The sequence below is a fragment of the Bradyrhizobium sp. LB8.2 genome (assembly GCF_040548035.1).
Taxonomy (GTDB): domain Bacteria; phylum Pseudomonadota; class Alphaproteobacteria; order Rhizobiales; family Xanthobacteraceae; genus Bradyrhizobium.
On record NZ_JBEPQV010000033.1, the window covers coordinates 54,467 to 102,762 of the forward strand.

At 58.5% G+C, this 48,296-nt stretch carries 34 protein-coding genes and 4 pseudogenes (1 of these 38 cut by a window edge); 18 read left to right on the forward strand and 20 right to left on the reverse strand.

Annotated elements, in window-relative coordinates; genetic code table 11:
- The 4 genes and pseudogenes from ABIB06_RS31170 to ABIB06_RS31185 form a co-directional block, all read left to right on the forward strand.
- Positions 1 to 1,495, forward strand: a pseudogene (locus ABIB06_RS31170) (PHP domain-containing protein) (it extends 187 nt beyond the left edge of the window).
- Positions 1,495 to 2,151 carry an MOSC domain-containing protein gene (locus tag ABIB06_RS31175; protein WP_354051737.1) on the forward strand — a complete coding sequence of 219 codons (657 nt, stop codon included), beginning with the start codon at positions 1,495 to 1,497 and terminating at the stop codon, positions 2,149 to 2,151. The pseudogene ABIB06_RS31170 and the gene ABIB06_RS31175 overlap by 1 nt, the downstream one beginning before the upstream one ends.
- Before the next feature lie 301 nt (positions 2,152 to 2,452).
- Positions 2,453 to 3,076 (forward strand): response regulator transcription factor, encoded by a 624-nt coding sequence (locus ABIB06_RS31180; RefSeq protein ID WP_247446486.1) that lies wholly within the window; start codon positions 2,453 to 2,455, stop codon positions 3,074 to 3,076.
- 262 nt (positions 3,077 to 3,338) lie between these two features.
- A complete protein-coding gene (locus ABIB06_RS31185; RefSeq protein WP_354051735.1) occupies positions 3,339 to 5,396 on the forward strand; it encodes a LuxR C-terminal-related transcriptional regulator in 2,058 nt (685 codons plus the stop codon).
- Positions 5,397 to 6,374: 978 nt separating this feature from the next.
- Here the strand turns inward: ABIB06_RS31185 and ABIB06_RS31190 are convergent.
- The gene (locus tag ABIB06_RS31190; protein ID WP_354051733.1) at positions 6,375 to 7,187 is read right to left on the reverse strand and encodes a hypothetical protein; all 813 of its coding nucleotides are present in this window, start codon (positions 7,185 to 7,187) and stop codon (positions 6,375 to 6,377) included.
- 823 nt (positions 7,188 to 8,010) lie between these two features.
- Between ABIB06_RS31190 and ABIB06_RS31195 the strand changes: the two genes are divergently transcribed.
- Positions 8,011 to 8,247 carry a hypothetical protein gene (locus ABIB06_RS31195; protein WP_354051731.1) on the forward strand — a complete coding sequence of 79 codons (237 nt, stop codon included), beginning with the start codon at positions 8,011 to 8,013 and terminating at the stop codon, positions 8,245 to 8,247.
- Positions 8,248 to 8,518: 271 nt separating this feature from the next.
- On the opposite strand, the gene ABIB06_RS31200 is transcribed toward ABIB06_RS31195, so the two are convergent.
- Positions 8,519 to 8,911 (reverse strand): response regulator, encoded by a 393-nt coding sequence (locus ABIB06_RS31200; protein WP_354051730.1) that lies wholly within the window; start codon positions 8,909 to 8,911, stop codon positions 8,519 to 8,521.
- 1,762 nt (positions 8,912 to 10,673) lie between these two features.
- Here ABIB06_RS31200 and ABIB06_RS31205 point away from each other — a divergent pair.
- Complete coding sequence (locus ABIB06_RS31205) at positions 10,674 to 10,886, forward strand: hypothetical protein (protein WP_354051727.1); 213 nt, start codon at positions 10,674 to 10,676, stop codon at positions 10,884 to 10,886.
- Between the two features lie 1,366 nt (positions 10,887 to 12,252).
- Here the strand turns inward: ABIB06_RS31205 and ABIB06_RS31215 are convergent.
- The 3 genes from ABIB06_RS31215 to ABIB06_RS31225 all read right to left on the reverse strand — a co-directional run bounded on the left by ABIB06_RS31215 (position 12,253) and on the right by ABIB06_RS31225 (position 14,282).
- Positions 12,253 to 12,480 carry a hypothetical protein gene (locus ABIB06_RS31215; protein ID WP_247350976.1) on the reverse strand — a complete coding sequence of 76 codons (228 nt, stop codon included), beginning with the start codon at positions 12,478 to 12,480 and terminating at the stop codon, positions 12,253 to 12,255.
- A 180-nt stretch (positions 12,481 to 12,660) separates the two neighbouring features.
- Positions 12,661 to 13,098, reverse strand: coding sequence for a response regulator (locus tag ABIB06_RS31220; RefSeq protein ID WP_247446481.1), 438 nt, complete (start codon positions 13,096 to 13,098; stop codon positions 12,661 to 12,663).
- 875 nt (positions 13,099 to 13,973) lie between these two features.
- Positions 13,974 to 14,282, reverse strand: a complete 309-nt coding sequence (locus ABIB06_RS31225) for a hypothetical protein (protein ID WP_247446480.1) — start codon at positions 14,280 to 14,282, stop codon at positions 13,974 to 13,976.
- A gap of 192 nt (positions 14,283 to 14,474) precedes the next feature.
- On the opposite strand from ABIB06_RS31225, the gene ABIB06_RS31230 reads away from it, so the two are divergent.
- A complete protein-coding gene (locus ABIB06_RS31230) occupies positions 14,475 to 14,864 on the forward strand; it encodes a response regulator (protein WP_247446479.1) in 390 nt (129 codons plus the stop codon).
- A gap of 394 nt (positions 14,865 to 15,258) precedes the next feature.
- Entirely contained in the window at positions 15,259 to 15,495 is a 237-nt protein-coding gene (locus tag ABIB06_RS31240) for a hypothetical protein (protein ID WP_354051725.1), read from the forward strand.
- Positions 15,496 to 15,927: 432 nt separating this feature from the next.
- On the opposite strand, the gene ABIB06_RS31245 is transcribed toward ABIB06_RS31240, so the two are convergent.
- The 3 genes and pseudogenes from ABIB06_RS31245 to ABIB06_RS31260 form a co-directional block, all read right to left on the reverse strand.
- Entirely contained in the window at positions 15,928 to 16,137 is a 210-nt protein-coding gene (locus ABIB06_RS31245; RefSeq protein WP_247446477.1) for a hypothetical protein, read from the reverse strand.
- 176 nt (positions 16,138 to 16,313) lie between these two features.
- A pseudogene (gene opgC / locus ABIB06_RS31250) lies at positions 16,314 to 17,274 on the reverse strand (OpgC domain-containing protein); the annotation flags it as partial.
- Between the two features lie 1,334 nt (positions 17,275 to 18,608).
- On the reverse strand, positions 18,609 to 18,845 hold the full coding sequence (locus ABIB06_RS31260) for a hypothetical protein (protein WP_247446118.1): 237 nt from the start codon (positions 18,843 to 18,845) through the stop codon (positions 18,609 to 18,611).
- Positions 18,846 to 20,085: 1,240 nt separating this feature from the next.
- On the opposite strand from ABIB06_RS31260, the gene ABIB06_RS31265 reads away from it, so the two are divergent.
- Together ABIB06_RS31265 and ABIB06_RS31270 are read left to right on the forward strand one after the other, a co-directional pair.
- Positions 20,086 to 20,802 (forward strand): hypothetical protein, encoded by a 717-nt coding sequence (locus tag ABIB06_RS31265; protein WP_354051723.1) that lies wholly within the window; start codon positions 20,086 to 20,088, stop codon positions 20,800 to 20,802.
- 1,421 nt (positions 20,803 to 22,223) lie between these two features.
- The gene (locus ABIB06_RS31270) at positions 22,224 to 22,565 is read left to right on the forward strand and encodes a hypothetical protein (protein ID WP_354051721.1); all 342 of its coding nucleotides are present in this window, start codon (positions 22,224 to 22,226) and stop codon (positions 22,563 to 22,565) included.
- Between the two features lie 458 nt (positions 22,566 to 23,023).
- On the opposite strand, the gene ABIB06_RS31275 is transcribed toward ABIB06_RS31270, so the two are convergent.
- Entirely contained in the window at positions 23,024 to 23,440 is a 417-nt protein-coding gene (locus tag ABIB06_RS31275) for a hypothetical protein (protein ID WP_354051720.1), read from the reverse strand.
- Positions 23,441 to 23,511: 71 nt separating this feature from the next.
- Positions 23,512 to 25,125: a glycoside hydrolase family 17 protein gene (locus tag ABIB06_RS31280; RefSeq protein ID WP_247447262.1), complete on the reverse strand. Its 1,614-nt coding sequence runs from the start codon at positions 25,123 to 25,125 to the stop codon at positions 23,512 to 23,514.
- Positions 25,126 to 26,746: 1,621 nt separating this feature from the next.
- On the opposite strand from ABIB06_RS31280, the gene ABIB06_RS31285 reads away from it, so the two are divergent.
- Entirely contained in the window at positions 26,747 to 30,097 is a 3,351-nt protein-coding gene (locus ABIB06_RS31285; protein WP_247447261.1) for an adenylate/guanylate cyclase domain-containing protein, read from the forward strand.
- A gap of 49 nt (positions 30,098 to 30,146) precedes the next feature.
- Here ABIB06_RS31285 and ABIB06_RS31290 read toward each other — a convergent pair whose 3' ends face one another.
- Complete coding sequence (locus ABIB06_RS31290) at positions 30,147 to 31,556, reverse strand: patatin-like phospholipase family protein (RefSeq protein WP_354069797.1); 1,410 nt, start codon at positions 31,554 to 31,556, stop codon at positions 30,147 to 30,149.
- Between the two features lie 1,226 nt (positions 31,557 to 32,782).
- Here ABIB06_RS31290 and ABIB06_RS31295 point away from each other — a divergent pair.
- Positions 32,783 to 32,989 carry a hypothetical protein gene (locus tag ABIB06_RS31295; protein WP_247447258.1) on the forward strand — a complete coding sequence of 69 codons (207 nt, stop codon included), beginning with the start codon at positions 32,783 to 32,785 and terminating at the stop codon, positions 32,987 to 32,989.
- Positions 32,990 to 33,642: 653 nt separating this feature from the next.
- Here the strand turns inward: ABIB06_RS31295 and ABIB06_RS31300 are convergent.
- Positions 33,643 to 33,996: a Crp/Fnr family transcriptional regulator gene (locus ABIB06_RS31300; RefSeq protein ID WP_354051782.1), complete on the reverse strand. Its 354-nt coding sequence runs from the start codon at positions 33,994 to 33,996 to the stop codon at positions 33,643 to 33,645.
- A 523-nt stretch (positions 33,997 to 34,519) separates the two neighbouring features.
- Complete coding sequence (locus ABIB06_RS31305; RefSeq protein WP_247351006.1) at positions 34,520 to 34,756, reverse strand: PilZ domain-containing protein; 237 nt, start codon at positions 34,754 to 34,756, stop codon at positions 34,520 to 34,522.
- 654 nt (positions 34,757 to 35,410) lie between these two features.
- Between ABIB06_RS31305 and ABIB06_RS31310 the strand changes: the two genes are divergently transcribed.
- A complete protein-coding gene (locus tag ABIB06_RS31310) occupies positions 35,411 to 35,536 on the forward strand; it encodes a hypothetical protein (protein ID WP_354051717.1) in 126 nt (41 codons plus the stop codon).
- A gap of 126 nt (positions 35,537 to 35,662) precedes the next feature.
- On the opposite strand, the gene ABIB06_RS31315 is transcribed toward ABIB06_RS31310, so the two are convergent.
- The 3 genes from ABIB06_RS31315 to ABIB06_RS31325 form a co-directional block, all read right to left on the reverse strand.
- Positions 35,663 to 36,175 carry a septal ring lytic transglycosylase RlpA family protein gene (locus ABIB06_RS31315; RefSeq protein ID WP_354069799.1) on the reverse strand — a complete coding sequence of 171 codons (513 nt, stop codon included), beginning with the start codon at positions 36,173 to 36,175 and terminating at the stop codon, positions 35,663 to 35,665.
- Positions 36,176 to 36,585: 410 nt separating this feature from the next.
- A complete protein-coding gene (locus ABIB06_RS31320) occupies positions 36,586 to 36,774 on the reverse strand; it encodes a hypothetical protein (RefSeq protein ID WP_247447255.1) in 189 nt (62 codons plus the stop codon).
- 84 nt (positions 36,775 to 36,858) lie between these two features.
- Entirely contained in the window at positions 36,859 to 37,089 is a 231-nt protein-coding gene (locus ABIB06_RS31325; protein ID WP_354051715.1) for a hypothetical protein, read from the reverse strand.
- 308 nt (positions 37,090 to 37,397) lie between these two features.
- Here ABIB06_RS31325 and ABIB06_RS31330 point away from each other — a divergent pair, with 308 nt between their 5' ends.
- Entirely contained in the window at positions 37,398 to 37,604 is a 207-nt protein-coding gene (locus ABIB06_RS31330; RefSeq protein WP_247447253.1) for a cold-shock protein, read from the forward strand.
- Positions 37,605 to 37,662: 58 nt separating this feature from the next.
- On the opposite strand, the gene ABIB06_RS31335 is transcribed toward ABIB06_RS31330, so the two are convergent.
- Positions 37,663 to 38,301, reverse strand: a complete 639-nt coding sequence (locus ABIB06_RS31335; protein WP_247447252.1) for a LabA-like NYN domain-containing protein — start codon at positions 38,299 to 38,301, stop codon at positions 37,663 to 37,665.
- An 856-nt stretch (positions 38,302 to 39,157) separates the two neighbouring features.
- Positions 39,158 to 39,712, reverse strand: coding sequence for an ATP-dependent DNA ligase (locus ABIB06_RS31340; protein ID WP_456664251.1), 555 nt, complete (start codon positions 39,710 to 39,712; stop codon positions 39,158 to 39,160).
- A gap of 1,784 nt (positions 39,713 to 41,496) precedes the next feature.
- Here ABIB06_RS31340 and ABIB06_RS31350 point away from each other — a divergent pair.
- From ABIB06_RS31350 to ABIB06_RS31365, 4 genes are all read left to right on the forward strand, one after another.
- Positions 41,497 to 41,712 carry a hypothetical protein gene (locus ABIB06_RS31350; RefSeq protein ID WP_247447250.1) on the forward strand — a complete coding sequence of 72 codons (216 nt, stop codon included), beginning with the start codon at positions 41,497 to 41,499 and terminating at the stop codon, positions 41,710 to 41,712.
- Between the two features lie 70 nt (positions 41,713 to 41,782).
- Positions 41,783 to 43,225 carry a recombinase family protein gene (locus tag ABIB06_RS31355; protein ID WP_354051712.1) on the forward strand — a complete coding sequence of 481 codons (1,443 nt, stop codon included), beginning with the start codon at positions 41,783 to 41,785 and terminating at the stop codon, positions 43,223 to 43,225.
- Positions 43,226 to 44,286: 1,061 nt separating this feature from the next.
- The gene (locus ABIB06_RS31360; protein ID WP_247444200.1) at positions 44,287 to 45,222 is read left to right on the forward strand and encodes a DUF5996 family protein; all 936 of its coding nucleotides are present in this window, start codon (positions 44,287 to 44,289) and stop codon (positions 45,220 to 45,222) included.
- Positions 45,223 to 45,372: 150 nt separating this feature from the next.
- Positions 45,373 to 47,334, forward strand: coding sequence for a hybrid sensor histidine kinase/response regulator (locus tag ABIB06_RS31365; RefSeq protein ID WP_502916566.1), 1,962 nt, complete (start codon positions 45,373 to 45,375; stop codon positions 47,332 to 47,334).
- 447 nt (positions 47,335 to 47,781) lie between these two features.
- Here ABIB06_RS31365 and ABIB06_RS31370 read toward each other — a convergent pair.
- Positions 47,782 to 47,952, reverse strand: a pseudogene (locus ABIB06_RS31370) (transposase zinc-binding domain-containing protein); the annotation flags it as partial.
- Positions 47,953 to 48,204 (reverse strand): annotated as a pseudogene (locus tag ABIB06_RS31375) (phage integrase N-terminal SAM-like domain-containing protein); the annotation flags it as partial.
- Positions 48,205 to 48,296: the final 92 nt, after the last annotated feature.

Genomic DNA, 48,296 nt, shown 5'->3' on the forward strand with positions numbered 1-48,296 from the left:
GCGAGGCGATCGGGGACATCATTACCAAGCTCCACAAGACCGGCACTCACCCGAGCCTCGAAAAACTGCGGAAAGGGATTCCCGAGGGTGTGCTCGAAATGCTCGCCGTGCCTGGCCTCCGCCCCGAGAAAGTGCTGCGTCTGTACCGGGATCTCGGCATCGCCTCGCTAACGGAGCTGGAGGCCGCCGCCAAGGACGACCGCATCAAGAAGGCCAAAGGCCTCGGGGCCGCGTTGCAAACCAAGATCCTGCAGAACCTCGCCATCGCGAAGAGCGGCGAAGACCGCCTCCACCTGCACCGTGCGGCGGCTCTGCTCGCTCACGCCAAGGACTCGATCCGCAAGTCTCAACCCGAGCTGAAGCGCGTCACGATCGCAGGCGAGTTCCGCCGCGGCTGCGAACTCGTCGGCGACCTCGCGATCGTCGCGGAAGCACCCAAGAAGGACAAAAGGTCGAAGGCGTCAGCTGCTGACGGATTGCAGATCCGGCTGTCCGATCGAAAGCACTTCGGCGCTACGCTTCTCTTCGCCACCGGCTCGGCCGCTCACATCGAGCAGCTCCAAGCGCTGGCCGCCGAAAAAGGAATGCGGTTGGAGGCGGACGGGTTGCACAAGGGCCGCACGCTGGTCGCCGGCGACGAGTCCGAGATCTACCGCGCCCTCGGCTTGCCCTTCATCGATCCCGAACTCCGGGAGGGGCGGAGCGAGGTCGAGCTGGCGCTGAAAGGCAAGTTGCCGAAGCTCGTCACCGACAAGGACCTGCGCGGAATCCTACACTCCCACACCGACGCGTCCGACGGCACCGAGACCCTGGAGACGATGGCCAAGGCCACCCGCCAGCGTGGCTTCGAATATTTCGGCGTCGCCGATCATTCCAAGTCCGCCCACTACGCTGGCGGTCTCTCGGTGGAGGAGATCGCGCAGCAGCACCGGGAAGCCGACCGCCTGAACAAGCGCTTCGGCAAGGATTTCTGGATCCTCAAAGGTATCGAATCCGATATTCTGGCCGACGGATCGCTCGACTATCCGGACGAGGTGCTGGAGCGTTTCGATTTCGTGGTCGCGAGCATCCACGGGCGCTTCAGACTGGGCCGCAAGGCGCAGACGCAGCGCTTGCTTCGGGCCATCTCGGATCCTCACACCACGATCATCGGCCACATGACCGGGCGGCAGCTGCAGCGGCGTCCGGGGTACGAAATCGACGTCGAGAAGGTACTGCGGGCATGCGCGAAGCATGAAGTCGCCGTCGAGATCAACGCCCACCCATGGCGGCTCGATCTCGACTGGCGCTGGCACCAGGCGGCCCTCGACTTCGACTGCATGCTGAGCATCAACCCGGACGCTCACTGATTCCCGAACTCGACCACATGCACTGGGGCGTCCAGATGGCCCGCAAGGGGGGCGTCCCCGCCGACCGCGTCTTGAACGCGATGACACTTCCCGAGATCACGCGCTACTTCCGCCAGAAGCGGCGCTCGCTCGCCCGAGCGGCCTGATGCCGCAGGCGCCCGATCTCTCGCTCGAGGGAGCGGTGGCGGCGGCCGCCGCCGATCGCAGGCACCACTTCAGCAAACCGACCCATGAACGCATAGTCCTGGTGGAAGGCTACGGCGTCGAGGGAGACGCCCATGCCGGCGCGTTCGTCCGACACCGGTATCTCGCCCGTCGCCGGCCTCGCCTAGCCAATCTCCGACAGGTCCACCTGATTCCGTCCGAGCTCTTCGCCTCCCTTCTCGAAGCGGGCTTCAAGGTCGCAGCGGGCGACCTGGGCGAGAACATCACCACAACCGGCCTGGATCTCGAGCGGATGCCGCTCGGGACCCTTATCGAGCTCGGGCCCTCGACGGTCATAGAGCTGACCGGCCTCCGGACGCCTTGCATCCTCATTGACCGCTTCCGGGCCGGGCTTAAACGACAGATGCTCTCGTCGGCGGAAAAGGGCCCCCCGTTCAAATCCGGGGTGCTGGGCGTGGTGCGGGTCGGCGGGACGGTCGCGGCTGGCGATACCCGCGGGTTCGGCTCCCGTCGTCCTCCTTCGGGGCCTTGCTGGCTTTGTAGGAGCCGTGCACAACGCTTGATGAACGTGTCCTCGATGACCGGCCGGCGGAGCACGCCGTGCGGCGAAGGCAGCTCGAGACCGACCGCGGAATAACTCTAGTAAGCGAGAGCGAGAATCCTCGTCGGTGCATCGAGCCCCGAGGGTACGTTCTCTAGAATGAAAGCCTTTCTACACCGCCTCCTGACGATCAAGTCCGACTTTCCAATCTGGGTACGCTAGGCGACGGCGGTCGCGGCCATTCTGGCCGCCGCCTACCTCATCCCGGCCGCCTGCTGCACCTCGTGCTCCAATGGTTGGATCGCCCGACGTCACGCGCGGACACAGAACCTTTCCAGCGCTCGCGACGTTTGCACAACTGGAGGAAGCGAGGACGTGTAATGAGGGCCAGAACGACATGCGGATACTGATCGTCGACGACCATCCCGTTGTCGTAACGGGCTGCCGGGCCTTGTTCGCTTCGGACCCGTCCGTAGAGATCCTGGAAGCTTCCGATGCAAAGGACGGCCACCATGCGTACTTGCAGAAGCATCCCGACGTCACCGTGGTTGACGTGACGCTTCCCGACCTTACCGGCTTCGAATTGTCCCGGCGAATCCGCAGGGATGATCCCGCCGCCAAAATAGTCATGTTCAGCGTGAGTGAAGATCCAGCGTTCGTGGTGCGCGCTGTGGAGATGGGCATTCAGGGATATGTCTCAAAGAGCGATGATCCCCGTCTCCTGGCCAAGGCCATCCGGAAGGTTGCCGCCGGGGAGCGCTTCGTCTCACCGCGTCTGGCTGAAGCGACGACCTTCGTGGGCGCGGTGATCAAGGCCAGTCCTTTGACGCAGATGAACCGACGCGAACTCGAGATCCTGAGGCTTTTGGGTCGCGGCGACCGCATCTCAGAAGTCGCGTCCGAACTCGGCATCTCCTACAAAACTGTTGCCAACACGACTTCCATGCTGAAGTCCAAACTCGGCGCTAAAAATCACTCCGACCTCGTCCGGATTGCAGTCGAGATCGATTTGTACCGGTGAAGAGTCGTCGACTGGGATCCTGTTTTTCGGCCGTTTTCGCGCAATAGCGACATCGGAGAGAGTTCTGCTCATCAAATGCCATCGAGCGGTACGACCTCTGGACGGCCAGGGTGAGCCATATGGAGCTATCCGCACGGACTGTTTGAACTCATCGTCAGAAGCATCCGCAAGAACTCCATTATCACATTAGGAACGCAATCGGCCGAACGGAGTTAAATCGCCGCTTCTCATTTTGTGTTGCAAGGCCGAGCGAAGGAAGCCCATGCGTCGCGTTCGACTTGTGATAGCAGATCGACATCCCATTGTTCTGCAGGGTTTTGTATCGCTGCTCGAAGCGCAGCCCGATTTCGAAGTGGTTGCGTGCTGTCTTGATGGAGCTAGTTGCCTTGCGGCTATTCGCAGCTTGACGCCCGATGTGGTGTTACTGGAGGACGGGTTCACAGATGTAACCGCCTCCGACATCCTCGCCGTCGTGGACGACGAAGGCCTTTCCTCCCGGCTGGTGTTCTTTACTGCTACTGTCGCCTGCGGCGATCTTGCCAGGGCACTGGCGACCGGTGCTTGCGGCGCGATTTCGACGAACGCCAAACCAGAAGCGCTGGTGCAGTCCCTGAGGCTGGAAAAACCCGGGTCCGACCTGGCTAGGGTCGGTAACGAAGCTAATGGGATCGCCTCGTTCGGCAATAACGTTCTGGCGGTTCTGACCGTCAACGAGCAGACGATCATGGATCTCATCGCCGAAGGTTTGTCGGACAGTGAAATTGCTCGGGTGCTCGGTGTCTCTCTGGAGATCGTCAGGATTCACATCGACCACGCGCGACAGAAGCTCGGAATCAAAAGCCGGATGGAGCTCGCCGCGCTGGCACTGTCGCGCCGTTATGGCGCGATGAGTATCCTGGCAGCTGCGATCTTGGCAGCATTGGACGATTCGCCCGGTCACGCCGCAACCGAAGGCTGCACGGTCATGGCCGAAAACGGGTGCGCGGAGGTGGTCACCATCAAAATCAGTCGCAAGGAAGCAGTATCAGGCGGGACCCCGGCCAGAGGCGCGACCAAGGACCGCGCCGGCGCCGCAACTGGGACGTCATCGCCGACCGGCAAAATCGTCGATCCCTTGGCCGAGATTGCCGCGAGCCTGTTTGCGCAGGCAACACTCAACGCGCCGAGGCCGGGTTCGAGCAGCTACAGCATCTTCATGGCTGCAGCTTTCGCCGCCTTGATCTACGAGCTCGATGGTGCCAACCACGCCGTGCACGCGTTCGATTTCGGCGATGAAATCGTCACTTCATCTACCGCAAGCGACGCCAACGGACTGGCATCCGCACTTCCCAGGTTCGCAAATTTCGGCGGCACGGCCGTGTACGATGGGGCGTTCGCATTCGAGTTCGCTCAAGGCGATACAATCGCCACAGGCGGCAGCGAGCTTTATGTCGGCAATGCCCATGCGGAGGGTGGCGGCAGCGACCGAGAAATCACTATTCCCCGAGGTTCCGGGACTGTTGACGTTGTTGCGGCGGCCACGAACGAAGCCTCGCAGCGTGACCCAACGCAAACAGGCCGGGATAACGGGTCCAATCAGGATCGATCGCAATCGGACTTGCGCGCTTACGACAACAGCTCCGAGGCCGCTAAGCGCGAGGCCCCAGGAGACGGTCTAAATCACGGTCAATCGCAGAAGACCCTACATGAATCCGACAACAGCTCCGGAGCCGCCAAAGAGCACGCCAAGCATGAGGCCGCGGGAGACGGTTTAAATCACGGTCAATCGCAGAAGACCCTACACGAGTCCGACAACAGCTCCGGAGCCGCCAAGGGGCACGCCCAGCATGAGACCGCGGGAGAAGATTCGAATCGCGGACAGGCGCACGGCGATTTGCAGGCTTTCGAAGATGGCTCCGGGGCCGGCAAGCAACACGCACAGCATCCACAGGTAGGTGATTTAGATACTGCCAAGCCGCAGCGGGATATACCAACGGCGTCCGTAAATTCTGCCAACGACGCACATTCGGCGTTGAAGATTGCGACTGCAGGAAAGAGCGGGCCTTCTTCCGGCAGCGCAGATCAGGCCAAATCAGCGGTTGGCACCGAACTTGGCGATTCCTTTCATTTTAAAAATGGCACCGACAATACGTTTTCAGACATGTATGACCTACAGCAACTGAGCCACGGAAATGGAAAAACCTATGGAGATGGTCAGCATGCTGTTGCACGCGAGGGGCCGGTGCCGGTCCAGGATGCTGACGGGATTGATATTTCAGATGCGCACCACGATCACTCAGGGCACGCCAATCTCCATGCGGCTCACGATTTGATTGTGTAGCAATTACTGATCGAATGGGCCGTGCTGCCTTCAGAACAGCAAGATCATCCGTGTCGGCCAAGTCGGCGTTCACCACAGCATTCGAGCATCCCCTCGAGGCGCTCGCGACGCCATCAAGGCGACCCACGATAAGATCAAGGTATCCAGGGTCGTAGAGGAGCTGCTCGATGGCTGGACGGGACCTACAAGCCGATGGAGTAGCCGTCGCCTCGGAACCTCTCGGCGCTCTCCCGCGACATCACCCGGCTGCTATATTCCTGAACAAGCTCAGACAACGCCCACTGGATGCGGGCATTAAAGGTCAGACCAGATGGTGAGCGACGGCTTGAACGAGGGAGTGGTAGGCGACACCGCGAAGCTGGTGGCACATCGGCTGATAGCGCGGAGCTTCGTCGCGCCCCTTCGTTGGTGGAGAGGGCGAAGGCCGCTCATGCCCGCCAGGCCAAGCAGTTCGCAGCTGGCCCTTCGTACGCGAGTGGGAGGACCGAAGCAGGTTGGACGCGAGGCCCTTCACGACGCCCCCGTCGTTGAGGTCCAAATGGACGTCCTTTTTGCTGTCCAATCCCATCCCAAACCTCCGTCCAAGCCGGCGGCTTCTTTCGCGCAGCTATACCGATCCCTAAGCAAGGGTTCCGGCTAAGCGGTTACAGCCGTTCGCCGCACCCGCCGGCTCAACACCTGAGCGGCTGCCATTCGGCCTGCTCGCCGAGATGCAGAAGAAGCGGAAAGAGGGACTCCAGGTTGGTTTACCGCGAAAGACAGTGAGTCCGAATTATCGGGCAAGATCTGGCGCGGATTAGCAACTCCGAGTTATCGAGCAAGGTCTGGTGATCTCCGCTCTACACACAATGCCAAACCTTATCACTGCGCTGATTGAACCTCTCGCCGAGGTCCCTATAGCTGCCTTCGAAAGAGCCAAGCCGATTGAAACCGGGAAAGGCGTTGATTGACAATTACGTCTCGCCCGGGTGCCTAGAATCATTCTGTGGCCTTCGAGTGCACTGACCATGGCCATGCCAATGACGGTTGTGGCTTTTTGGCTTGCGGCCGCGCCGGGCTCGGCGTCGGCTTTTGCGTCTGGGCGACATTGGCCGACTGCCGCCGACGCGGCAGTGGTATTTCGGGCATCACCTTTGGCTCTTCAGGCATCACAGTTGGCTCTGAGGCATTGGCGATGATGTGGGCGAGTTGTTCCTGGCTTGCGTTGAGCCGCTCCGTAAGCATCTGACCGTCGCGCGCCATCTGCATCTGGGTCGCCTTGATCTGGTCGATGGTACTATTGCTGCGTGCCATTTCTTCCCGGCTCGCCTTGATTTGGCTCACGAGATTTTCATTGTCGCGGACCAATTGTTCTTGTCTCACCTCGAGCTGTTCGACCGTTTGCCTCAAGGCAGCGAAATCGTGTGCCATCGGTTGGAGCTGTCGCGCAAACTCGGAAGACAGGGCAACAGCAGTCGGCGCAACGTCTTTCGGCGCGGCGGCGTCCGGCGCGGCCTGTGTCAGGGGTGCCGGGTTTGAGGGGGCCATCTTCGCCGTATCAGCGGAGGATGACCACCGCCAGGCAGCGACACCAATGGATGCTGCCAACAGAGAACCGACGAAAGCCACGTAGCGCCGACCCGCCGAGCGATGAATCGTTGCCGGCGGGGCGCGAGACGTCTTCCTCCTGGTCGGCGGGGCCAAAGGACCGACTTCCTCTTCGTGCGCCAAGTTGACCCGGTTAGAAAACTGCTCCTCCAAGCTTTTCGTGATCTGCTCTTCCGCGAGCTTGTCGTCCAGCGTGGAATCCATTTGGTGCTCCATCAATGCAATGGCACCCCACCTGAGAGCGATCCGCGCATCTGCGCTACGGCGAGCTAACATTCAACGGGATGCAGATGGTTTTTGAGCCTGCGAAGCTTTCCCAGGGATGAGCATGGAACTGCACGTCACGTCGTTTTTTTTGCCAGCTCACCCCAGAACTATACGGGAGCTTTTAACGCAGACGAGGAGGCGAAACTATGTTGATGGCCGGACAACCAGGGAAGGAACCTTGACCCTTCGCAAGCGCTGTCCGCCATTCGGCGCGGGGTGACGTGTGATCGCGGAGCCTGGTCGGGGTTGCGCAGCCGGCTGAGCACCGGCGGCGCGCTGAGTGGCGCAAGGCCGAGGTGGAGGCCGAGCGCTTTCGCGCAGAATGTGAGCAGCTCGATGCCGCGCGGTCGCCACATCTTGCCCAAAATCAAGTGGCGTAATCGGCGACATCAATGATCAGAAGACACGGCGGTTGTACCCGAGCCTGATGATCTTGAACGGCCCCGGAGTGCTTCACGCGCCGGGGCCGTTTTGGTTTGGGTATGGCTTGTGGCTACCGGGTGCGTAGTAGCACGCCGAATTGCTTCATCAAGAGCAGTCCGAGATTTGTTGATGCCTGACGATGATTATCGTGGTGGTGCTATCCATCGTATTGCGGATCAAACGCAGCTGGACGGTGTTGAGATCGACAAGATCATCTGGGACGTTGCTTCCACATTGCAATGATGGTGAACGCCTGTTCAATAAAGTTTCGCGGCTGTTCCCGGAACGGCGACATTCCCCACTGGTTGGTAATCGTAACCAGCAAGGGAGATGCACAATGAGGAAGCATTGTTATGTTCTCGCCGCTGTGACGGCACTCAGCGTGGCAGCACCGACGCTCGCCGGTGCTCAGGAGTTCGGTTTCCGGATCGGTGGCGACCACGGATATTATCGCGACAGGGACTACGGATATGACGGTGGCTTTGATCGCGGATGGCACCACGGCTGGTACAATCATAATCGAGACCGCACGGTAGTTATTAGGCGTCAGCATCATTGGGACTACGACGATTAACGAAAATGGCCCCGACATTCGGGGCCATTTTTTTGCTTGCGCTATCAACCGCGAAGGGCCCTTCGCTGCGAGCAGGTTCGCGCTACATCAAAGGAATGTGGACTGCTCCGCCTACGCAATATCGGACCAGTATCGCTGGCTCTGAGTTCTTCGCCTTGGGCCCATCAGCGAAGTGACGGCGCACCCCGTTGAGATCCGCTTATTGAGGCACGGCGGACTTGCTCAGGTTGACTTCTTCGCATTTTCAACCAGAGCTGAGTCAGCGGACTCGTCACGACGAGCTAAGCACACGGCCACACAGCATGCTAATCTCAGCCGAGATCGTCCTAAAGTCACAGGGTTTCTCAAACCGCCGCACGTCCTTGAAGCGGTGGGGCATAGCATCAGCACCGTAGCCGGTTACAAAGATGAAGGGCTTCCCCAGACGAATCAATTCGTCAGCAATCGGGTAGGCTAAACATTCGCGCAGGTTTATATCGATCAGGGCAAGGTCAAAGGAATCCGTCTGGATTGACATTGCATCCCTAAGTTCGGCGACCGGGCCGATCACCTTGCAGCCAACTAACCGAAGCGCCTTCGCCAAGTCATCTGCCAGGAAGTATTCATCCTCAATGATCAGAACGCGGCAGCCCTCGATTGAACGTGCTACGTGGCATGTCATCATCTCGCCTCTTGACGTCAATCCTCGTTCTGGAACAAACGTGAATCGGTGGTTCCCAGTTCCGCTAGACGGCCCTCGTGTCCTTTGGGGAGGAACCAAGCTGCGGTGTCTCTACATCTCAAAATGACAAAATAGTCCGTATGTTCAAATGCGCCTCCGGCGAGCACACTTGGATGGAGGACGAGACGTAGGACTCGCTGTTGGCGCGGCCTCTTTCGATTGAATGTCGCCTGCTGGCGTTGAGACTTGCCCGCCTGTCCTGAGAATGTCCCTTCACCGGCGTAGACCGGAAGTCGCCTGATCCGGTGAAGCCGACGCGACTAGACCGGAATTCGCCGACACTAATAAGCCGTACCGTCCAGCGCGACACGCCCGCAATCAGCGGGGCGGCGGAGCGCTTGCCTCAACTCGCCAACGAGCAGCACACTCACATTCTGAAAGGCTCTTTGGGCTCACAGGTTGGGTTGCTGGATCTCGGATGCATGCTTCTTTACGCAGCGATCTTGTATTGAGCCGCCCGTGCATTCTTTGTAGTGCTCAAGAAGCTCCCCATCGGCTAGATGTCCCAGTACTCCGCCTCGGCGAGCAGCTTCCAGCTTTTGTCAGGATGATATGCGGCGCTCTGTCGGCACAACGAGGCCATCGCGCGCAAGCGGCGTACAGCTTTCATTCCCTTCCTCCCGTCCTTCTTCTACTTTTTCCCACCTTAATTTCTGTTTTTGCGTCAGAGTCATCATGATTATAATCCAGAAGTATTTTTAGGTTTTTCCGATCGCCGACCAATCGGTCGATGGCGCGCTTGCTGCGAGAGACTTTCGTTTGGGCTTCGGATCGCGCATTCGTTCACGCGCGGTGCGCTGCCGGCGGGCATTCGTTCCGCACTTGGAACATTGTAGGTCGCTGCGCCAATGAACCGACCGGCAGTTTGTGTCTGGTCTATCCGTATCACCAACCCCGGCCCGCCATTCGGCGGCGCTGCTGCCTCGATAAGGCAAAGGGCCAGTCTCAAGCAGGCGTAGCTCGCCAGCATGCGCGACCTCGAACTTGATGACCAACTCAATGATGGGCGAGAGGAGCGCTAGTCGCACGGATTGCTGGAGCAGGTGCGGCTCGCCCCGCACCAGCAGGTCACCGCCGGGCGAGGGTGGGCGCACGCACCCAGAAATCGTGTGCATCGTCTGTCGTCAGCGTTATCGCACGTCCAAACTTCATCCCGTTGCTCGCGCGGCCCGTTGGTGCCCCAATTAAGGAATTTGTCACCGGTTGTTGTCACCATCTCACCATTGCAGATGAGTCGCGGTTTGCGGCCATGGAATTGCTGAAGTGGTTTGAACGCGGGCAAGACCAAGGATTGGTGGTCTCTTTCAGGAGGGAATGCCCGGAGTATGGACTTCCCGGCTAGTGTGGCGCCGAGCAGTACAGCTCAGCTAATTGATCCCAACTTACGGTCGGTATACCGCGCCGCCAAAGCTATGCTGCGGCTATTGCTAGCATCTGTGTTTTTGAACGTTGTTTTGAGCGAGGCGCCTAATGAAAGACATCTCATGGTCTGATCTCGATAACGATGAACGGCGCGCTATCGCAGTATTGGGAGCCGGGCTCTCCATCGAACTGTGCGACCCTCGTGCGCTTCTGACGTTGCGGCGGATCGGGCTGATCGTGGGGTCCCATTTGACGACTGCTGCAGACGATTTGCGAAGAGATGCCGTTTCGAAGAGTGTCGCGAGCTAAGCCTTGCGGTGGGTGGTAGGAGTTGGATCGGGGAATGCCAAACGCAATCGAGCTCATTGTGGACGGCTACGTCAGCTTAAATGACAGGAGGGCTCTTGACGATTTGCGCATGCAGCGCCGGAAGCTCGCCGTGGACTTGAAGGCGCTTACCGGTTTTGATTGCCGGACAACGATCCAGCAGATCGAGGAAGATATCGACGTGATCGAGGCAGGGCTGGCGCGGTTGGATGGCGCAACGACGGGATAGCCGATCTGTTCGCGTTTCTATCTGCCGTCGATCTTCTTTGCCCCCACGCACTAGGATCATGAGCACACGGCCGTTGTAATTCTTTGGCCTCATCCTATGGTGCGCCATCCAGCCATCGCGTTTCCTCGTCGGTCGTCAGAATGACCGGGGCATTAGCTTGGGCGGATCAGCCGGCCCACCTCGTTTGGCGTTGTCCTTGCGAAGCCTGAGACCAAATGCGGCCCCGGCGCCTGCATCGAACCAACTTTTTGAAAGGGACAGACATTAAGCGTGAACTTCGAGCTAAAATTTTCCGTAGTTTCCGTTTGCATCAATGGAGTACGCTGTTGTCCTAGAGCTGGGGGGCGCGGGGATGACGCACTACCGAGCATATCTTTTGGATCAGAAACGCCACGTTATAAGCGTGGCTAAATTGCAGTGTGCCGACGAGCAGGAAGCACGCGACCGTGCTCAGCAGCTAGTTGATGCCAACGACATCGAGCTATGGCAGCTTGATCAGCGCATTGCGGTGTTTGAGGCACCCACAAGCAGAACCTCGCAGGCGGCGGCAGAGGAAAGCGTTCAGCGGGCGCAACCTCCTAGAACGAAACCTAAGTAAAGGCTGCGATCAAAGTAGGCGCACAACTCGGTTGAGCGCGAGGATGGCGGCTCGGCTGGTAGTGATGCTGTCACCGGCGTCCGACCCTACGCAGTATTCTTCCGCACGGCAGGCACTTGAACACGCGAGATCGATACGGCGGCATGGCTCAAGCCGCGAGGCATCAGACTGACGTCCACGTCGCGCTGCATTCGCGACAAGCTATTTCCCTCGTGAGCGTCATGCTTTCGGCAGGGGGCCAGCAAAGGCTTTGAGCTTATTGGCTCCTCCCGGCATTTTCACTCCTTCAGTCGCGCTCCGGTAGCCTAAGCGCCTGGCGGATGCCCACGCGTACTCGGCGGCGGTTGATCATCCAATCGGCGTAACAGATCAAGCTGAAGTCTAAGGGTAGGTGTTAACTCGTCGTCCCCGAGACATGCTTGCAGTCTCTCGCCAATCTCTCGGAGGATTGCGCGGCCGAACGCCCTGTCGATGTCAATACGGGTTCGCATGGCAGAACTCCCTGTTCTGGCCGAAAGCCTGCCCTGCCATTGTCGTTCTGTCTTTTTCAGGAGTTGAGGCCAAGACCGCCGCCTTTGGCTATCTGTCGCGAGCGGTTGTGGACAGCGGGTGATGAACAACCATTGGCTATCCGCGACATGCGCCGTACCTGACGGCGGGCGACGGTCTCGCAAACACAACGCCGTCGGCCGACAAAGGTTCACATAAGTTAACCTCGGAAGGCGCTTTGGTAGCTTGACACCACCGATCCGGCGACCGGCTCGCGGATCACCTTTTCGGCAGGCCCAACGCTTCGACGGCCCGAATGCAGATTTGAACTGGGTCTTTCAGGCTGGTCTGACCGATCTCAATGATCTTCTTGGCGATCATTTTGGAACGGGGATCGTTCCGCTCCTTTACGCCGATGGTCTTCAGGGCTTGCTCGGAAGCGTTTGCGAGCCGGATGACATCTTCCGGTCCAAGAGGTGAGTTCTGAAGTATCCGGTAAATGACCAAGCAAGTCCCCGGCTGAATAGCAGCATCGCAGGAGTTCTTTCGCTGAAACTAGCAAATTGGGCGTGCGACCAGCACGCGCTCCATCGCAGGACGCCTGCGGCTCTTCACCGTCGAACAAGAGCGGGCACGAGATCAGCCGTAATAAAATCCGCGGCCCCCATGTAAGACCAGGCCGACGAGCTAATCGCCGTTCCGTCCGCACAATTGTCCGACCTCTTCGAGCACCTCAGACATATAGACGGGCTTCTCGCACCGTCGCGCACGTTGAAAGCGGACAGGTAATACCTCGGGGCTGTAACCCGTCACGAAAATAAAGGGGATACGACGGCGTATCAGTTCGTCCGCAATCGAAAATGATGGCTCTCCACGCAGATCAATATCGATGACTGCAACATCAAAGCCGCCGTTCGCAACCTGATCTTTTGCCTTAGAGATCTCGGCAAAGGGACCGACTACAATCGCTCCGCGAGCGGTTAATTCCTGCTCAAGATCACTCGCCAAGAAGTATTCATCCTCAAGAACGAGAACCCGGCATCCGGCCAGGTTATCTACCTCAGCAGTACACTTAAGCCACGCCCGGCTCAGGCCGACGTTCTCAATCGTGGCGATGCCAGCCATCCTCGATCTCCCCGCTGCCTCACGCGACCTTGCGTCCATTTTCGCCCGAAACAGTCACACTCAATTTCAATGTCGGCTCGCGCCGTCGCATAAACTTGGCTCTAACCTCGGAACAGACGCTAAGCGGGGAATGAGCCGATGTCATCCATTGTTGTTTGCGAAGAGCCGCCTGCCAGCTCTCACTAGCATTCGAAAGAAATGTGAGGCAGGAAACGAAACAATTTTGCGCGCAACCGAACCTTACTTGCGCAGCGCCAAGCAAGTGCAGAGACGCGATCAGTTGTTCTGACCGGCTGGCCCGAACGCGCCTCCTTGCGGAAGATCAAAACGAGGTCGATCACTGTGCCTAGGCTGGATACTGTAGCCGAACGACCTTCTGTCAGGCTGCTGAGGTTATGAGGCTTGGCGCGGCATGTCCGTCAGGGCCTCACCCAGTCAGCGGGGGGATCGGCTCCGCTCCTATCGCAGAGAACTTACGTTTCTCCCGGTCTAGCGGCGGCTCGCCGCTAGTTCGACGCCGCTCCCGCGAAATAGTTCGTTAGGATCTGTGTGCCTAACTGAGAGCGTGCCGATTACCGCTGATTGCGGCACATGGAATGGGAATGTCGGCCCCGGCTGTCTCCCCAACCTGCGGCTGGGGCCGTTTTGAACTTGCGCAGCATTGTTCACCCCCGGTCCACAACTATGATTAAGGGCATTGCTATCGCGCTATTTGCGCTGGGCATTTTATCTCAGTTCGATCAGGCGCTCTTCTATGGCCGCAATACTGACGCTGCGCTTAGGCTTGTGCGCGAGATCAGTCGCGCGTTTGGCGTGTAGGCCGGCATTCCATCGCGGAAGCGCTCGCCCGCTTGCTCTCGAATCTTGCGGCGTGGTCACCGCCGGACTGCGGTCTCCACAAACTCCTGCACAGAACTTGGCACGTCATCGTGCTCGACAAAACGCCGACGCAGCTCGTCGGCAATATCTACCGTCACGTCGCGCGACCAGCCCTCGGCGGTATTGAACGCAACGATCCGCACCGGATGACTATATTGGTCTTCCAAAAGACGTCGGAGAAGCGATGCGCGGTCACTGTCTTTTTCGTCCGCCTCGCACCAGGCGCGCCCGAACCTGCCAAAATCGTTCAGCACAAGATAGGTGTCGTGATCGACATGCGGCACGATGGAGGGGGAGCGAGGCATACACAGCAACTCCTGCTGGAGCGAAGAGGAACCTTTACCGCGTTCCGGCCTCCCTGTGTAGGGGCGCACTCGAAAATTTTGAGGTATATCAAGCGGATAACCTCCCGACAGCCCAAGCTGCCGCTTTAGCGGTAATTTCCGGAACAAGTGTTCACTTTGTAACTTAAGCTAAGGTCTCAGGGGAAGTTCGGTGTGAAAGAGTTGCTGCCGGTCGTACTGGTCGTCGAAGACGAGCACGCTGTTCAGGGGTTCATCGAGGACGCACTCAACGAGGCCGGCTTTGGCGCCGTATCCTTGTCGTCAGGCGAAGAGGCGCTGACGATACTCAGCGGCGACAAAGACAAGTTTCGCGCTCTGCTGACAGATGTCAATCTGGCGGGTCGATTGAGCGGTTGGAAGGTCGCCAAGCGCGTGCGCGAGATCAAGCCCGACATGCCGGTGATCTACATGACTGGTGTCTCGGGCGACGAGTGGCCTTCTCACGGCGTGCCGGGCAGCATCCTTCTCACCAAACCGTTCGCACCAGTTCAGGTTGTCACCGCCGTCGCTCAGCTTCTGAACGTTGCCTCGACAGAACCATAGGTTCCAGTTGCAGCCATCCAGCCAACTGGATTGGCGACTTCTGCCAACGGACCGCCGCTTGGGACAAAATGGCCACTCCAATCCATGGCGCTCGCATCCAGACGTCGCGCTCCTTATCCGTCGTGAGGATCACTGGCATCGGCTTCGGATGGGTCGGTTCAACCATGGCGTTCGGCGTAGTCGTCAGGAACTATAGACAAGGTGCAGGCCTGAGACCGGCTTGAACTTGTGCCGTCGTCCGCCCGGAGCCGACAAGCTGTGCGATCTGTGTCTGTGTCCTAATTCCCACGGTTGCGACGAAAAGCGCATCCGTTTGTCGCCTTTCGAACAGACGGGCCAAATCCACTCCGCTCCAACTTCACTATTGGAAGCAGCCATCAGTTGGGGAGGCGGAATGGAACGTTCCCTGTTACTTGAGATGACGCGCGACAAATATGTCGAGCGGTGCAAGCAGCGAGCTTTCGATCATCTCGACCGAGGTGATCTTAAGAACTCGGTCGCCTCGTTTGTCGAGAATATCAACGCGCGTCCCGATTGCGAGTTGCCAAACTACTTGGAAAGGCTTGGCGGTTCGCTTCTGACGGCGAACGATGCGCTCGGCTGGAGAACGCTCATTGAGATATTGAAGTGATGGTCCGATGGATCAAGCCAGCCAGGATGTGGCGGGGACCAATTTGACAGGGAACAAGCCCAGCACAACGACCGGACACTGATGGATGAGGGGGTGGGATGGCGCACTACCGAGCTTACCTTTTGGATCACGACCGCCACGTTATAAGCGTTGCCAATTTGCATTGTGCCGACGAGCAGGAAGCACGGGAACGTGTTCAGGAGCTAGTTGATGCCAACGACATCGAGCTGTGGCAGCTTGATCGGGGCATTGCGGTGTTTGAGGCCCCCAGAAGCAGAACCTCGCAGGCGGCGGCAGAGGAAAGCGTTCAGGGGCCGCAACCTCCTAGAATGAAACCTAGGTAAAGGCTGCGACCAAAATAGGCGCACAACTCAGTTGAGCGCGACGATGGCGGTTCGGCTGGTAGTGATGCTGTCACCGGGGCGTCCGACCTTACGCGACCTCGATCGTTCGCTCCTTGCTGGCCCGCAGGCTGCGGAGGTAATAGCCTCGCGCGTGAACCGCTGATTTGATTTCGTCGCTGACCTTGAGAACTCGTTTCCTGCTCTTGCGCCACTTGTGTGCAGAGTAAAGCGCAGGTACGGCACAGCCTGTACTTAGAACGAGGAAGTCGCGCTTGTCATTGCGATAGACATCATACACCGTTCGCCCCCGCCTAATGGTTTTGAACTAAGAATGAAATATGTTTCGTCGTCTCAATCAATGAGATTAGTACCTCGAATGCCTGTGCGGGTTGTAAATGTGCAACGCCTCGAGACTTTTGCTTCACCTCGTTCCGGAATTGGAACGAACTGAAGCAGGTCCGGACCATCGCCAAGTTAGGTATGCTGCGCAGTTAGTTCAGCGAGGCCGTGAGCGGCACGAGACAGCGGTTCTCTGGCGTTCGCCACCTCGCCGTGCGGCGATGACGCATTGTCTGCGACGCGAAACACCCGGTGGGTTTGCCTATCCGCGAACCGGCAATCGATGACGGAATTCTGGCCGCCGGCCCATCCGAACTCACGCAATCCTCGGCGAAATGCCTCCAGGGGGCGCCAGTCAACGGTGCCCCAGGCGTCCGGCTGGGCGCGCACGCCCACAGGCAGTGCAGCGGTCGGCTGCAGCCTGGGCGTGGTCTCGACCAAGTTCAGCATCGTCGCCGCCACGATCATCACGAGGATCCCACCAACGCTCAGCGTGATCTGCATCGCGAGCCCTTCCGATACGTCAAGCAGCGCCAGCAGGCTAGCGAGCGTCAGCAGAACGCCGAGGCAAAAGATTGGCAACGAGTGCTTGCCACAGAGGATGGCGCCGCGCATCGCCGGAGTCGTCAATGCTTGCCGATTGGGCGGCACGAACCACACCGCAACAACCGCAAGAGCCAAGAAATGCAATAGACGCAACGGATCGAGATTGGATTTGTCTAGCGGGTAAGCCAACTTGGTTAGGCCCTGCGGGATTAACGCTTTTTCTCCAGCTCAACGCGATGACAAGGCTGAAGACCAGATAGAGAGCGGCAGGCACAAGGGCCTTGCGAGACGTTAGCCAGGGGCGCACTCTTTCGCCCTCGATTACCATCCAGGCGCCAAGGACCGCCAGTAGCTGCCAGGCCAGTGGATTGAAAGCCCAGTGGCCGTTCGGCCACGCCGGCATGGACCAGCCGAACATATGCACCAGCGCATAAAGCGCCAGCGAGGCGCCAAGCGTCGCGTTCGGCATTCGGAGCAGCAACCACAGCAAAGGCGCGAAAAAGAGGTGGAGGAGCACGAAGATCGGCAATACGTCGGTATTGACCGTTCGAATACATCGTCGGGCCGCTCGCATGTCATTCGATCAATCATTCCGGCATAAATGACGGAAGGGTTGGAAGCCGCCTCATGAACTGAGGTGACGTCGTCCTGTTCGAGCGCCTATTGAACGCCGCACGCACTAAAGGAGTATCGCATCATCGCTCATGTCTGCGGGCTGCCTCGCTCAGACTACAAACCCAATTTTACCCGGCTGGGAACGCGTTTGGAAGAAACTGTTGTTCTTCGCTCGATCTGCGCTTTTGCGTCCAGCACTTTGTCACCGGCTCCTGCGGCGCGCGCCCGGCTTACCTGGTCCGATGTGCTGGCGCCCTTCCCGCGCGTTCCGATCGGCAGACCATTTCCTTCGGCCCGCGCTGCTGGCGAAGAATTGTTTCGAGTGGACAAGGCGCCGCCGACTGGTTGGTCCTCATTGCTCGTGCCCGTCCCGATCGCGCCGATCGGCAGACCATTCTGAGCGTGACCAGCCCCGGCATTTCTTGCGGCCTGGGTGGCGGACCGCGACCGCGCCGGCGCGGCGGGCTGAACGTTCGGATTGTTCGGCTCGGCGTTGATGCCTGGATTTCCGCCGGTGGCAGTATCTTTCGTTCCCATTCCTGGGGGCGCTGATTGACCAGCGTTGCCTGCACCCGTTCCCATTCCAGAAGATGCCGACGGACCAGCGCTGGCGCTACTCGCGCCCGTCCCGGTGCCTGCGCCTGCGGACCCGGCGTTTGCGCCGCCGGCTTGCGCCAGGACCAACAGAGATGAGCTTGCGACGATGGTGGCGATTATCAAAGGCTTGGCGTGGGGCATCTGACGATCTCCTTTGCCAAACTTCTATTAACCACGACGCCGCAACGCGGTTCCTGCCTTCTGCGGCACAAGAACACCGCCGCCCTTGCGCTTGTCGATTGGACCAGTTCGTCGAAACGCCCGGTCAAGCCTTCTGTCCTAAGCGGTCCAGCGTGACGCCAATGGCCGTCGAGTCCTCAATGGTCTCTTCTTCGTCTTGCGATCGATGCGCCCGACTTGCCGGACAAGCTTCAGTCCTGCACGACTTGCTATAATCGCTTGGTTCGCTCGCAAGGAGCCGGCGTTTGGGACAGGACCGTGAACGCCCGCCCGCCGCGGAGATGAGCGGCCGCCCGGACTGCAGTCCACGGTGGACCACCGCTGTCCCATCCAACTCGCTGTCCGCATCTCGGCTTATCCGACAACAGCACGGAGGTGGTGAATGCGCCAAGTCATTCAAGCCGACGGCGAGGACAAGCGACGAACAGCGACGTCTGGATCCATGCGCAATGCGATGCGGCGAAAGCCGTCGCCGGCCTAACCTCTTCCACGTCAGCCGCGCTTCCGCTGAGAGGTTGGCTTAAACTCCACGACCTCGTGCTGGTCGCACGGATTCGATGGTTCATTTCGCTTCACGATTTGCTCAAGCTCGAGCGCTTCGATGGCGAGTTCATCCGCCAAGCGCTTAAACAGCTCGCACTTTTCTGTGTCCGTCGCCTGCTGACTCATCAACGCAAAGTCTCTGGCGTCAGCGCGGACCTTTTCCAAACGTGGTCGGAGGTCCTTCATGTGTGCCGGCTCAGCTTCTAAACTTATCCTCGGCCCGAACAATCAGTTTGCTTGTTCGGATCACGCGGGAGTCAACTACCGAAACAGGATATTGGTTCTTTGCGAACTGCCAAATTGGCCGCTTATTCTAGCCACGGCGGCTCCCGGGCTGAGGCATCCCTGTTCGGCACTCGCCGGATGATGCATAGAATTAGCATACCTGAAGGGGCATGAATGTTCGAAAGCGCACAGACGCGAGTGTTGCGCCGGACTAGGCTGCGAGCGATCCTAGACGCTCGCGAAGCGCTCGGGGCCCAACGGCCTCGGGGGGATGCCAATGTGCTGGCTGCGGTGAAGCAGCTCCGTCCGCGAACGCAGTGTTGCTGGCTGCGTGCCGGGTATGAGGCAGGAGTAACCTCGGCAGATTTTAGATCAAACGACGGTCGTTCTCGTGCGTACTTTCCTTCTCATTGTGGGAAAATATGACTACTGGTGAACGTTCTGTTCGTTGTAGTTGTCCTGCCCTCGCGCAGAACGGCACCTGCTCGGCGAGCAGGAACTCCGTCTCCGGTGACGATCAACACGATGGCCCGTCGATCGGACGATCACGACCCACCACTTCTGCGGCGCGGGATGATGCCGGTTGCAATCAGAGTTCTTTCGTCGTCCTCCCCCTTCCAGTCCTTCGAGCGTGGAATGCGGTTAGGCGGCACTTCAGAGGGCACCACGACTAGACGCGGGCCATCGCGCGCTTGAGATTCTTGTCGATGTCTTCACCGCGCCGCGGGCCCTCCGAGCGATTCAGCGAGAACCATCAGCCAGATCGCCAGCGCGCTCGCTATGGCGATGCCTCCAAGCATGGTTATGAGCCGCATTGAACGACGATGTGAAAAGCTCAGAGCCTCAGTGGGTAACAGCCGGCGTCAGCATTCCCATTTCAAACTGCAATCGGCGCTCAATTTGTCTGCCGCTTTTGGGCTGAAGCCCGCTCGATCAGGAAATCGTCCAAATCTCGGCCCGCAACGATGGCGATCGACCGGGCGGCGGCGGCGCGGATCGCGGGCGGGAGCGAGGCCCGGCGCAACTGAGGTGGCTCGATGAATCGATCGCGCTGCCTCGTGTTGCAATCCCCGAGTACTGGACCGGCATATTAATCAGACAAGAGTACAATTAATTCGTCGCGCTGCCCAATTTAAGCCGCATGGGAGCCGTTGTCGCCGCTGAGGCTCGAGCGGGGGTGGGGCGAACCCGGGAGTTTTCGATGTCCGGTCATTTGCGATTGTACTTCGCCAGCCTAGTCCTTGTTGGAGGTTTTTGGGCGGCGCCTGCGTCTTCCAATTCTCTTGCCGACTTCTTCAATACTGCTGCGTCCCAACCCACGGTAACCCCTCCGCCGCAAGCCGAATGCGTGCCGCGTCCCGGTACCTCGACCACCGGCGGACAGCATTGGGTCTACCGAACGGACGGTCACCGCAAATGCTGGTTCCTGGCCGAGGGCGTCGCGACAGTGAAGAAGCCCATGCGGGCTCGCATGGCCAAAGACCGCAGCGCCAGTTTGGACGAAAACGGGACCACGCAGACCAGGCGGCGCGCGGTCGTTGATGCGCGCGCGGAGTTGCTGCGCTCCGCACCGCCCGAGCAATCTCAGCCGCCTGTACCTGGAATGAAGGTAGCTGATGCCGCTTCCGATCTCTTCACGGGCCTCACCCTGATGTCGGCGGTCCCCATTGTCGATCTTCCCAGCAACCAGCTCACGCCCGAACACTCCATGCCCAGCCGAGTCGACGTTGGGCAGCTTCTCGCCGCCACGTCCGCCGACCCACCTCAAGTTATACCGCTGGGCGCGCGCACTGCAGAGGCGCGCGACGAAGCCCGCAGCTGGACGGCCTGGTTTGGTGTGCTGCTGATGACGCTTGGCGGCCTCTCGCTCTTAAGCTCGAGCCGCACGCTTCGGTACGCGGTGAGATTACGCCACTGAGGTAGCGAGATACGAGGTACTGCCGCCGCGCGATCGATGGGATTCCACGGACCAGTATAGCGGAACTGCCCCACGTACAAAGGTTCCGTACGCCGCACTAAATTTGGCACCGCCTTAGACGGACATTCGACTACGATGATGGTCGCCCTTTGGGATGGGCCTGCATCATGCGGTACAAAGTGTTCGTGGTGGACGGCAGCCGGCAAGTGATCTGCGCTGCAAAGCTCGACTGCATTGACGAGCAAGCGGCGAGACGCCGAGCCGAGCAAATGCAGGACGAGCACGACGTTGAGCTTTGGGAAGGCGATCGACTTGTTGCCGTGTTCCGAAGCGCAACGTCGAATGAAAGTCGGAGCTAATGCGCGACCCCGAATAGACGGCCGGTCTCCTCGCCGAGTTAGTTCGAGCGTTGTGGGGCACCCCGGCCCGGCTGGTTGCCGACACGTCACAGCGACGTCGTCGCCGAGCCTCGCTACTGCGGGGATGAAGACACCAGTCCTCTTTCAAAATAGTGGCAGATGCGAGGAACGCGGGCAATCCGTCCATCGAATCGCGCGAGTGAGCCAACGCGGGTCAACCTTCGGACCGCCGGGTCTCTAAACGGCTCTTGCTCCGCCGCTCGCTTTGGTACGCCGTCTTCTGCCGATTGTTCTTGCTTCTACATGTCGGAGCTTACGTCGAAGCTTCTCCACCTGTCTAAGCTCCTCCAGAAGCGCCTGGTGACGTTCGCTCAGAACAGCACTAGAGAAAATCTGACGCGTACTCGACATCACATGCCTCAGAAAATGACTTGAAGGAAGAAGTCGACGAAAAGCGAAAGACAAGGGACACTCGACCGAAGCTCAATGAGCTGAAGCCGCAGCCGCCAGATGCTCCCAGTACTCGGCCTCTGCAAGCAGTTTCCAGCTTCTCTCAGGTTGGAGTACGGCAGTCTGTCGGCAAAGCAGCGCCATTGCACGAAGGCGGCGGGCAGCTTCCATTTCAACCTCCCATGTTTTCCCCAAACATATTTTTCAATTTTGAGATAGAGTCATCACGATTATATACCATAATCAAATTTACCATTTAATGGCCGTCAATTTAGTTCCCTTGGTAAGCTGACCGGGAACTGGTTTCGGTTTAAGCTTCACATCGATTTCGAATGCTGCTCGCGGGGAACCTATTGCGCGGTAAAGCGAACGAGAAGCGTGCGCGGGGGCAGCAAGACGAGAAGCGAAGCTTCGTGCGCGAGCATCGCAATGTCAGAAATCCCAACCGAGGACTCTTCTCGCCGCCCTCCAGGGCACGTGCGCCGGCTACCGAGCCATAACCCAGCAGTTGGGTTGCGTCAGCGGTCTGGCTACGCGCCTGGCTCTTAGAGCGCACCACCATTGAGTCCTGCGATGGTCTCAAGCTCTGGAACGTGCGCCCGGGCGACAAGGATGGCTACTGACCCGATGAGGATGACCAGCATCACATTCAAGCCAAGTTCGCCGCTTTACGGCGGGCGGGCCCGGATCGCATCGGATGCGCAAGTTAACAATCACAGGTTGGCGCAACGTATTGCGAGACTGTTGCTTTCATGCCTCGTCTTCGCAGATAGGGCTGAGTTTGGCTCCAGCTGGCTCCCTGCGACTGTCGATCCACGCGAAGCAAAGATCATCTTGCGGACCGAGTGCATCTGGGAGACAAGCCGTAAAATTCCGGTGTCGCCTCGCAAGGAGGGGCGCAAGAGCCTCTTTGTTTTTGATGTCGATGCATTAATCATTAAATGTGGCGAATAAATAAAAAATGGACTGGCGCTTTAATTTAAAATAGATTTGATTTAATCAGGAGGGGATGATCGTGGCGCTTCTTGATCACGGTTGTCGCTTCTGAAGTCGCGAATATTGCAGAATCAATAATTGCCAACGTGGACGGTCAAGCACCGGCCACGATGGGCAGGGGGAGCTGCTAGTTCTTTTGCGTAACTTGGCAGGGATTGTCGCTGGCGGCGTGCCTATCGCCGTCCGAGCGAGCGCTAGCAATTTGCGTGAATTGATTTTGCGGTGACGCTCTCTGCTCTGCATTGGCAGACGAGGGTTGCGAATGACGTGCACGCATTTTGTAGCAATGTTCGGCCGGGCTCGCGCAATTTCGAATTCTTCTTCGTCAACTTGCGATCGTTCGATCCAGCCAGGTTTGCGGTTTGCAAACATGGCGGCTGTCAGGCGCGCGATCCACTCGCGAGCTCGGAGCGACTCTAGCCCCAAACAGGCTTGAGCGGCACATGTTCTCTTTGCGCGTTTTCGAGTGCGAAAGCGGTCGCGGCATTTCGCTTCCCTTCAGGGCGGCGTAAAGGCTGTGAATCAGCACGGGCTTTGGCGCTCTGCTTTGCCAGTTCGCCAATGACTTCCGTCGTTACCAGTTTGATCTGCGACAATGCGGCGGCAAATCTAACGCCATACCCGCCAAAAAGTCCGGTGATGAGAAGCCCATCCACATTCGTGTCCTCAAGCAGTGCCTTCGCGCAGGCGGCGAAGACGGAAGGATCCGCATCCGTGCCGCCGGCGACGTCAACCGGGTTTCCGAGCGAAGCTGCCGGCGGCAGCAGTTTCGCGAGCTTCTCAATGGTTTGAGCGGACAGCGTCGCCAGCGCCAAAGCACTCGGTGTCATCATTCCACCAACGCTGCTCAGCCGTGCAGACCAGGTGATCGACTGACGTCTGGTATTGGCCCGAAGGAGAAGACTCAAGCGCGCGCCCGCCACAGCGTAACCGCAAGCAGTATATAGGCAGCACAAGTCCACAACGACTGCCAATTGTCTGGCCCTTCGCTAAGCGCCGCATGGATGGCTGCCACCAAGAATACGCCGGCAAATATCGCTTCCGCCATGGGGCGGATTCCTTTCTTGGGGCCATTGAGCTGTGTCATCGCCGCAAAAGGGAACGCCGCCATAGTGAGGGCCGCAAAAGGAAAATCCTTTTCGCGCGGGTCAAACATAAAGCCCAGCGCGGTCTCCGTGCCGATCACGATGGTTACGATCAAGATCAATCCGTGCATGATCGCCAGCACCGATGAGGTGCGGTAGTCCTTCGGACCCAGCAATTCCAGAAATGTGGGCGGTGCGCGCCCCGACATCAGGGCGTTGGCGCCGAACAGCGGCGAGGCAGTTGCCGCCACCAGAAGTGCGCCCCACAGAAGCCAGCTGCCCGCGTCGTAGCTTTCATAGAACATTTTTTGAGCGGCCCCCCCAAACAGGACTCCGGCGGTGGTTGCCGATATTCCGACCGCAAACCATGAGACGAGCCGGGGCTGCGAGAGCTTCCGGCGCGAGGTCAGCCATGCAGCGCCGAACACCAGGATCGCCAGCGCCATTCCGCCGCTCATTTGCAGTTTCCAGAGCGGATAATTGCTGACGGGGATGCCGGGCGGATATTTCAGCGTGCGCTGCGCGGAATCGAATAAGCCCCACGATCCGCCGACGGTGCCCTCGAACTCATGCTTCCACAATTCATCATAGGCCTCGAACAGGTTGACGCGGAAATTCTCGCGCCGGGCAACATCGAGGACCTCGGAGATCACCCGCGCCTGATTGATGCGCGACGGTAGTGCCGAACCGCGCATCCGTCCTTCGCTCGGCCAACCAGTTTCTCCAATCAGGATTTCCTTGCCCGGAAACGCGGACGCCACCTGCTTTCGGATGGCGTCGACGTGAGCAGCGGCAGATTCCGCCGGGATCGGCATATTTTCCCAATATGGCAGGATATGCACGGTGACGAAATCGACGGCGTCATTGAGTTCCCGATGGCGCAACCAGTACTCCCAGACGTCGGAATAGGTGACGGGGACCGGCACTTGTGCCTTGACCGAGCGGATTAAGGCAGCAAGGTCGGAAGGCGTCATCTTCCGATGCAACAGAACCTCATTGCCGACCACGAGTGCGGTGATGGTTTCCGGATAATGCTGGGCGAGGCGTATGCCAGTGGATAACTGCGTCGCGTTCTTCTGTCGGTCCCTATCGAGCCAAATTCCCTGAATGACTTTCAGCCCCACCTTGGACGCAAGTTCGGGGATCTGATCGAGGCCAAGATCAGTCGCATAGGTACGGATACAGTCGGTTATTTTGGCAAGCTGGGCGAGATCTTCCGCGATCTGGTCACGCGGCACTGGTGTCGGCGACTCTGACGTTTGGTTGTTGCGGAAGGGCGCGTAGGATATGCATTGCAGTTTGGCATTCGGATCGATCGGTGCGCGCGCCAAGTTGATCGGTATGGCCAGCCACCACCAGACCGCGGCGATCGCACCTAGAGATATGATAAGAAGCGCCAGAGGCGTACGAAGCGAGATAGTGTGACCCTCCAACGTAGAGATCGTCGGTCAAAAGGCATGCTGTCGTGACCCGACAACAACAGAAATTATTGTCCGCCGGTACCTACTTGACTGTGAAAGCTGCTGCCAGATCGTCCGTGCCGCAAGAGGCGAGTCAACATCCACGAAGGCCTTAAGGCTACCGCAGGGCAGGGCAGGTAGAAATAATCTTCGCCATCTCCCGAGATAGCCTTCGGGGAACGGCAGCAGAGTGGCCTTTCTCTGACGGTCGCCGTGCCGGCTAACGAACGTCGCCTGTTGGCCCGTCTAGACGTGCCGGCTCGATCTGACCACGTCCGCTTATCCGCCGAGTTTCCGCCAGCATAATAGCGCCGGCAGCCGCCGGGACAATGACGAGGACCGTGACAAGCGCTTCCGCCGAGGCCAGGGTGTCGTGCCGGTCTGTTCCAAAGCTCAAGCATACGCTGGCCTCTATCGACGCACGCCCGCCAACGATGAATGCACTCCGTCGAAAGGACGTGCGTTCGCGCACAAAGTACGATGCTACGTTTCGTCGCGTGCGTTTTGATCGCGCGGCAACATGACCAATGCCGGGCGCCGGAATATTGAGCGAAGTAGTTGCGGTCACCGCGCAGTAAGATCGCCCGCGGCTATGTCGAAGATGTTGACCGACTGTGAAGCAGTTTACATCCCCGTATTCTTGGCCCGCGCTAATGTGGCGAAGGCTTCTTACTTTGAAGGAGGCATCCGATGCACACCGCAATCAAATGGAACTCCCGATATAACGCTCGCGAATGGGTGACGATGGCTGGGACGCTCGTCGTTCAACTCCGCGCACTGAATGCAAACCGACAGAAGGGTGAAAGCAAGTCAAGGCGGCCACTCTGGAAACACTTCGACGACACCCATCATTGGGACTCAACCGCTGAGGAATGGGTTCCCGACCATGATCGGTGATCGTGCAGCCTTACCGGCCTAGACCGCGAAGCTGAGCGAGCACAGGTATCGGACCGGCAATTCTCCCACTCGTAGGGAGGCTGAAGACGCGGCAACCAAAGCTATCGATCACGGTTCGTGGCTCCGATCGCGGCATCGAGTGCCTTGCGTCCCGTGTAGTCTGAAATCGGCGCAGTGTTGCTCGCGTCCGTTCGAGGCTGCGGCGTGGTCAGGATCAGGCGTGGTTTGAGCGGAAGCGCCTCAAGGGCGGCGCCTTAAGCGTCGTGACCTGCGGCATAAATTTGCGAGCGTTGTCGCAATGGCGAAGGACCTTGCGGCCCGGACCGTCCTGGCCGCGGCGTCAACTATTTTTGGGAGGAGTTTGCCAGCTATGTGTAGGCTCGCTACAAAACGCAGCAGCTGCGCGTCGAAGGCTTAGCTGCGCAGGGCAGCCGCGTCGATTGCGGCTTCTGCCATCCGGAACGGCCGAGAGCCGAATAGCGTGGAATCCGTTAAGGGCGCTTATCGGACGTCAGCGGCGCGTTGCGCAAGGACCGCAATGACCCTTAACAGACATCGCGCTTGGCGGCGTTCACTTTTCGCCTGGGCCACTATGTTACATTGGGAAGAAGTCCGGTGATCGGCGCTTCGGTCGACAGATGTGCCTTCGCAAGCCTCTCTAATGTGCTATTCTCTTCGTATAAGCCATAGGTATACCATGACCGGTATTGCAGAGTGGCTAGCATCGATCGGTTTGGGCGAGTACGCCGAGCGATTCCGCGAAAACGCCATCGACCTCTCGGTCGTTCGAGATCTCACGGAGCAGGATCTAAAAGATTTGGGCGTCCTGCTTGGGCATCGCCGCAAGATGCTGCGCGCGATCGTAGAACTTCAGGGAGAGGTCCCGCGAAAGCCTCAAGTGGGCGCTAAGCCGGCGTCGGCGGACCACGCCGGGCGGCGTCAGCTTACAGTTATGTTTTGCGATTTGGTCGGCTCGTCGGCACTTTCGGCCCGCCTTGATCTGGAGGACCTGCGGGCCGTAATGGGCACCTATCACGGCTGCATCGCAGAGGTTGTTGCCCGGAATGAGGGCGTTATCGCGCGGTACATGGGAGATGGCGTGCTCGCCTATTTCGGCTATCCCCAGGCGCACGAGGATGATGCCGAACAGGCGACACGCGCCGGGCTGGCGCTGGTCGATGCCGTAGCTAGCCTCCGGACAGACCCCGCCACCGAGCTGCAGGTTCGCGTTGGCATCGCTACCGGTATGGTGGTCGTGGGCGATTTGACCGGCGAAGGTTCAGCTCAAGAGCAGACGGTCATTGGCGAGACGCCGAACTTGGCTGCGCGCCTGCAGACCTTCGCCAATCCCGGTACCGTGCTGATTTCCGAAAGTACGCACCGGCTCACTGATGGGCATTTCGAATTCCGCAATCTCGGCCCTGTCGCGCTTAAAGGATGGGCGGAGCCAATGCCAGCTTGGCAGGTCCTGGGAACAACCGAAGTGGAAAGCCGCTTCGAGGCTCAGCACAAAACCCGATTGGCGCCGCCAATTGGGCGTGACGAGGAAATCGAGATGCTCTTGCGTCGCTGGCAGCACGCCAGGCGTGGCGAAGGTTGCGCGGTGATGCTCATCGGAGAGCCCGGTATCGGCAAGTCGCACATTGCGCTGGCGCTTGAGGAGCGGCTCGAGGCCGAACCGCATATCACGGTGCGCCAGTTCTGCTCGGCGCACCACACCAACAGTGCGCTGTATCCTTTCACCCGCCAGCTTGAACGCGCTGCCCGGTTCGAGCGGGGCGACCCGCCCGCAGAGAAGTTCGCTAAGCTCGAGGCTCTGCTCGTGCGGGCTGATGCCGACCGCGTGTTGCTACCTCTGGCCAACCTTCTGTCGCTACCACCAAGTGAGCGCTACCGCATTCCAGAGCTGAGCCCGCAGAAGCGCAAGGAGATGACATTGGCGGCGTTTTTGACTCAGCTCAATCTCTTGGCGGAGCGACAGCCCGTGTTCGTCATTGTGGAGGATGTCCATTGGGCAGATCCGACGTCGCTGGAGCTGCTCACGATGACCTTGGAACAGCTACCGCGGCTTCGGGTGCTGCTGCTCATCACCGCGAGGCCAGAGTTCACGCCGCCCTGGCCAGGTCATGCGCATGTGACCACGATCTCGCTCACGCGGCTGAACCGACGCAACGGGGCGGCGCTAATCGAGCGCGTCACCTCCGGCAAGACGCTCCCGGAAGAGGTAATGGAGCAGATCCTCGCCCGCACCGATGGCGTGCCCCTATTCGTGGAGGAACTGACTAAGACTGTGCTCGAAACCGGGCTATTACATGAGCAGGGCGATCACTACGTCCTCAACCGTCCTCTGCCCCCGATGGCGATTCCGACGAGTTTGCACGCATCACTGATGGCGAGGCTCGATCGATTGGCTCCGGTGAGGGAGGTGGCTCAGATCGGCGCTGTGGTGGGTCGCGAGTTCTCCTACGAACTGCTGAGCACCGTAGCCGGGTTGCCAAAAGAGAGACTTGAGGAGGCGCTTGCGCAGCTGGTTCGGTCGGAGTTGATATTCTGCCGGGGCGAGATACCCCAGGCGGTCTATACCTTCAAGCACGCGCTTGTGCGGGAGGCTGCCTATTCGGGACTGCTGAAGAGCCGACGCGCAGCGCTGCATGCTATGATCGCAGACGCCTTCGAGCAACGGTTCCCGGAAATTGTGGAGACTCAACCTGAAACTCTCGCGCACCATCTGAAGGAGGCCGGGCAGTTCCAAAGGGCGGAGGCATATTGGCTGCGCGCCGGCAAGAAGGCCGCCATGCGCTCGGCCAACCTTGAGGCCATCGCGCACTTGCAACGAGGTATCGAGGCCTCGGACCATCTGCCCGACAGCGCGCGAAAGGACAGGTTGGAACTTGACTTCCAATTCGCTCTTGGGCCTTGCCTGATCGCTACTCAAGGACCAGCCTCGAACAAGGCGATGGCAACCTTTGCCCGCGCGCGTGAGCTGTGCGAGCGCCTTGGAGACCCTCCCGAGCAACTCCAGGTGATGTTCTGGTTGACCACCGCGAGCGTAATGCGCGGTGAGTTGCCGGTGGCTGAGGAAACGATCGCCGCCCTGCTCCAACTCGCCGAAACGCGCGACGATCGACCGACGTTGCTCAATGCGATGCGAGGGCAGGGGATGATCCGCCTTTTCATGGGACGTCTGATCGGTGCCCATGAAGCGATCGAACGGGCCTACGATGCCTTTGAGGCGAGCAGCGAGGAGGATAGGCTGGCGGCACGTGTGGCCGGCCAGGATGCCGGCGTGGCTGACCTGGCGTTGATGTCGTGGGCGCTCTGGCTGCTCGGCCACGCTGATACGGCACTCACGCGAGTGAACGTCGCCATTCAGCGTGCCGACGCCATCAGTCATCCGCATTCGCAGGCGTATGCTTGTTACTATGCATGCATTCTTCACGCCCTTCGCGGCGAGTTCCTGACTGCGCAAGGTCATGCCGAACGCTGTATCGCCCTGTCAGAGGAGCATGGATTCCGGCAATGGCGCTTGGCGCGTGCTATTCGGGGCATATGCGTGGCGTCGCTCGAACCTTCACCCAGCGCACTCGGGGAGATCCGTGCCGCGTTGGACGAATATCGCAGCGCAGGTTATCAGCTGGCCATCACCGCGCTCTACGTGCTTTTGTGTCCGCCATTGTTGATTGGTCACGACTACGAGGCGGCGCTGGAATTGATCGAGCACGGCCTCGCTACAACGAGCCGAAATAGCGAACGAATTTTGGAGGCCGAATTGTATCGGCTGAAGGCACGGGTGCTGGTCGTCCGCGGCGGACCAGACGTCGAAGCCGAAGCGCAGGCACTGCTCGAGCAGGCAATAAATACGGCAAGAAGCCAACACGCCAAGACGCTTGAGCTTCGAGCCGCAATGGACCGTGCCGCGCTGTGGATCGATCAGGGCAGACGCGAGGAAGCGCTCAATTTCCTCGCGCCGATTTATGCCAGCTTCACCGAAGGCTTCGAGACGCACGATCTAAAGGAGGCAAAGGTGCTTCTCGATGGGCTGCGGTAATCCAACCGGGACAACGCATGCCCAGATCCAAATCCGCAACGCGATCTGCTTACTTTGGCTTGGCGCCACTAGCCGCCTTCTTTAGAGCCGCATAAGTACGATCTCGCAGCTCTAACCAATTCGGGTCGTCCTGTGGATTCTCGTTTATGAAAATGGGCTTGAGCAGCTTGTCGTCTTTACTATTCGCCTTAATCTCGTTTTCCGCTTTGTTAAACGCGTCGATTGCTTGTTTGGCGGCGGCGTATCCCAGCGTTATCGAATTTTCGAGATTGCTGTGATTCCATTTGAAATTGATGTGCCCCGGCACGTGAATCTCGATGACTACGCCTCTCCAAGGTTTTTTCCCGTACTTCCCGTCCGCGGCTGGTTTGTCGAGCATCCCGCACTCGACTGCTTTCTCGAGTATCCCGGCTTCGGCTGCTCTGTCGAGTGTGTGCGCCTCTTTGACGTGATATTTGAAAAGCTTGACGTCATCCTCGCCGACCGTTGCCGCAAACAGTTGGCAGAGATTTGCTAGCGCATCGTGAAGATTTTCCGGCCTGCGGATTTGCTTCGCATCGACGATCCGGCTCACCCAGATTTCGTCCAAATCGGGGTGCTCCTCGAGCAAGCTATCGAAGTTCACAGTATCGACTAACGCCCCTTCGCAATATGTAACTTGGTCGATCTCAACCGTCCCTTCGACGAAGGGAAGAGACGAACACGCACACAGGCTGCGTGAGTCGATAGCTCCCTTGTACTGCTTTTTCTCGTCCTCCTTCATCCGACGATTGGAAAACAGCGCCAGCTTCTGTTCGTCGAGATTCCAGGCGTTGTGATAGATGTGTGGCATTCGGTCCTTTTTCAGCTCGCCGAAGTTTATGCTCTTCATAAACTCGCTATCCGGATAGTTGATCCTGGACAGGCCGTTGACTTTGGACAAGTACATCAGAGAGGTGAGGTATCGGACGAATGGATTAGGTGCGAGCACCTCATTGAGTATCCAGTTGTTGATGTCTCCTTCGCGCCATTCCTTGAAGGGTTCTTCACCACGAGGCAGACGGTTGAACCAAGCGGACATGGTGCCCTGGATCTGTTCCATCATCTTGTACGGTTGCCATCGGAAATCACTGTAACTTTTGGGATCGGTGACGAAGTCCTGGAAGGCCTTGATGTTGGCGTTCCAATCCGCCCCGAATACGGTGTTTATGGGGAAACGCTTATAGCCTTCATCGTCCCGAAACACGCCGTCCCTGAAGAATTCATAGGTCAGTTCGGCTCTGCTTTTGTTTTCTTTTTTGATTTTCTCTTCATTAAATTGATTGTGGACGATGCCAACCCAAGCGCCGATGCAGGACAACGCCCACACATCAGACTTATCGTCGAACGTCTTGCCGACTTCTGCAAGCGCTTTCAGAACCCCGATGTGTAGTCCTGCTGCCGGTCCGCCGCCGCCGAGCGTGATCGCTCTCTTCACCATTGGTTCCTCCATCTAATTTACGTGTGGCTTATTCTCCGATCAAGTTTCGAATTCCGTGAAGAGGAAGAGATTAATCGTTTTCGGGATCATTGGAAAGCGCGGTTGACGTCGACATTCGACGCTTTCTCGGACCTGCGCATCGCACTAACGCACCTCCGCTGAGGGCGCGGGCTTGCGTATCGGCGCGGTCACAACGAGTGCTGAACATCTTTGGAATGAAACCGCTGCTGGCAGCGGTGAGGGCGTGATACTGGCGCGGTGCGCCCCGTTGCGGTTCATGGGGAGCGTAAACAAGAGCTCGAACTTGCCTCAGGATGAGTTCTGGCCGAGCGGCCGTCAAACCTGCCCAAATTGATCGGACTGCGGCAGCCCGAGTTCGACCCGCCGATCCCCGCGTCATGCAATAGTGTTTTTATACGACCAAGATGCGATAGGTGCCATTCCGAGATTGGCCATACACGGTGTTGCACAACGGCCCGGTGAATGGCCGAGCAGGGGCCTTTGGGACCACAGCGCTGGCCCGGAACGACATTGTGTATACAGAGCTGCCCGTTTCTGTTTTGCCGAGCCGGATGAGCAGGCAAATGGCTTCAGCCACTCGACCCCAATATTATGCGTTTGCTGTCTCTGCGCTGAGTGATGAGGTAATTAACACAGAGGCCGCGAACGCCACCAAGAATGGCTTGCGTCTCTCTGACAGCGCCGTTTGCTTGTCCGGTCTCATCACCACTATCATTGAAGCTCTTGGTGATGCAGTGTGACAAACCCGATATTCGCCCGTGTCATCAGCTCTGGGTTCGGAGCTCGGCTAAACCAGTTGGTAGGCGATGAACCCTCTGTTGATGGGGCCGCAGCGACTAGCGCCAGGAAAACAGTCAGGGCTTCTGTCGGTTTTGAAGTTCAATTCTCTAGATTTGATTTGTAAGGCAAAGATCAGAAAATTATATCAGCAGTTTATTTGATTCGTTATATTGATATTCATTGGATGTGCGGAGCGCGCCGCGTATTCGGTTTACAAAAAGCTGAACGACAGAATTGGAAACTCAGTGCCAGCGCAGCCCCGACAGCCGAGCGCGACTCAAACAGCGGATAGCTCAGCCTGTAAGAAGAAACAACGTTAGGCTCGTCTAGATGCGAGCGTCGAACGGGTGGCCAACCTGTACTCGTTTGAATGCCGGCCGCCGCGCTAGTTGAACGCCTCACTGCCAAACCAAACGGAGGGTAAGATGAAGAGTGCGCTCGCGATCATTGCTGTTGCTTCTCTCATTGTTTCGTTTTCGTTGGAAGTAAAAGCGCAAACCATGCCGCCCGCTAGCGGTGCGGCAAAATCTAAGGCGCCGGTGGCGCAACCAGCGAAGGGCGCGGCCGCGCAGAAAAGGATGATGACCACCTGCACCCCCCGTCAAAAAATGTCCGGAGCAGCCTGCTCGTAACAAGCCGAAGGCCGCCGACTTAGGCGGCCCGCTAGAGCGGAAACGAGCGGTCGGGCCACCGATCGTCGTGCTTGTCCACTACTCCCCTTGGTTCGCGGATTGGGAAGCCACGGCTGCCTTTTCGACAAACGGTCGGGCCGCGTATTCGCCAGCGCAGGCGGGCCGACTAGCATGGTCTCGCCACTACAACCACGTTCGAACCTAGCGTTGCTCGCGATGACGAATTGCTGCTCGCGGTGCTTCAGCGCGACTGGAGATCTAGGGGTATCGGTCGGTACAGTTGTGGCCGTTGCGCGTGAACAGCCGCACGGCTTTGAAACACGCGCCCACGAGCCGCAGCACATCGCGGCCCGCACTCGCTCAAGCTCGTCAACAATGAAGCCGGGAAATTGCAATAAGTGGAGAGCTGACGAACGCGGAGCAAGATACCGGCTGTCCCTTTTGAAAGCAGTCGTGGTCTGCCAGTCGGATTGCGACAAAAAAGGGCAGCAGCTGCGGATTGTTCGGACCGGCAGCTTACGCGGCGCTAACCTATGCGCTCGGCGTCCGTCAGAATACCTCGATCGCCACGATTCATAAGCGGCCCGAGCTGCAGAGTTGTTTTTATCCGCTAGCCGGCATCCGGCGCTAAGTCAGTATTTGCTCGGACGTTACTATAACCCGAAGCCAGCTTTGGTGATCTTTGATCCTCCACTTGGGTTTAGCTCATGCAGATATTCAGGGCTGAACTCGGCTACAGCTTGCAGTTCCTGTGCGCGGAGCAGAGTAACGGTGTGGTTTTCCCATTCGCTGAGGCCCAAAGCCCTGAGTTCCTGGATCGTCCTGTTCGCGTGAACTACTGAAAGCCCACATGCATCGGCAACATCTTGCTGGGTGAGCGGGATCCGGTAGCTACCGCTGTCCGCCAGCCCGACGAATTCCATGCGAGTGGTAAGCTCGCAAAGAAGATGCGCGAGTCGACCTAAGGCTTGGCGCGCTCCGAGATTCTCAACCCATTCGCGATAGATGGCAGCCTATATCAGCGTTTCGCGCCAAAACGCGTGTGTAAGTCCGAGAGATTGGGTCATCATCTCTCTGAGAGATGAATGGGGCACAGCGGCTATCGTCGAATTGCCTACGCTGCAAAGATCACAATCCGTGATCGGCAAATGCAGGGTAGGCAAGTCGGGCATGTCCCCAGCCAGGTAGAATGACGAGATCTGATTTCGATCATTCACCACTCTTTGCCGAGCTAGAAAGCCGTCGATCACCACGATGCAGCTGCTGGGCTTGCCCCGTCAGGGCAGCAGGCGTTGCCGCAATATCATTTGGCAAGCGATCCTCGTAGCGGCTCAGCATGCGGATTTAGTCGATCTGCTAGGTCTCTCAAGCGCGCCCGTGGTCCCTCCTGACGCGCCACAATGACCGAGTAAACTACTGTTTCTCGAGATGCGCATTCCGGATTTCAATCTTGATGCGAGGCTACCTCTCACAAAAGTCAGCGCTTTGCCCCAAGATCTTCCACCTGCATCCGCATGAGTTGGTGGCGCATCAATAGAATGCGACGGCGATACGTTTTTCTTTACGCCAGACGACTGAACAGCGACGTGGGCCACCGTCCGGAATGACAGTCAGCGCGAATTCGTCCGGAATCTTTTCATCTCCTGCAACATCAAGGGCGGCACCGTATTCAGAGATGCTGCGAATCAAGCAATTTGCTTTCGAACGGCCGAAGCTGATTGAGCCGGACTTTGGGATGCGTGTCGAATGAGAACTGTTCTGCTCCATAATTTTTCTCCGAGTAAAGGGTTCGCCCCGCAGAGCGCAAATCGATTGTCGTCGGGCACCTACTGCGATCAAAAAAGAGTTCGCTAGAATCTCGAGACCCGATTCAATCTTAGCGCCCTGAATTAAACCACAACAGAAGACTGTTATACCAACGATGCAATTAAATCGAATTAAATCGACAGCGGAAGGTCTATGACGAATGCAAAATGGCTGCACTAGTGCAAGCGGCGCTTAAGATCGCTCATACAGCCGTCGGTTATTTATCTCGATCCCGCGGGGCACTTGTCAGTCTCTGCGGCCGCCGACGGGGACCGGACGGGGTCGACGCGGGTTGCTGAGACCGTGAAAAGCGTCAACCCAAGCAACATCGCGATGACCAAAGAATATCGCATGCTCCTATCTCCGCCGGTTAACTCGGACGATACATCAAAACGCTGGACGGCACGCTATATTGGCGCACCCTAGGCTGCTCCGGACCGCAGAGTGCCCATACCCGCACAGTTTCTCGCGCAGGTGGTTGTGCATCACAAGCCGCCTATCACGGCCAAGATGGGAGACTTCCGCTTTGCGTTGGTAGGCCGACGTTTATGAGTACACGTCGTAGCTTCACGGCTTCCGGCGCCGCTTCCCTGCGGGTTCCTCAACAGCGGGCGCATGACTTCGATGCTGGTGATGCTGTTTTCAAATCCGGGCGGCAGCGGCATCAATTCGGGCGCGGCATCGTTGCAGGCTCATGCCGCCGACCACCATGCCTGGTGCAGCTTGGTCGCCGTGAGTTAGCTGGAGGGCGGTCACGATGACCGCAATAGCGTCGGGGTTTCTTAGAGGCACGGCAGGTTCAGACCCAAAGGCGGACCGCTGATGTAAGGGGCGGGTTGCTTATTTTCGCAACTCGATGGACGACTGCTACAACACCTCAGCACGAACCTGAGCCACGCCACGATCCGTAATCCCCAAGGTGCGCGCGGCGGCGAGCGAGAGGTCGAGGACGCGGCCACGAACCCATGGTCCGCGGTCGGTGATCCGAACCACCACCGAATTATTCGTCTCAAGATCAGGACTCGGACTCTCGTGCCGAACGGCAGACGGGGGGGGCGCCGCGGTTAGTTGATTCCGATCAAACGATGAACCACTCGCTGTCTTCCCTTTGGAATACGAATAGTAGGAGGCTTTTCCGGAAAAGACTCGGTTGAAAGATTGAATGCCCGAAAGATCATTCAAGAGCTCTTGTCTGTTCGGAGGTTGCGCTTGCGGCTCATCCTTCTTTATCTGATCGAGTCCTTCAGGAGCGGGCTCCGCGTGAGCCTTTGGAATGATGGACCATCTGTCATTGAATGTTTGCCCGACAGCAGGGGTCGGGTGAAGCCCCGTCCAAGCGGAGACTGTTGCAATCACGATCATTCCAGAAAACAGACGCATGATCGACCTTACTAAAGATCACAAGACACAAGAACAATGCAAACTCCTGAGGCGCGTTCCGGGCATGTGCGGGAATCCTGTGCCGAGAGGCGATAACATACCGATAGTTGAGGATGTGTTGCACGGCGCAGCGTGGACGCAGTGCAGCAAGCAGACAGCCCGCTGCAACGCATCACGTTAATTGGCGAGCAGTTCTAGAGCTCTCTGGCGAAGTGAGCGTCGACACCGCGTGTGCGTGCAGGCGATTCAATCAGTAGCGTGAATGTCTTCGCCTGATCATAGAGACTGGGAGGACATTGAACGGACCGCAACAATTCATGGGGCGAGAGGCCGCGAGCCCGCGTAAGATGCTCCGTACGTTATTCAGCCTCGCTCGCAGTGGATCGCAAACGGACGTAACGACCGGCTCGTCACGTTGGTCCGTCGTCGCGGCGCGTGGGGACGTTGAAATCCCGCGCGGCAAGCTCCAGCTCGAGCTCAGTGATTCGCTCAAAGATGCGAGCAGCAATCGTCTCCGATTCTTCCGCGGTTAAGGATCGAATGCCCCGCAAAGCAAGCTCGTCTCTGAGAACCTTCGCCACAATCAATTGGATGGCCATTTGATCAATAGTCCAAAAACCATGATCAAACCGCAACCGAAGAGCGAGCGCAAGTGGTTGAGCGATTTCCCCGCGGTGCTCCGGCTAGCCGTCTCGGAACGGAATGCCGAAGCTGTCGCAGGTATTTAGGCTATTTGGTTGATCGCAGTGCGCTTCGCTTGAGCACGAGCTGACCCGCATCTCCAATTTCGATTGCTCCTCACTTAGACGCCTTTCGACAAACTGGCGCTCGAACTCCGTCAGATTGGTCTGCAATAAAAGGCGATAGCGTTGAATACTGTTGCAATGTGCACGCGCCAAGGGGTCGTCAATCATCGTGTCTTCCTGTGACGGATATAGCAATCCATTCATCGCTTGCCTAATGGGCGCGCGAGCCGAGCAGCATTGCACCACATCGCAGGAGCGGAGTCTCCCGTGCGGTCGTCCATCGTAGTGAGCTTTTCTTTCCCGATCTGTGAACTAGTTCACAATCAGCGGCGGGTCGTCTCCCGCAATGGCTCGCCCCCTATCAGACCACTGATCGCTTCGAAAACACTCTCCGACGTCGCGCGCTGCGGATTTTTGCTTGTCAGCCCCAAAGCAGTCGACCTAGGCTATGTTCATTATTCAACCGGGAGGCGGACGTGGCGACAGGCATTGTGAAGTGGTTTAGCGCAACCAAGGGATTCGGTTTCATCCAGCCCGATGACGGCGGCCAGGATGTTTTCGTGCATATCAGCGCAGTGGAACGCGCCGGCTTATCGGGCTTGGCTGAGGGGCAGAAGGTCTCCTATGAGGTCCAACTTGACCGCAAGCGCGGCAAGAGCAGCGCGGAAAATCTGCGCGTCTGACGGCTGCCGCGACCATGGCGCTGCGGTATTGATCACTGCACCTTTTGTCCGAGGTCTCTCAGGAGCGCGTGGAGAAAGTCACTTGCATGGTCTCGTTTCCCTTCGGTTCCTGCAAGAATTTTGGCATGTGTCCACGCGCTTCACGATCGCGCGGGGCGGGGCGTTCGGACGGGTCGCGGCCGAGCTTGGCCTGCAGCTCGACGAGGTCGGTGAAGACGTCGGCCTGGCGGCGCAGCTCATCGGCGATCATCGGCGGCTGGCTGGCGATCGTGGAAATCACGGTGACCCGCACGCCGCGGCGCTGAACGGCCTCGACCAGGGAGCGGAAGTCGCCGTCACCCGAGAACAGCACCATCTGGTCGATGTGTTCGGCGAGCTCCATGGCGTCCACGGCGAGCTCGATGTCCATGTTGCCCTTGACCTTGCGGCGGCCGGATGCGTCGATGAACTCCTTGGTCGCCTTCGTGACGACGGTGTAGCCGTTGTAGTCCAGCCAATCGATCAGGGGGCGGATCGAGGAGTATTCCTGATCCTCAATGATCGCGGTGTAGTAGAACGCCCGAAACAGCGTCCCGCGGCTCTGAAACTCCTTCAGCAGGCGCTTGTAATCGATGTCGAAGCCGAGAGTTTTCGCCGTCGCGTAGAGATTGGCTCCATCGATGAAGAGCGCGATCTTGTCCGTAGAGGAAGGTGACATTCAGTTCACGCTTTCGGTGAAGCAGCGCGGATCAAGCTGAAAGCATCGCGGGCCCGCGAAGCAGAGGGCCTTCGCATTCTATATAGATCGCTACCGAAGATCGTCGAGGAGACGGATGCTTTAAGCTTCAGCTATTTTCAAATCGTATCACGCCTTGGAAGTCTGACATCAGCCGAAAGTCGGCCTGTCAGATTTGTAACGTGTCCTATCTTTTTGCAGGTGCTTGTTTCAAGGTGCTCGCGCCGTGACCGTTGGCGATTTTGCTCTGTTTGATCTTTGGATCCACCGGCGGGTCCGCGGCTGTCGGTGATCTGTCTCAGCTCCAGGCGGAGACGTTCTCCTGGTCGGAACCGAGAGAAGCCGACCCCGCAGCTCAATACATGGTGCTCGAGCCGTGTTCCAGTTGCTGCTGACGGCTCCTTACCGCAATGGAATGAAATCTAAAGGTACGTCGGCACGTGGCGCCGACCTGAACGCGTGGAGGGGCTTTCGGCGGCGGATCGCCTAGGCACACAAGGAGGTCGGGCCGTTATAGGCGTGCAGACGACGACCCACGTCAAGGTTTTGAGAACTCGCTAACGACCATCATTCAAATTAATATTTAGCTTCAACGGAGAATCAGAAATCGAGCGCGACTCACATTAGTGTAGTGGTCGCGGCCGCCCCGCGACCAAGCGGTCGAGCGCCACGGCCTTTCCAAAAACCCCGGGGCAATGGTTGCTCGGCCGCTGCAGCTAACATCGTCCCTAAAAGGGTAAGCAACACGACCTTAGGGCGTTGCAGCTGGATGCCGGCAACCTTACTCAAATGCCACGCCTTGGCGGTGGAAATCGAGCCCCTCACAGATCCAGGGGAGTCACAGCTCCCGCTCCATTGCGGGATGGCTGCGGTTCTTGATCTTCACCCAATGTTTCTGCCGCTCGCCGCGGTGCGGCCGATCACGGTATTTCGAGACCAGCCCTTCCAGTCCCATGCGGCAGGCCGCCCGGAAACGCTTCGGCCCGATCTCGCCGCGCTCGAATGGCGCGACGGTGATCCCGTCCGGCCGGTGAGCCAATAGCCGCTGCAGGTTGGTCTTGCGCAGGTGCAGCGGGAGCTGCCGGCTATCGTCACCGCCCATTGCCAGCACGTCGCTCGCATAAAGCTGGGCTTCATGGTCGTGCTTGCTCGAGCGCAGCGCGTTGAATTCAGAAGTCCATCCTTTTATGCCAGAAATCGGTTTTGCCACACTGAAGATGCGCATGGGCGCGACGCACTTCTTGTGGGTGACGCTGCCGAAAGTTGCGACCGAGATGGCGCTGTGCGTGCTCTGATACAATCTGACACGGGTGCTGAACATCGTCGGGATGAAACCGCTGCTGGCGGCAGTGAGGGCGTGAAACGGGCGCTGGCGCGCGCCATTGCGGTTCATGGGACGCCTAAAAAAGAGCCCCCGACATTGCGTCATGATGAGTTCTGGTCGAGTGGCTCGCAAAATTTGCCCAAATTCACCGGACCGCGGTAGCCTGAGTTCGCCCGCGCCGGTCTGCGTCATGCAACAGCGTTTTTACACTCCAAGGCCCGTTGCAGACCTATGTCGCTACATTGAACCTGAGCCACGCCACGATCCGTAATCCCAAGCTGCGCGCCGCGGCGAGCGAGAGGTCGAGGACGCGGCCACGGACCGATGGCTCGTCACGTCATCGCCGCTCGTGGGGATGTTGAAATCCCGCGCGGCAAGCTCCAGCTCGAGTTCAGTGATCCGCTCAAAGATGCGAGCAGCAATCGCTCCCGACTCTTCCGCGTGAAAAGATAGGCTTTTAGCGGTATTTTGGGAGTCGGGAACAACCGGCAATCCGAGTGCGTTTTCTTCCAGCTCCGGGCAGTGTCTCGGAGCAGCGTAGCGTAGACTCCCGGCCTCAAAGGATTCATCCTCCTGAGGGGCCGGCTTTTTGGCCGCCGCCGCGGCACGCGGCCGGTTCGCGCTGGCGGTTTATCTCTCTTAGCGAGGCGCAACCAGAGCTGCCATACTGAATGCGACTACGCAGGCAGCAGCCAAGGACCAGAGCACTATAGCGATCTCTTTGGGCATGGTCGTGGCCTCCTGACGAAAGCCGCCTAACCCTTCCTGCCGAACGAGCTTAAGAGCGCATACCGATCAGCATTGTGTAGGCAAGCCGACGCCAAATCAGGTTCATCAGGACTAGCATGTGGCATCCCCATATTTGATGCGGCGAGCTTCGACCTGGTATGTTTCAAGAAGATTTCGCCAGGAGTGCGAAATGGCTTCGTGCCGAGGGTGGGAGGGCAGCCCCGCCGGTTCACGCTGGCGGGCGCGTTCTCGGTTGCCGTAACGTTCTTCTGGCAGGCATGATGGGTGCTAGCCGGCTTTAACCCCTTGTTGCTCGACTTAAATCTGGCGGCGGCCCAGTCTGGTGTTCACCGTGCGGAACACGCTGCGAGTGCCATGTTGTGGGACGCGGTTTTAAAAGAACGAATAGTGGACGACACGAACGTGGTTGGCCAATCATGTCTCCCGATAGCCGGCAAGTTCCGCTCTTGCGAGTGCCCGGGCCTACTCAAGCGCTTCTGCCCCGGTCAACAGGTTCGGCGCGAGCCGACGTCCCGCGATATCGACCCAGTAGAGGTACACGCTCGGCCGACCATCGCGAAGCAGACTTCGTGGCCGCCGGTTTGGGGCACAGCTTCGTGCTTACGTATGCGGATGTCGCCATCGAAACGCCGCGGCTCCAAGAGTCAATCGCTTGGGTCTTGGAACGCCGGCGAGCTACCGCGCGTCGTGGGTGTGGAAAACGCAATAGGGGCGAGGCCCGATTCCATGTCCGCACCCTATTCAAGTGGAACGTGACCCGTCGCGAGCTTGCGGCTTTGCTGCAAGATGCCATCCGGCAACGTCTGGGGTCTGGAGACAGCCTTCGCAGGTCAGATAACCTGTAAGCATAGTGCGACCGCGCGAGACGTTGGCCAGCGAAGCGTCTCTCCGGCAATTTGGGCAGATTAACGCGAGTCTTCGCACTGGCCAGCGCTGCAAAACGACCCCCAGCATTGCGTCCCTCCAGTCAGAGGAGCGCTATCAGAAGTTGCGATGTGCGTCAAAAAGGACGTCGGCACTGCTGCGGAAATAGCGAAATATCGCTTGTGCCGTCGGGCAAAACAGTGGTTCATAGGGTGCTGGTCCAACGCGAGAGCCAGCCAATGTCGAATGAAGTCGAGACGACCGAGCTATCGAAGATTGCTAATCTCAACGGAGACTTCAGAAGAAATTACGGAACCTTGCTTGGCGCCATCCTGTACTTGCGCTCGATCAGTGCAGCGCGGCGAACATCTCAATGGGGCGGCTTGATCGTCGCTTTGATCACGGCCGCTTTGACGTGGCTGGCGAGGCAAGAATGGCCGTGGCCCGGTTCATGAAGACGTGAATTCTTTGCGCCGCTCAACTGACTTAGGTTACGGAGGCCGCCGCGCTTTGAGGCTCGGTCCGATGGTCAATGCGCTCGTCCCGCTTAAGAGCAGCTTACCGAAAGCACGGTGGGCGTGCCGCGCAGCGCAGTACGTCAGAATGTCGACCGACTACCAGCAGTATTCGATCGCGAACCAGACCGCGGTGATCGCCGCCTATGCGCTAAGGCTCGAGTGGCAGATCGTTCGAACCTATCGGGATGAGAGCAAAAGCGGCCTTCACATCAAGAACAGGAAGGGCCTGCTCGATCTGATCGACGACGTTCAGTGCGGTCGCGCAGATTTTAGTAACATCCTCGTCTACGACGTCAGCCGGTGGGGGCGATTTCAGGACGTTGATGAAAGCGCGCACTACGAGTTCATCTGCAAACGGGCGGGTATCAAGGTCGTCTATTGCGCCGAATTATTCGGTAACGATGGCGGTCTCATGTCAAGTATTGGGAAGAACCTGAAGCGGGCCATGGCTGCTGAATGGAGCAGGGAGCGATCAGAAAAGGTCTATGCTGGAGCTTGTCATCTCTCTCGATTGGGATTCAGGCAGGGCGGCCGACCCTGTCTCGCGTTGCGCAGAGAGTTGATTGATGTGAATGGACGCTCGCGAGGCGTGCTGCAAAATGGTGAGCGGAAATACCTCCAGACAGATCGAGTCATTCTGCAACCAGGCCCCGCGGACGAGGTGGAACAGGTGCGCTCGATCTTCCGGCAGTTCGTTATTGAACGGAGGAGCGAGACGAAGATTGCGCGGAGCCTGAATTCCGCTGGGATCCATTGCCCGACGGGTAGGCCTTGGACGGCTTGGATCATCCACAATCTGCTGGTGAACGAGAATTACATCGGCAACATCGTCTACGATCGCCATCCGTACCGTCTTCGGCAACGGCGCACGAGGACTCCTGCTGATCGATGGATCAGAAAGGTCGGCGCATTCGAGCCGGTGATTGCTGCGGATTTGTTCGCGAAGGCGCAGTCTATCATTGCAGCTCGCAAGAGCCAGAAAGGTCTTTCCAACGAAGAGATGCTGAAGCGCCTGAGAATTGTCCTGCAAAAAAGGGGGAAGCTCACTCGCGCCATTATTGATGCGGCTCCCGGCGTGCCGCGTCCATCTGTTTACCAATTGCGCTTTGGGACAGTGAGAAACGCCTATCGGCTGATTGGTTACGTCCCGGAGCGAGACTACGCCTATATCGATTCACGCGACGCCTGGCTTGCCATGATCGATGAACACGCCTCGAGACTTGGAGCGGCTCTTATGAAATCCGGGGAAGATGTCAGGTTTGATCGAGTCCACCAAATGCTCGAGGTGCGAGAATTGCTAATATCGCTGCGCGTGGCCCGGTGCTGTCAGGACGGCAAAGAGGGGCATTCGCCTTTCTGGACGATCGAGTGTGGCCGAAATATCCCGCCAGGTCTGCTCCTCGCGATTCGGCTTGACGCGTGCAACCAGAGCGTTTGCGATTTTTTTTGATGTCCTCTTCGAACTTCGTGCGAAGGCTGAGGTTTACGGAAAATGTCCATAAGCGTTACGGCTTGCGCCGGGTTGGAACGTTCAACGGCGTCATTCGAGCAATCAAACGACGGCTAGCGTGACTTCTTGAGCGATGAGCTGCAATCTTGACTGCGTGAACAGCCGAGTTTGAGCGTGGGCAAGCCTTCGCGCATGGAGGCCCAACGCGTAGTCGAGGAGTACCTGTGCGATCTGCGGGAGATCATCAGGAAGCTCCGTGGGGGCTCAACTGAGCGAGCCGCTCTTGACGGACGCCCCGCCACGGGAGTCTGATCGGCCGGATGAGGCCCACATCAGCACGATATCGACGAGCTCGCGCGCGTGGAGCGCATCTGCCTCGATAATCCCCAATTATCAAGGGTCAGAGGATCACCGCTCCGCCGAACCTCATTACAATGGCTCGTATTTTTGTGCGCGTCGACCAAAGCTACGGTTGGAAACCGCGGTCGTTACGCTTCTTTCGCGCGCAAACATCTACGACTTGTCTGAAAGGGCAGGGAGGCTTCATCTAGCATCAAGCTCATCTTTGATCGCGCTCCGTCGAGGAACGCCATGCTCGATCCGACTATGGTCGTCGCCGCCAGCGGCAGCCACTTGCGGCTGTACGACACAGCCTGGTCAGAGCAGGTTGTCGCCTGCTCCCGCGTCGCAGGGCGGCCGTGTGAATCCAACCGTTGGATGCTCGAGAAAGACGGTTCTCCCCGGCAAGGGTGCGTCTTGCGTATACGATTAGCAAGATTCGCCCGCCAAAGGTCGCCGTGTCTTGATTTAGTGACAAACCGGAATAGGCTCGCGAGCCAACTCTTAGTTCCAAGCCTGACCAAAGCCGACAATGGGAATTTGGCGCATGATCGCTTGGCGCCACAAGCGTCTTCGGTGCGACGTGGCGCAATATGGCGTCACAATGGGAGACCGGCCCTATTCGCGTTTCTTCGTCTGGCCTTGAGCAGCGAAGAGACCTCGCCTCATATCATTTCGGTGCTGTGTGACCGACCGGATGAAGCTTAGTTGGAGGAAGCACTGTGAACGCAAACTGGCCATACATCCCGTTCGAGCAGTGGCGCGAGACATGTTCCGCGCTCCATATCTATTCGCAGATCGTGGGTAAGTACCGACTTGCACGAACGCCTTGGCTCAACCATTCCTGGCATGCGACCCTGTACGTCAATACACGCGGCTTGACGACTTCGCTGGTACCGGACGGGGCCGGCACTGAGATCACCCTTGATCTCCGGAAACATGTCGTCATCGGAGAAGCAGCAGACGGGCGGAGAGCTGAGCTTCCGTTAGGACCAATGTCCGTGGCTGACTTCTATGTACATTTCCTCGAACTCGTTCGGGGAATTGGGGGCACGCCGGAGCTTCACGACCGACCCAGCGAGGTGTCAGCGCCCATCCCCTTTCGCGATGATCGGCAAACCAGGCCCTACGATGCTGCAGCCGTGACAAGGTTCTTCGAGGCGCTGGTGCTCGCCAACAATGTGTTCACCCGATTTCGAACCGGCTTCATCGGAAAGGCTAGTCCGGTTCATCTCTTTTGGGGCAGCTTTGATCTAGCGGTCACGCGCTTCTCCGGACGCCGCGCGCCCCTACATCCGGGTGGCATTCCGGCTTTGCCGGACGAGGTGACCCAAGAAGCATACAGTCATGAAGTCTCGTCGGCGGGTTTTTGGCCGGGCGGCGGCAGCACGGATTTTGCGGCCTTTTATTCCTATGCCTATCCCGCTCCTACAGATTTTGCGGAGGCCAAGGTGATGCCCGATGGGGCGTACTTCGACCCGAAGCTCGGGGAATTTCTTCTGCCTTACGATGTCGTCAGACAATCGGCTGACCCAGAAGTAGCGCTGACGGCCTTCCTGGAGAGCACCTATCGCGCTGCAGCCGACCTCGGTCATTGGGATCGTATGGCCCTCGATTGTCTCACCGGCTTACCCCGCCGACCGCGACCATTAAGCTAAGCGGCCCAACGGCGCGCCGACGAGGTGCTTGAACAGCTTGGTCGCCATGTCGGCCTTCTGAACCGCCCGGGTCTCTGCCACAGGCTGCGAGTTCGCGGAACTATACATTATCAGCACGGTTGACTGGTGTTCCCCAATCGGAGCCCGCCTTTGCAAAGCCCTCAGTCAAAACTTGACGGGATCGGAGATACTGCGCGACTTCAACTGCTTATCGACGGAATCGTGGACTATGCCATCTACATGATCGACGTCGACGGCACGGTGCGCAGCTGGAACTCTGGTGCGCTGCGGTTGAAGGGTTACACACCCGACGAAATCATCGGAAAATCGTTTGCTTCCTTCTATACGCCGGAAGATCGCGCCAAAGGGCTGCCGCAGCGGGCCTTGAGCGTCGCGGCGCAAACAGGCCGTTTCAGCGCCGAGGGCTGGAGAGTTCGCAAGGATGGCGGTCGTTTCTGGGCATCGGTGATCGTCGATGCGATCCGAAATGAAGGCGGTGAACTGATCGGGTTTGCCAAGGTCACACGAGACATCACCGAGCGGCAACAAGCCCACCAAGAGCTTCTCAATAGTGAGCGGCGCTACCGCCAGCTGATCGAGGCCGTGGTCGATTACGCGATCTTTCAGCTCGATCCGTTCGGCAACGTGACAACCTGGAATCCCGGAGCGGAGCGTATTAAGGGATACGCGCCGCCGGAGATCGTCGGTCGGCATTTCAGCGCTTTTTATACTCCCGAGGACATCGAGCTTGGTGTGCCAACACGTGCGCTTTCTGAGGCTGCAGAGCACGGACGCTTTGAAGCGGAAGGGTGGCGTCTGAGAAAAGATGGCTCCCGCTTTTGGGCATCGGTCATCATCGATCGTATCACGGACGAATCCGGAAACATCGTCGGGTTTGCAAAAGTCACGCGCGACGTTACGGACCGGAAGCGAGCCGAAGACGAGCTCAAGCACGTTCAGGAGCAACTCGCCGCATCTCAAAAGCTGGAAGCGGTTGGGCAACTCAGCGGCGGGATCGCGCACGACTTTAACAATCTGCTCATGATCGTCCTTGGCAATCTGGAAACAGCTGAACGGCACGCCAAGTTGCCCGGAGCCAATCTGAATCGGGCGCTCGCGAATGCGAAACGAGGCGCGCAGAGAGCCGCGGCGTTGACCAGTCGCCTGCTTGCCTTTTCGCGCCGACAGGCGCTCGATCCCAAGCCGATCAACGTGAACAACTACATCAATGGTCTGCAGGAATTCCTCCAGCGTACGCTCGGAGAGCGCATCGAAGTCCAGACCGTCGGAAGTGCGGGTCTATGGCATATCGAGGCCGACGCCAATCATCTGGAGTCAGCCATCGTCAACCTGGCGATCAATGCTCGCGACGCCATGCCTGGCGGCGGAAAGCTGACCTTGGAAGCTGCCAACATCGCCGCCGACGAGGATTACTGCCGTCTCAATCCTGAAGTCGCGCCCGGTCAGTACGTCGCCATTTGCGTGACCGACACCGGAGGCGGCATGTCGCCGGACGTTCTCAGTCACGCCTTTGAACCCTTCTTTACCACAAAAGAGCCGGGCCACGGCACTGGCCTTGGCCTGAGCCAGGTCTACGGCTTCGTCAAACAATCCGGAGGCCACGCCAAAATCTACAGCGAGGTGGGGCAAGGCACGACGATCAAGATGTACTTTCCACGTTTCTCGGGGAGTGCACGACCTGAGGAAATCGCACAGGAGGAACTCGCGGGGGGTGAGATAGCCGAGACCGTTCTCGTCGTCGAGGACGACGAAGACTTGCGCACGTATATCGCTGACGTCCTGCGCGATCTCAACTACCGCGTCCTCTCAGCCCGGAGCGCTCAAGCCGCCCTGACCATTCTTCTGCAGGAGGACTCGAAGGTGGACCTTCTTCTCACCGACGTGGTCATGCCAGGGATCAATGGTCGCGAGCTTGGGAGGCGCGCGCATCAAATTCGACCTGGTCTGAAGATACTGTACATGACCGGATATTCGCGCAATGCCGTGGTCCACCAGGGAAGGCTTGATGAAGGCGTCAATCTGCTGGAGAAGCCGATCTCTCAAGCGAAACTAGCGCTAAGGGTGCGAGAGATTCTCGATCAGAATGGATGAACCGGGGGGCGACAGCAGTGGCATCCTGGGACCGGCAGGCGCCAGGGACGACCTCTTCCGGTCAGCCCGCGCGCGACTTCCGCTTGTGTGAAGGTTTTCGGATGCCGGCCCACGATGATGGCGCCACGCGCTCTGGGGCCGGCGTACGAAAACCTCCAAAGGAGGGAACCGCGGGACGTCGGGCGAGGTGGCACGTCAGGTGCTATGGGGATTTCGTCGCTGGAGGTGTGTGTGTGTGTGCGAGGTTCGTTGAACGCGTTTTGCGGACGCGATCGAGAAGGTTGGCGGGTCTGATCGGATGGGCAGAACCGGCGTTGAGCGGCGATTTGTTGACAAGCCTGTAGCCGAAGTTGCTACGGGGGCGAGCGATTTGGCTGCCGGTCGAGGACCGGTGCAATTGATGCGCAGGTTTTGTGATGTTGGCGCGCCACCGCGATCATGACGTGGGTGGGCACAATCCTCGCATCGCTCGACCTGGCCGCCGAGGGCTGCCGTGCGGCAGTTCTCGATCGCCGACATCACCTTCAACTGGTCGAGGCTGACATGACCGGCATGGGCCTGTCGCCATGCCGGTCCACGATCGCGGAAGATATGCTCGACGATCTCGCGGCGCTTCAGCGTGACCCGAAAGAAGAACCGCAGCGTCGAGACGGTCTGGTTGATGGTCGGAACTCCGACGCCGCTCGCGGTCAGATGCAGCTGATAGCGGCGCACATCCTCGAAGGTCGCCGTATCCGGTGATCGCCCGAGGAACGCAGCGAAACTCTTGACCCTTTGCACGTGGTCATGTTGGGTCTTCGGCGCGAGCTTGCGGATCGTCATGTCTTCGATCATGCGCCGGCGCAACGGGCTCCTTGCCTCGTCGGTCATCCGAAAATGCACTCGACCATCGCCCGGCGTGATTGCGACATGCCGTATCCCGGATGCCGCGTGGTTCGTTCGTCGATCGCGCTGTTACGGTT

Excerpts from the sequence above, each read along its gene's own strand:
- ABIB06_RS31175 (WP_354051737.1), top strand. The coding sequence starts at position 1,495 with ATGCCGCAGGCGCCCGATCTCTCGCTCGAGGGAGCGGTGGCGGCGGCC.
- ABIB06_RS31180 (WP_247446486.1), top strand. The coding sequence starts at position 2,453 with ATGCGGATACTGATCGTCGACGACCATCCCGTTGTCGTAACGGGCTGC.
- ABIB06_RS31185 (WP_354051735.1), top strand. The coding sequence starts at position 3,339 with ATGCGTCGCGTTCGACTTGTGATAGCAGATCGACATCCCATTGTTCTG.
- ABIB06_RS31190 (WP_354051733.1), bottom strand. The coding sequence starts at position 7,187 with ATGGATTCCACGCTGGACGACAAGCTCGCGGAAGAGCAGATCACGAAA.
- ABIB06_RS31195 (WP_354051731.1), top strand. The coding sequence starts at position 8,011 with ATGAGGAAGCATTGTTATGTTCTCGCCGCTGTGACGGCACTCAGCGTG.
- ABIB06_RS31200 (WP_354051730.1), bottom strand. The coding sequence starts at position 8,911 with ATGATGACATGCCACGTAGCACGTTCAATCGAGGGCTGCCGCGTTCTG.
- ABIB06_RS31205 (WP_354051727.1), top strand. The coding sequence starts at position 10,674 with ATGCCAAACGCAATCGAGCTCATTGTGGACGGCTACGTCAGCTTAAAT.
- ABIB06_RS31220 (WP_247446481.1), bottom strand. The coding sequence starts at position 13,098 with ATGGCTGGCATCGCCACGATTGAGAACGTCGGCCTGAGCCGGGCGTGG.
- ABIB06_RS31225 (WP_247446480.1), bottom strand. The coding sequence starts at position 14,282 with ATGCCTCGCTCCCCCTCCATCGTGCCGCATGTCGATCACGACACCTAT.
- ABIB06_RS31240 (WP_354051725.1), top strand. The coding sequence starts at position 15,259 with ATGGAACGTTCCCTGTTACTTGAGATGACGCGCGACAAATATGTCGAG.
- ABIB06_RS31260 (WP_247446118.1), bottom strand. The coding sequence starts at position 18,845 with ATGAAGGACCTCCGACCACGTTTGGAAAAGGTCCGCGCTGACGCCAGA.
- ABIB06_RS31265 (WP_354051723.1), top strand. The coding sequence starts at position 20,086 with ATGTCCGGTCATTTGCGATTGTACTTCGCCAGCCTAGTCCTTGTTGGA.
- ABIB06_RS31270 (WP_354051721.1), top strand. The coding sequence starts at position 22,224 with ATGGCTACTGACCCGATGAGGATGACCAGCATCACATTCAAGCCAAGT.
- ABIB06_RS31275 (WP_354051720.1), bottom strand. The coding sequence starts at position 23,440 with ATGATGACACCGAGTGCTTTGGCGCTGGCGACGCTGTCCGCTCAAACC.
- ABIB06_RS31285 (WP_247447261.1), top strand. The coding sequence starts at position 26,747 with ATGACCGGTATTGCAGAGTGGCTAGCATCGATCGGTTTGGGCGAGTAC.
- ABIB06_RS31290 (WP_354069797.1), bottom strand. The coding sequence starts at position 31,556 with ATGGTGAAGAGAGCGATCACGCTCGGCGGCGGCGGACCGGCAGCAGGA.
- ABIB06_RS31295 (WP_247447258.1), top strand. The coding sequence starts at position 32,783 with ATGAAGAGTGCGCTCGCGATCATTGCTGTTGCTTCTCTCATTGTTTCG.
- ABIB06_RS31305 (WP_247351006.1), bottom strand. The coding sequence starts at position 34,756 with ATGGAGCAGAACAGTTCTCATTCGACACGCATCCCAAAGTCCGGCTCA.
- ABIB06_RS31310 (WP_354051717.1), top strand. The coding sequence starts at position 35,411 with ATGACTTCGATGCTGGTGATGCTGTTTTCAAATCCGGGCGGCAGCGGC.
- ABIB06_RS31315 (WP_354069799.1), bottom strand. The coding sequence starts at position 36,175 with ATGCGTCTGTTTTCTGGAATGATCGTGATTGCAACAGTCTCCGCTTGG.
- ABIB06_RS31320 (WP_247447255.1), bottom strand. The coding sequence starts at position 36,774 with ATGGCCATCCAATTGATTGTGGCGAAGGTTCTCAGAGACGAGCTTGCT.
- ABIB06_RS31325 (WP_354051715.1), bottom strand. The coding sequence starts at position 37,089 with ATGATTGACGACCCCTTGGCGCGTGCACATTGCAACAGTATTCAACGC.
- ABIB06_RS31335 (WP_247447252.1), bottom strand. The coding sequence starts at position 38,301 with ATGTCACCTTCCTCTACGGACAAGATCGCGCTCTTCATCGATGGAGCC.
- ABIB06_RS31340 (WP_456664251.1), bottom strand. The coding sequence starts at position 39,712 with ATGAACCGCAATGGCGCGCGCCAGCGCCCGTTTCACGCCCTCACTGCC.
- ABIB06_RS31350 (WP_247447250.1), top strand. The coding sequence starts at position 41,497 with ATGTCGAATGAAGTCGAGACGACCGAGCTATCGAAGATTGCTAATCTC.
- ABIB06_RS31355 (WP_354051712.1), top strand. The coding sequence starts at position 41,783 with ATGGTCAATGCGCTCGTCCCGCTTAAGAGCAGCTTACCGAAAGCACGG.